A 57,671-nucleotide genomic window follows, 5' to 3' on the forward strand; every position below is an offset into this window, starting at 1 on the left:
TTTTGGACGATTCTGAAGAATACCATCGGGATCAGTTTATACGGACTGCTGGTTGGCATTCCCGCTCCAATCTTGCTTGCGCTTTTGTTCAACGAGATTCGAAATCGTAAATTCCGCTCATTCGCCCAAAGCATCTCCTACGCCCCGCACTTCATTTCGGTTGTGGTCGCGGTCGGTATTTTGTTCTTCTTCATCTCGCCAACGAATGGCGTTTTCAACTCCATCCTTGTTTCCCTGGGGAGAGAACCGGTCGATTATCTGGCAGAGCCATCGAAATTCTGGCACCTGTACGTCTGGTCGGGCGTATGGCAAGGAGTTGGCTGGTCTTCACTTATCTATAGCGCTGCCATCTCGGGCATCTCGCCTGACCTGTACGAGGCGGCTTATATGGACGGGGCCAGCAAATTTCGACGAATTTGGCATATTACGATTCCCGGTATCGTTCCAACCATCGTGATCCTGTCCATTCTGAGCGCTGGCGGCATCATGAGTGTCGGCTTTGAGAAAATACTGTTGATGCAAAACCCGATGAACCTGGAAACATCCGAGGTGATCTCCACTTACATGTACAAGAGCGGGCTGCTTAACACCCAGTACAGCTTTTCCGCGGCCGTGGGCTTGTTCAACAATGTGATCAACTTTATCATCCTGATCATCGTCAATGCGGTTGCACGCAAGGCGGGAGAGACCAGCTTATGGTAAAGGCTCGTCCATGCAGGATTAAGGAGGGAACGTAAGAAGTGCTGCTGAACATCAAACGAACGCCTGGAGAAAAGCTGGCCGATATCATCCTTTTAGTGCTGTCCGTCCTCGTGATCATCGCCATTTTGTACCCGCTTCTCTTTGTCTTGTTTGCTTCATTTTCCGATCCGCGCCAAATATGGGACAAGCCACTGCTGCTGTTCCCGGCTGGCTTCAACCTGGACAGTTATGCCAAAGTGTTCGAGAACAGCGAGATCTGGAGAGGGTATGCCAATACGCTCCTGTACGCATTCATCGGGACGGCGATCAATATTATGATGACGGTATTTGGCGCTTATCCGCTCTCCAGAAAGCGCTTTTACGGCAAGGGACTGTTTACGCTGCTGTTTGCTTTTACAATGTTTTTCGGCGGTGGGCTGATCCCTCTTTATTTGGTAAACAAGGAGCTTGGTTTGCTGAATACGATGTGGGCCTTGGTACTGCCTGGTGCGATCAGCGCCTACAACATGATTATTATGCGAACCTACTTCCAGACCCGGATTCCGGTGGAGCTCGAAGAGAGCGCCTACGTTGATGGCTGCAATGATTTTCATATGCTGTACCGAATTGTCCTGCCTTTGTCCATGCCGATCATTGCCGTCATGATCCTGTTTTACGGGGTCGGCCACTGGAACTCTTATTTTGACGCTATGATTTATTTGACGGATCGGCATAAATTTCCGCTGCAGCTGATATTAAGGGAAATACTGGTTCAGAACGACTTCAAGGAAATGGCCGGAATATCGGTCGGTGCCGAATATGCAGATCAGATGATGGTCAAGGAAGGCCTGAAATATGCGATCGTTGTATTATCCGCACTGCCGCTGCTCTTGTTGTATCCGCTGCTGTCGCGTTTCTTTGAGAAAGGCATCATGGTGGGAGCTATCAAAGGGTAAAGCCGATATGGGAGCGGACATTACCGCTTGGAACTCATAATCATGGAAAGAGGGGATATGGATATGAGAAAAGGATTGAATCTTCTGCTTGCCTTAACGATGACATTCTCGCTTACGCTTTCCGCCTGCAGCGGTTCGGGGGGAAAGGCGGAGCCGGAACCAGCCGGAACGGACGGAGATCCCGGCAGTATCAAGTTAAGGATCGTCAAGCGCGGGTATACCGATGTGCATCCTCCGGCCGATCAATTATGGATGTGGCAAAAATACGAAGAAATGTCCGGCATTCAAGTCGAATTTGAAGAGTTGGCGGGCTCCGCCGTGACCGAAAGGAAAAATGTCATGCTCGGCTCCAACGACCTGCCAGATGCATTCTATCGCATTGCTTTCGGCACCGACGAGCTGATGAAATACGGCAAACAGGGCTTGTTTGTTCCGCTCGAGGACCTGATTGAACAGCATGCGCCGAATTTGAACAAGCTGCTGAAGGACAATCCCGACATCAGGGGAGCAATCACGATGTCGGAAGGACATATTTATGCCCTGCCTTACGTTGATTTCTCGAAAGCGTTTAATTCCGTTCGTTTATATATCCACAAGGGTTGGCTCGATGAAGCGGGACTTGAGGTTCCGAAGACGACCGAGGAGTTTCGCCAGGCGCTGAAAAAGGTGCGGGAGAAGGACAGCTCGCGTCTGGGCTGGGTGCTCGAGTCTTCCTATTGGACCTTCCTGGAGAGCTTCCTGGCTGGCAGCTTCGGTATGGGAGAAGGCGGTGCCAAGGCATTCGGTCAATATCTATATAAAGACGCGGACGGACAGGTCAAGACGACGTTTAATGATCCGAAGTACAGAGAACTGCTCCGCTACATGAGCGATCTGTATAAGGACGGGTCGCTGGCCCAGCAAAATTTCACGACAGGCTACGATTATGCGAAGTGGTCTACGGACGGTTCCAACAATCTGATTGGTTCGTTTGTATGGGAAGGTCCGGGATATATCGGGAAGGATGCAGCTGAAAACTATGTGGGCATTCATGCCCTGGAAGGGCCGAACGGGGACAAGGTCGCAGGGGTGTTGGGGCCGCCGGCTAAAGGAATCTTCGGTTTCGTGATCACTAACAAAAACAAATACCCGGTTGAAACCATCAAGTGGATCGATTACTTCTATGGGGAGGAAGGGATTAACTTTGCCACCTTTGGACTTGAGGGAGAAACCTACGACTTGGTCGACGGCAAACCGAAATACAAGGACGAGATTTTAAACTACAAGGGCGGTGTACAGCTGGGCGCTTTCCAGTATGTCGATAACGTGTATGGTGCTTATTATCCATATGTTGAGCCTGACGACGATTTGCGGATGGCGGCGCGCGGGACGACGGTGGCTGACGAAATCAAAGCGGATCCTGCAGAGCTTGATGAGCTTGCGCCCAAAGAGCTTTGGCCGGATTTTGTTCCAACGGATGACGAAGCCAATCAAACCAGCGCGATCTTGACCGACATTAATAAGTATATCGAGGAGATGCGGGTGAAATTCGTTACGGGGAAAGCGAACCTGGACACCGACTGGGATAACTACGTAAAGACCCTGGACAAAATGGGCGCCCAGCGCTATCTGGAAATTAAAAAAGCGCAGTATGAACGTTATTCAAATGTAAAGTAATCGAAATGGTGCAAAGAACGGATGAAAGGAGCGGTTTACATGCCAATGATGCAAACGCTATAATTTTAGTACGACAAGATTAACACTGGAAAATAGATAAAGATGGGATGAGAACCAAGTTGACCAAAGACAATAAACCTCCGCTGTACCGCGTGATTATGGACGAGCTGAAATCGCAAATCTCTTCGGGCCACTACCCTCCTGAAGCCCAGCTTCCCACGGAGGCCGAGCTGAGCTCCACCTTCGGCGTGAGCCGTATTACAACAAGAAGAGCACTCGAGGAGCTGGAGCGGGACGGGTTTATCTACCGCATCAAGGGAAGCGGCAGCTTTGTCAAACCCCGGCAACGTGGACAGGAGCAGCGGTCGGTTGGAACGGAAAAAATGATATCGCTTATCCTGCCTTCCGAAGACGACCGCGGTACGATGGGATATATTCGCGGAGCTTCGGACTGGCTCAACGCGAACGGCTACTATTTGAGCATTCACCAAAGTGATTATGATTCCCAGAAAGAACGGGATTTGCTGGAAATGCTGACCCGAAAGGGCATCGCGGCCATCATATTGTATCCGCGGAACGATCAGACGAACTACGACATTCTGCATCGACTATGCCTTGAAGATTATCCGATCGTAACCATCGACAAATATTTTGACAGTCTGCCGCTAGGGGCGGTGGTTTCCGACAATTTCAATGGGTCCTATCAAGCCGTATCAAGATTGATTGAGCTCGGTCATCGAAAGATTGCGTTTCTAACAGCGGTCAGCATTGAATCGACCTCTTCGGTGCGAAACCGTTATTTCGGATACTGCCAAGCGCTGAAGGACCATGGGCTTCCCGTCGATAGCCGTTATATCAGGCTGAATATGAAGGATTATCGAGAGAAGGTTGGCTTTGAGCGATTTTATAATGAACTGCTGGACTCTTACCGTGCAGAAGAGGTAACGGCTGTTCAGACGGAGAATGATCTGATCGCGGCCAACTTGCTGAACCGCTGTTTGGAACGAGGGATCCGCATTCCGGAGGATATTTCGATCATAGGCTTTGATAATAACCCTGTCACAGAGCATGTCATGATCCCGCTGACCACCGTTGAGCAGAATTTTTACGAGATTGGACGCCAAGCAGCAGAACATGTTGTAAACTGGTTGGAGAGAGGGAAACAGACACCGGACCGGACACTGATCCCCGTCAAGTTAGTAGAGCGTGATACGACCGCACCTGCTCCGAAAGGGAAAGTCACAGAGTAGATATGATATGAAAGCATCATATGAAGGCTGATTGCCATGCAGGACTTCTTACCTGCGGCAATCAGCCTTTTTATAGACATGTAAAAGTTGAGTATAAAAATTCTCTACTTACTCAAACACTCCGCAAGGATGGTACATTGTTTAGAGGAAGGTTTTCGATAAGCGATGTCCATTAGAAGGTTGAGTCGTTTATCCCTCCGGACACGTAAACATGACACCAAGCGAACCAAGACCTGAAGGGAGGTGAATTACATGTGTACAATTCATATGCTGGTCGGGATACCCGGCAGCGGAAAAAGCTATCATGCCAAACAACTATGCAAAAGCCAGCGGGCCGTCATCGTTGCGACGGACTCGATCCGTGAAAGATTGTTCGGCAGCGAATCCAAACAGAAAAATACGTATCTGGTATTTGACGAAGCTTTCGCCGAGATCGAACAGGCGCTTGCGTTCGGACGAAATGTCGTTTTTGATGCCACCAATGTCAGCCGGGAGCGGAGACAGAAGTTCCTGAAGCGATTTGGCGATAGATCAGTGGAGTGCCATATCTGCACAACCCCATACGAAGTGGCTCTGGAACGAGTCAAGGGACGAAAACGCCGGCTTGATGAGAAGGTCATGACGAAATTTGCCAAAAATCTTGAATTCCCTGTAAGGGGAGAAGGATTCAGTGAACTGCATCTCGTTCATGAGCAGGGCGAAACTCAGCTTACAAGAGAAGAACTGGAAGCGCTGCTAACACGCAAACCGGGTCATGATGAGTTATTTGGATATTTATCCCAATCCCCCTATTTCAACGTGATGCTGGGATATGATCAGGAGAATCCGTTTCATTCCAAAACGTTGTCGGAGCACACGTTTGCCGTGCTGGAATATATCAATGCTTTCTATGAAGGCGAGTATTTGCTTGCTATGCAATTAGCAGCGCTGCTCCATGACGCGGGTAAGCCGTTTTGCAAAGTATGGAAGCAAGCAAGAGGTTATTATTCCTATTATGGGCATGAGCATGTATCGGCAAGCATAACCTGCCATACATTGAAGGACCTCGGATATGATGATGCATTTATTCAGCACGTCGTTCAACTTGTAAGCTTTCATATGGAAATTTTGCATGGAGGGGATGCCGGGGCATCCAAGATCTATCATTTGTTAGGCGAAGATATGCTGGCCGAGCTATATTTCTTCGCAGAAGCCGACACTTTCGGCAAATAAAGAGGTGAACAACGATGAAAATGAAATATCCCAAAACGATGCATTTGCCCTGGTCCAGAGGTTATACGGATGACGATAAGATTTTACGGAGTACTGATCATTTTACGGGGCAGGAAGTTGTCATTACCGAGAAAATGGACGGGGAGAACACCACGATGTACCCCAATTACATCCATGCCAGATCTCTGGACAGCAAGGATCATCCTTCGCGTCATTATGTGAAGACGCTGCATGGTGGCATCCAGTTTTTGATTCCGGAAGGATATCGTCTCTGCGGGGAAAACGTATACGCCAAGCATTCACTTTCGTATTCGGCGCTGCCTGCCTATTACATGCTGTTTTCGGTGTGGAATGAGTATAATGTTTGCCTGTCATGGGACGAGACGGAGGCTTGGGCGGAACGTCTGGGACTTCTAACGGTTCCTGTCTTGTACCGGGGAATCTGGGACGAGGCTGCTGCCAAAGCTTGTTATACGAAGCGGTCAAACTGCGGAGGGGAGCAGGAAGGTTATGTGGTTCGGCTGGCTTCCTCATTCGCTTATGGCGATTTTAAGCGCAGCGTTGCCAAGTTTGTGCGCAAGAATCACGTACAAACCGATGAGCATTGGCTAAGCAAACCGATCGAACCGAATCGCTTGGCTTCTGGGAATAAACAGTAAGAATGAATAATTACCGATGATTTTTAGAAAACGAGGTGTTGATCATGTAATTCTAAGTTGCTATTTATATGAGATGATGTGAATACTTAGACACGAGCTGCCGCTGAAATCGGGGCTTTTTTTATTGATTTTTGTACATACTGATTACCATATTTTGTTAGTTCAAGTATAATGGACCTATACATAAGGATGAAAAACAGAACCATCTTGAAGATAGGAGATATAAGATGAATAAGAAAAGGATGTTTCAAGTTTCTGCTCTGTCAGGGGGCAGATTGATGATTTCGATGTTGATTTTAATCGCTATTCTTCTTGGCAACATAATAAGAGGCCATGAAGAAAAGGACATCTTTTATTATGTATGGATTGTATGGTTGGTTCTTTGCTCCGCCGTATTCGTCATCATCGTATATAGAACGTATGTGATGAAACCGGGCTTGATGGAAATGGATCAAGACGGAATTGTTATAAACGGTACAGAAATAAATGCTGAAGCTGTAGCGTGTTTATTGATCAACGATGACAAGAAGCGGGTAATCGGGATCAAGCCAAAAGGGCGTAAATTAGTCCCCTTAAAGCTATGTTTTACGTTCGCTGAGGAGCAGACTGAAGCCATCAGGCAGCTGGAAACATGGGCACAAGAACATCATGTGAAGATATCAAAGAGATTTTTTATGAGATGGATGTAGAGGAATTTGTGGAAGTAGAGCGAGTAGTGGATGTTAGGATTATCGATCCCCCGCAGGATAACCGCCGCTGTGTGTGCCCCAAGTATTATCCAGCTCTATTCAAGTGAGCAGAATGAATATTTAAGTTTATTACACCTAAAGGAGGAGTGGAAATATATACGCGAAACCAGGCGTCTAAAATATTAAAACAAGAAAGCAATCAAGAAGAAATGTCACGAAGATGGATCAGCTATAATGTAATCAGGTGTTTAGACCATGAATTTCATTATGGGGAGAGACAATCATGAATAATATGTACAATCATTTGGATATGACCCGAATATTAAACCGAATCGACACATTAAGCTCTCGAGCACAGCCGTTATGGGGAAAAATGGATGTTGCCCAAATGCTGTCTCACTGCTCCGCGTTCCAAGACATAGCCATGGGCATCACAAACCCGCCAAGAGGCTGGTTAGGTAGGTTGGTAGGGAATTTCGCGAAGCCCATTTTTTATAATGACAAACCGTTACCCCGCAATATGTCTACCATTCCGGATATTATGATTGTGGATGCAAGAGAATTTGAAACGGAAAGAGCACGATTGAAAGAAAAAATCATAGCGTTCCAAAAGAACGGACCTGAGAGATGTACCACGAAACCCCATTCATTCTTCGGTAAACTGACCCCGGAGCAATGGGGAAAAGGGTTATACAAGCATCTGGACCATCATCTAAAACAGTTTAGCGCTTAAGTCTCAAGAAACCGCAGACTCGCGGTATCTTTAATTCCTTACGGTTCTATTCATATCCTACAGCTTTATATGAAGGCATGCGACTTAAGATGGTATATACTATCTAATTGAGGTGAGTGGAGTGTATTCATACAAAGAGATCAGCTTACAGAGAGATGGGAACCGTAATTCCGTAACACATAAAGACGAAACTTATTCGATCGGACAAGTTGCTGCATTGTTGGGGTCTACTGTAAAAACGGTCCGTTACTATGACAAGATCGGGTTGCTTAAGCCCTCAAATTACACCGAGGGAGGGCACCGGCTGTATGCGAAGGATGATATTTGGCGTTTACAACTCATTACAACGCTGCGCTTTCTAGATTTCGAAATTGATGATATACGCAGGCTCATAGCTGGCGAAATCGAAATTGCTTCAGCCTTGGATTGGCAGATTGAGTCCTTGGAGGCGCAAGTTAGCACTCTGACGAGTATGATCTCGATTTTGCGTCAAGCGAAGACACACGACGAGGATTCGTTAGATTATATTCAAGACTTGGTCAAGACACGGACAACCAATAGTGAGAAGCGGAATCAATTTATGATGGATAAATTGGAGGATTCCAAATTTCTGGATGGAGTCCCTCAGGAATGGAGAAGATCATTTCTCTATTTCTTTAATAAATGTATTGTTAATCAAGTCAAAATAACGGCTAAACAAGCGTTTGTCTGGGATGAATTACAGGCGTTAATTAACGATCCCCAGTTTATTCCGGACCTGGTCCAAGATGAATTTCTTTTTTTCAACATGGTCAACCAGCCAAGATGGGGTGCCTCCGTATGGCCCAAGAAGATTGAGGATATCCAAAACCGGCTGAATACAGCCTTGGAGCGCAACCTTCCAGCTGGTAGTCCTTTCGTGCAATCCATCGTCGAGAATGCGGCCATGCTGTATGCAAACGCCGAACAGTCGATGAACCAAGAGGATGTTTTCCGTTACTTTGCGGAATATGCGAAAAGCCCTAGAACTGAACGTATTAAACGGTTCAATACATTGTGCGCAATATTAAGCCCGGAATACCGCTTGTTCTCAAAAGGGAACAACTTACTGCTTCAAGGCATCGAATGGAGGCTCGGACATATGTGACCACGCATTACTGAAAAAATAACCGGGGCGATAACGCCCCGGCTAAGAAGTTAAATGCATCCTTGGAATTCAGTCTGCGCCTTTCTGCAGTGAAAACGAAGAATGCTCTCCAATATTTTGTTCCATTAATTTAAACGGCTGCTGCTTTAAATAATGGTTAAAGAAATCTAGACTGAATTCGTTTATCAGGCGATGTGCATTTCGCACATCAACACCTTCCATCCATGCTAGCACAGGTGAAAGCAAGTACGTATCAGAGAAGCCCATGTGCTTCATATTTTTTATCTTCATCCAATAGTTCTCACCCGATGCCACGGAATTGTATCGTGATAACACTTCATCAAAGAACTTGTCCAGTTCCTCTCTTGTTGTTCCTTGGGAAGCGATATTCTCATCGCTCATATTGGCTGTTCCTGCTAGTGTGTCGTCAGCGCTCATCATCAGGAACGGTCTCTTCACTCCATCCTCCGGAAGCCGTTGTTCTCCGAATAATCCACCGTCCATGTTGATGGCAGCTTTCAGTCTGGGATCCTTCAACAGGGTTTGAACGGCAGTCGCCCCACCATAGGAGTGACCAAACATGCCCATGTTGTCCGTATCCATACGGCCTGTAAACCGATGATCCGGATCATTCACCGCGATCTTCTCAACCTGATCGATTACAAACATCGTATCTTCCACCCAGACCTTATTTAATTGATCTAAGTATTCGTACCCGCTATCCTCCAGAGGAGAAAAATTTACAACACGACCATCAGGGAATACGGAAGTGGTGCTATAGTACGTGTGATCAATGCCGATTACGATATATCCATGACTGGCCAACTCTTCAATCTGGAAGGTGTTTTGGTTCTTAACTCCATTGAATCCATGCGAGAATAGGAGAACCGGGTAGGTAGTTTCCTTATTCGATAGTTCTGCACCTTTGATCGCATGCGTTTTAATCAGTCCAAGGTTTTTAAACAACTGCTTAGGCATATGGAGCGCTTGGCTGTATCCATCTTCGAAAATATCGGGGTGTGCGACATATGGCGCTTGTTTGCCTTTCGCCGAAGGATTGGCCGGATACCAGATTTGTACCATTAACTCACGTTTATCGTCAGGTGTCGGCGTATTTGTTTCCTCACGCAGCTCATCTTTCCAATCATAAGTCACCGTTCCTATTTTATAGGGCCCCGTCGGCTTTTCAAATTTAAATACTGGAAGCAGGAGAGGCAGTGTCACCGCAATAGTAGAATACAGCACGGCCAGTGCAGCAATCAACGTGGTTTTAAATGGGAAGGCCTTCTTTTTGACTTTCTTTGATTTGGGAATGTACCTTAAGGCCAACACCATGATCGGGATAAACGTCATTGCATAGGCGGGGATCATTTGCCAACGCATTCCTTCGATAAGAATGTGCGCTAGCAGGAGTACGGCAGATATACCGAAACCAAAGATCAGATGTCGCTGCGGCTTGTTCCGAGCAAAGATCAACCAACCTAGCATAATCAGATTAAAGATGACAAACCACATTTCCAAAGTTCTCATAACAATGAAACCTCCTCAATTTCTGTTCTTGCTGTTTTTACAATGTAAGTATAAAACCTCCCCTAAGGGTACATTCAACAACAAAAAAATGAGCGTATGTATACGGTGCATTTAAGGAGTAAGAAGGAGGTAGGTTTTGTTAATACTTTGATATGATTGAACTAGAAAGCAGTGGGGGGGGTCGTGTTTTCGGTTTTAGCTAACCGCTGATACTGAAAGAGAAATGAGATATGCAGTTATGATGCGTTAAAAAACCGTAGAGCCAGCACACAACGAAGTGGTTGGCTCTACGGGGGTGGAAGGTGTTGCTGCAGATTATGTATTTTTCGTTATAACCAATCCTCGTATTTCTCCATCGTAAATTCGCCTTCCAGCTCCAACCGGGTATCCGGTTTACTGCCGTCATAATAGTCGACGTCCATCGTTGATCCGGTCCAATATACGTAAAATACGCCATTTCCTCTATACTCAATGCGTCCCCGGTTATCATTTACCTCCTGGTGCTCAAAATAATACAGTCTTGCATCCAGGCTTCTGGAGTTCTCGTTATAACCATGGGCTATCGCAAATTGCAGCGGTGCAAACTCATCTAGTTTTAACGTATCTAGATAAATCGTAAGCTCCGCGTCCGGATTGTTCAGTAATTCATCCGAATCCGGTAAACACTGGAGCGGCTCGGGATCCGTCTCCGTCTCAAACCAGAGCATGATTTGCGGCCGTTCATTGACTTGGGTTCGGGTGGCATAGGCTTTGGATTCGACCAAAGCGTGTTTTTCGGTTCCGTTATAACGGATTAAAGTTAAAGTCCCTGTCATGCGAATCTCCTTATCTATTTTTCCTTAAGCACATTGAACCCTTGCACCTACCGGTTTCATGCCTTGTATCGTTACGGTCTAATTGGCCGTCCAGACATCTTTACTGAAGCGATAAATATTCCAGCAGGGCATCCATTTGCTCGCTTCCCAAAAGATCAGTCAGTGATGGCATCACATGGGCGAGAAAATCCGGTTTTGTCTCATAAGTTTCTTCGTCGCTGGTTTCACCCTGGAAAAGCAGAGCTCCTTCAATAAGAATGGACAGCGCGTGAAAGCAATCCGCAAGCGAATTCGCGACCAGTTTAGGCTCGCCACCTTCAAATGCGGCGTATACGGGTGAACCACTGGCTTGGACGTCAACGATCAGGGGATCATCATTCACATTGGCAATCACGACGTGATGAGCTGGCCAAATGCTCGATTCTACGGTTTCACCCTCGTCGCTAATCCAGCGATAGCCCATTTGCTGCCGGACCAGATGCTCAGGAGACACAAAGTAGATGACAGCCGATTCTCCGATCTCAACCGCCGCGTTCTTCATTTTATGGGTTCCTTCGGCCTTAGCGTCAACCATCTCATAATGGCTGTATAGATAACTAAGCTCAGGAGACAGTGTTATGCGCTCATCTACAGTCGGCAGTTGAACTTCGGACCGCTGTCGTATTTCATGATCGGTGAAGAGCCCGAAATCTCGATTATATAAATCCTGTTGTTCTATGAATCTAGTTAAAGCCTCTTCCAGTTCCAGCATTTATTTCATCCCTTCCAGCATATTAACCGAATTATAACATGCCAAGTCACCGTGGTTAAGCATGGGGAATTCAAACTCAGGAATGAGATATGGTAGAGTATCCCTTATGGAGAGAATCTATGAAACGACTGAAGATGATATAACGGATGCTTAGGATGGTGTGTTATGAATTGGAACTATTCGGAAAGCGATGAAGCCTATGAGGCCATAGAGCGATATTGGAATCGTCTGTTTGTTAAAATACTGGGCGTTCATGACGCTGATGATTGGATTACGCCTTACTATAAACACCAGTTTGCGGATGGTACCCCGATGAGGGACGCTAATCCAATATTTTCGGCGTCCGGATGAACGATTTGACAATACAAGGTACACCCGAACTTCAAAGCGGTGATGGATTGGCTTGGCATAACGGTTCCCGTAGGAAATATCTATGAGCGGTAACATTGGTCTGAGAGATCATTCCTGATGATCCGCCTCTAAGGCCCATTTCGCTCGATAAGCGGCAGGGGGAATACCTTTGAACTTGGTGAACAGCCTTGTGAAGTAATGAACGGATGAGAACCCGGTTCGCTCTGCAATCACCTTGATGGGATCACGGGTATGCTGGAGCATTAACTCGGCCGCCCGGATGCGTTCGGTGCGAACCATGGAGGAAAAGGATTCATGAATGCTTTCCGCAAACAATCGGGATAAGTGCCGCTCGGACATATTCAGGTAAGCCGCCAGTTCGGGTAGTGACACAGACCTGCTGAGGTTGTCTCTTATGTACAATTTTGCCTTTTGAATGAGTTGTAACGCGGATGAAAAGAGAGGCGTGCTTTCGAAGCTGCCGGAAGCCCCGAGCAGGACAGGTAAGGACTGGAGGAGTGCATGTGCTAGCTTGGGCAAGAGCGATGCAGGCACCGATGCCACGGGTTCTGAGCGCATCAGCATGGATTTCCATATTTGGATGGCAGGCGAATCGCCCGCATGCTCGGTCCAAACGGCACATCGATGAAGAGCCTCTTCGTATTTCACTGTTACTTCTTGGGCAAACGGTCTCTCCATCGCTTCAAACGCGACGAATAACAGATTCAGACTGTCTACGTCTTTGATCTGATGTAACCGACCTGGGCGCGTACAGAAGGCGACCCCCTCATATAAGGGATAAGTCTGATCTCCGTCCATATATACACCGGTTCCACCGTCCACATAACAAATCTCATAGAATGAATGGCGGTGTAAGGAATTGGCCGTCAAATGCCGGACACTCCCCCAGTAATAGACGAGGAATGAGAGGCTTTCACCTTCAAGTCGTCCAGCATAACGATTAAGACGTTCCTCGCTTTTGCTCCATTGATACAAGGCATTAGCAGCTCCTTTGGCGTGATATTGCAAAACGTCGTCATCTTCGTGCAAATACGATTTCGCTTGCCCTTACTATAATGAACTCAGATAAACCATAACATATCGAGAGGGTGCAAGGTGATGATGGACGAGAAGGAAATGCAATTTTACAAAGACAATGGGTACCTGCTGGTTCGAGGCGTTTATAATCAACAGGAAGTAGAGGATATGAGAGCGGCGGTTGATGGGATCATCCAAAGGGCGGCACGAACCAAATTGGATCAAAACCATGCCTGGCAAGGCGACTTCCTGCCGCCTGAGCAGCTTAAGAAGCTGGTTCTGAAAGGCTTTCACGATGTGCACTACCATGATGCCGCGTTCATGAGAGCCGCAATCCATTCCCGAATGACAGAAGTGTTGAACGGAATCATCGGTCCGAACGTGCAACTGCATCACTCGAAAATGCTGGTGAAGCCTCCTGCTAACGGGGCCGCGTTTCCCATGCATCAAGATTATCCATATTTCCCTCATCGCGATCACACCATGTTAGCCGCCAGCGTTCATCTGGACGATGCCGATATGGAGAACGGCTGCCTATGCGTTGTGCCAGGATCCCATAAACAGGGCGTTTTGCCGCATATCGGCGCTTATTATTTGAACCACATGGAGTATCCCTTATCCTCGGGAACCCCGTGCCCGGCCAAGGCGGGCGATGTGCTTTTCTTTAATTACCTGACCATTCATGGCTCGGACGTGAACCGGAGCGACCGTACGCGGAGAAACATCCTGTTCCAATATCGTGACGCTGCGGATGTGCCTACCGCGGATGTTCATTTCGATTGGGGAATGGGCTTAATGGTAAGCGGAACGAATCCGGATTTCAACAACGTGAAACCAAAATATGAAATTATCCGTTCGAAATGATCACGCAGTCGGATCCCTATGCTGAATTATAAGCCTGACTAAGCCCCTCAGCGGGGCTTTTTTCTATGCCTGGAACTTGTGCCTTGTCATGTTCACACCTAACAATGTAAAAATAATTCGTTGTAATGTCGGCTGGCCCCCCTATACTAGATGATAATAGATTGGTTGATACCAAATGGGGGGAAAGCATGAAACTTCAAGCTCCGGGCAAAGCATCGAAATGGTTTGTGTACCAGAAAATTGTCATTGTTTTTATTCTATTACTACTTCCTCTCATCTCGATGAATATTTGGTTGAATTATAAGGGGATGTCCGTTACGAAGGAGTCCCTCTTGAACTCTGCTACGGCTGGCGCCTCCTTCTATTCCAAGCAGCTCGATAAGGAGATGTATTTTATTCGGAATTTGCAGCTGCAGCTGCTGAATGACAAGGATCTGCAGAAACTGAGCTTTCGGGGCAGTATGCTTGAGGACTATGGCGAGGTGGAGCTGATTGATCAGGTCAGGGATCGGCTAGCAACCCTCATGGTTTCCAGCGAGTACATCGTGAACGCCGGGGTTTACGTGAAGGATATTGGGAAAACGATCTCGACCACAACGGGCGTGACCAATACGCCGAATAAGGAAATGGCACTGATCTCCTCCATGATGACGGTTATGCCAAAGCCTTCTTTTTATAGAAGCGGCGACCGCATTTTTCTGATTGAAACCGAAAACAACGGCGGCATTTGGTCCTACATCGAAATTTCCCGATCCAAGCTGCTGGGGGCTTTAAGCGAAATCGCCAAGCTGTATCCGGAATCCGAAGTATTACTCGGGAGTAAAGAAGGGGGGACCATATTAACGACAGCTCTGCGGGCAGATGAGTCATCCGAGATTTTGAGCCATATTCTGGACAATCCCAGCCCGGAGCAAAGTGTGCCGGGGACGGGAGAGCTGAATGGTGTAGACTATTTTATCATCGAGAATGAAGTTAGCGCGCTGGATCTGTCCTTGGTCATGTATGTGAACCAGAATGAAATCACGCGGCCTTTAAGCCAATTCATTACATGGTTTTATACGTTGTTTATTCTGGCGGTGATCGTCATGGTGCTTTATTCGTTCTCGGTCAATCTGATGATCCACAGGCCACTGTCAAAGCTTGTTAAAGCCTTTCATATGATCGAAACCGATAATTTGAATATCATGATCGAGTCCAGAAGCAAAGATGAGTTTCATTACGTATTTAACGGGTTCAACAGGATGGCGTTTAAGCTCAAACATTCGATTGAGGAAAACTATGAGCAAAAAATAGCACTTCAGCACTCGCAGCTGAAGCAGCTGCAGTCTCAGATCAATCCGCATTTTCTATATAACAGCTTTTTTAATATTTATATGATGTGCAAGGTTGGAGACGCGGATAGCGCGGCGGAGCTCTCGCAAAAGCTGGGAAGCTACTATCAATACATCACGAGAAGCGGCTCCGACGAGGTGCCTTTCTATAAGGAATACAAGCATGCACTGGATTACTGCGACATTCAAGGTATCCGCTTCTCGAACCGGATTGCATATGAGCATAAGGAAATTTCGGACATCCCGCCGTCCATAACCGTTCCGAGACTCATCATACAGCCTATCGTGGAGAATGCGTTTGAGCACGCGTTCGAAGACGGTATGGAGGAGGGGAAATTATATATCAGCAGCGATTACCGGGAAGGCAAATTGCGTGTCACGGTGGAGGATAACGGGAAGCTGCTAACGAATGAGATGCTGCAGTGTTTGCAGGACAGGCTGGCTATGGATTCGAAGCATATTGAAAAAACAGGATTGATCAACGTGAACAACCGGCTTCAGCTTAAATATGGGCTTGGAAGCGGATTATTCATCTCACGCAGCGCCTATGGCGGATTAAAGGTGGATCTGATCATTATCATCGATGGGATAGAGGAGGCATCATCATGTACAGACTGTTGATCGTGGACGACGAACCTGTCATCGTTAACGGCTTGGTTCAGCTTTTTCAGGAGCAAACGCAATTGGAACTGGATGTATGCAAAGCTTATTCCGCCAAAGAAGCGCTAGAGATTGCCAGGAGAATGAAGCTGGACATCCTGGTCAGCGATATACGAATGCCCCAAAAGAACGGGCTGCAGCTGATTGATGAAATTACATACTATTGGCCGCATTGCCGAATCATTTTCCTGACCGGCTATAGTGAATTTGATTATGTGCATGAAGCACTGCGCAAAAACGTGGATAACTACATCCTGAAGACCGAAGGAATCGATCCGATTTTCCAAGCTGTCCAAGTGGCTTCTTCTAAACTTGATGAGGAAAACCGTCGCAGAATCCAGGCGGAAAAGGCAAAGGTGCATTTTCAACTCGCCGAACCTCTGCTGAAACGGGAGCTGATACGAAAGGTATTGAATGGAGAAGCCGCCCGTTCTCTGCTGTCCGAGTCCCGTTATGAAGAAGTGGAGTTCAGCATCGATGTAGACCAGCCGGCATTCTTTATCTTGGGAAGGATCGACGGTGCGTCGGAGACGAAAACAAAGGATGTGGCGCAAGCTGTTCAGATGACGTTTATCAACGATTTGCCCAATTCATTTGCATGTGAGCATGCTATTCTGGACGATGCCTTACAGGTATGGCTGCTGCAGCCGGACGTGGAGCTTCGGGATCGTTTTCGTGGTGATGCGCAGGAAAATGAGCTTCATTGGCATGGGGTTATGTCTTATATGAGAGGCATCCTGGAGCTGGTTCAGAATGAATGCGAAGAACTGCTCGGCGTTTATGTTTCTTTCGGGATCTCGGGCAATCTGCATGATAAGTGGTATACCTCGGGGCAGCAGCTTGATATTTTACGATCCATGCTGCAGAGCAGGGCTGCGCTTGGTCAAAATATGGTTATTGTGAACATCGAAAAGGCTAAAGAGTTTGAGGAAACGAACCAAGATTATGACCGCTTCAAGCAGGATGACATGAAATTCGACGTGATCGACCGGATCCATAAATATATCATGGAGCATTTATCCGGGGATGTCTCCTTGACCGCCATTGCGGAGGAGGTCAATTTTAACCCCTCCTATCTTTCGCGCTACTACAAGCAGCTGACAGGACACAACCTGCTGGAGTATATCCAGGCGAAGAAGCTGGAGGGGGCGCTCCATCTGATGTTGCATACGAATATGAAATTGCAGGAGATTGCCACCCGGCTCGGATTCGAATCTCCTTCGTATTTCACTACATTTTTCAAGAAAAAGATGGGGGTTTCCCCTCAGGAATACCGAAATACCCAATAATAGGTAGTTCAAAAAGTCCGCTTTTGATCACGAAGCGAATCAGGAAGCAGCTCGGCATCGAATCTTGAATTCAGCCGGGCTTTCCGGTGCTCACGTACCCAAAACGTACGCTCCGCTCCTCACTCCCTAGCTTCATCCAACCTTCTCGGTGCTGAAAATCGATCTTTTTGAACACGCACAATAAGTAAAAAAAGTGAAAGCGATGTAAAAAACTTAAAATTGATAGCGCTTTCGGGCGGAATCTATAATAAGACGTAAGAAGCACAGATATGAAGATTACGCCAGATAAAGGGGGACGCAATCATGAGATGGATCAAGCTAGCGAAGATGATGTTGATTAGCACGATGACGCTTTCGGTAATGGCTGCATGCTCGAATCAGGTAAAAGAATCTGAAGGGACGCCGGCCAAATCCTCTACGGAGGATGCAAAAACCAATACCGCACCACCCGAACCTCTCGGCAAATATCCTGAAACGGTGACGGTCACGCAAGTGCTCGGCTACAATCCGCCGGAGGACCCGCGGACGCCTCAAGGGATTACACCTGAACAGAATGCTTACTTTAAAGATCTCAAAGACATGCTGAACATTGAGGTTCAGTACAAATGGACGGTGCCTTCGAGCCAGTTCGAACAGAAGTTTTCGTTAGCCATGGCTTCGGCGGATCTGCCGGATATTATGGAACTGGACCAGAAGAACTTCGAGAAGTTGAAGAAACAGGGGATGCTAGCCGATCTTACCCAGGCTTACAACGACTATGCTTCACCGGCACTGAAAAAATACATGGAGTCTGACGGCGGCTTTGCGATGAAGACGTTTACGTCGGAAGGAAAACTGCTCGCGATTCCCGGATTTGAGGATCCTTTCCTGTCTACCCAGCTGCTCTGGATCCGCAAAGACTGGCTCGACAACCTGAATTTGCAGCCGCCGCAAACCATGGATGAGCTGGAACAGGTTGCAAGGGCCTTCGTGCAGCAGGATCCGGACCAAAACGGTAAAAATGACACATACGGTATCGCGATGCAGAAGAATCTGTTCTTCTGGGGATTTGACCTTAGAGGTTTCTTCAATGGATTTGGCGCATATCCGTCCATCGGAGACAACCAGTCGGCCTGGATTAAGGATGACAGCGGCAAGCTTGTACCTGGACTCATTCAACCGGAAGTAAAGACCGCGCTAGGCAAGCTGCAGTCCTGGTACAAGGAGGGGATTCTGGATAAAGAATTTGCCTTGAAGGACGAGAACAAGTCCGTTGAAGATATTACCGCAGGCAAGGTCGGCATTTCCTACGGGGAATGGTGGTATCCGAACTGGCCATTGAATCTCAATGTCGATAAAGATCCTAAGGCAGAATGGATTGCCCTTCAGATTCCTGGACTGGATGGACCCGGCAAGTCCATGGTCCCTAAGATCCGCAGCAACAAGCTCGTGGTCGTGAACAAAAAAATGAAGAATCCGGAAGCCGCCATTAAGATGATCAACTTCTACATCGAGGTGGGCAACAAGAAGTACATGGATCAGAATAAAGCGGAAAAAGGATATGTATACAATTGGTTCGTTCCACGAATTTATAATCCGGCCCAAATTGACACGATCTATACGGAAGTTAACAAAGCGCTTGACGCGAACCAATCGGAAATTACGCTGGATGACGAGAACTACAAAAATGTGGCGGACGTCTTCAAAGCAACGAAGGATTACCTTGCAGGTAATACCGCAGATGCCTCGAAAGGCGTGAATTGGGGCCAATATTTCAGTCGGGCGGCAAAAGACGGCGGCTGGGGAACGACGCGGCAAATCAAAGAGAGTCAGGCTTACGTGAACAATGAATTCTACGGCCTTCCCACGGCAACGCAAGTGGAGAAGGGATCCCAGCTCGATAAACTGATGCAGGAAACCTTCACCAAGATCGTCATGGGCGCTTCGCTGGATGAATTCGATAAATTCGTTCAGAGCTGGAAGTCGCTTGGCGGCGATCAGATTACGCAAGAGGTCAACGATTGGTACGGCCAGCAGAGTGCCAAATAATCTTTGAATGATGGAACGGGAGGATGTGCCTTTAGGAAGTTGGCAGATTCCTCCCGTTTTAAATGGACGGGGAGGTTCATCTGTGAGAACGCTAAAAAAAGAATATCTGCTGCATTTGATGTTGCTACCTGGAGTTATCGTCACGTTGATTTATGCTTATGGGCCTATGGCTGGCCTAGTGATGGCTTTTCAACAGTTTGAGCCGCTGGCCGGGTTCTTCCACTCGGATTTCGTTGGCTTTGATAATTTCCGGTATGTATTTGAACTGCCTGATTTCAAGCAAGTACTGTGGAACACCATTGTCATTTCCGTATTTAAAATGATTTTGTTTTTACTTGTGCCTCTGATTCTGGCACTGCTTCTCAACGAAGTCACCCGAAGATGGTTCTCGCGTTTTATCCAATCCGCTATCTTCCTGCCATTCTTTCTGTCCTGGACGGTGCTTGGCGGCGTCATCATCGAATTGTTTTCCTTGAATGGTCCGGTGAACGGGTTGCTGGGCTCACTGGATATGGAACCGATCATGTTCATGCTGGATAACCACTGGTTCCGTGGGATTATCATCGGTTCGGACGTATGGAAAGGCATGGGCTATAACATGATTGTTATGCTCGCAGCCATAACAGGAATCCATGCAACGCTGTATGAAGCTGCAGAAGTAGACGGAGCGGGAAGATGGAAACAGATGATTCACATTACGCTCCCGGGCATGGCACCGATTCTCATCCTGCTGGGTGTATTAAGTCTTGGCGGCATTCTCAACGCCGGTTTCGAACAGATTCTGATTATGTACAACCCGACGGTTTATGAGGGGGCGGATATTATCGATACCTTCGTCTATAGGCTCGGAATGTTCAGTCAGCAATTCGGACCTGCCGCCGCGGTCGGCTTCTTTAAATCCGTCATCTCTCTGGCTCTCGTGGCTGTGACGTACTATGCGGCTTATAAATATAACAATTATCGGATCTTTTAGGCTGGAGTGGAGGTAGGAAAATGCACAAACCAACGATCAGCAGAAGGCTGTTTGTAATCGTGAATACGCTGGTTCTATCCGCAATCACCTTGCTCGGTATCATTCCGTTCATTCATTTGCTCTCGATTTCGTTAAGCTCGAATACAGCAGCGATGGCGGGGGAAGTGAGGCTCTGGCCGGTCGGCTTTAACTTGGATGCTTACCGATACTTGGGCGAAAAGGTCGAGTTTTTTCGATCGTTCCGGGTTTCGTTAACGCGGGTCGTGCTAGGGACGGCAGTGAATATGTTTTTGGTATTTATCACCGCGTATCCCTTATCAAAATCAAATCATCAATTTAAGTTCCGAACACCGTATGTGTGGTTTTTTGCCATTACGATGTTTTTCGGCGGGGGCTTGATTCCCACTTACATGATCGTGAAGAATACCGGCTTGATTGACTCCGTATGGGCTCTGATTCTGCCTGGGGCACTCAATGTATGGAACATGGTCCTGATGTTGAACTTCTTCAGAACGATTCCGAAGGAGCTGGAGGAGGCGGCAACGATTGACGGCGCCGGACACTGGCGAATATTATGGCGTATCTACCTGCCGGTTTCCCTGCCGTCCATTGCAACGATCGGCCTGTTTACCATCGTGGGACACTGGAATGCTTGGTTCGACGGCATTTTATACTTGAATTCGCCGGATAAATATCCGCTGCAAACCTATTTGTCTACACTCATCATGTCAATCAACTCCCAAATGACTTCGATCTCGATCGAGCAGATCAAGGCGATGGAGAATTTGAGTGAGAAAACGCTCCGGACTGCCCAAATATTCATGGGCGCGCTGCCGATCATGGTCGTGTATCCGTTCCTGCAGAAGTACTTTGTCAAAGGGATGACGGTCGGAAGCGTCAAAGAATAAGTGCTTACAAAAAAAGGAGAAGAGTCGGATGAATAAGGTTAAGGTTGCCCTTATCGGAGCAGGACTGCGAGGCATCAATTATATGGAATATGCCCTGATGCACCCTCATGAGCTTGAGGTGGTTGCCGTCGCGGAACCGAATCAGCAGCGGAGGGAACAGTTTAAAGCTAGGCATGGCCTTGAAGATGCATCGTGCTTCGAGAATTGGAATGATTTCTTTGCAGGGCCCAAACTCGCGGACGCGGTATTGATATGCACCCAGGATAAGCAGCATTTCGAACCAACGATGCGGGCGCTTGAAGCCGGTTACCATGTGCTGCTGGAGAAGCCGATGTCACCGGATCCCGAAGAGTGCATCAAGATGGGTGAGATGGCTTCGCAGGCCGGACTGGTGTTTTCGATCTGTCACGTGCTGCGGTATACGCCGTTTTTCACGACTTTAAAGGAACTGCTGGAGCGTGAGACCATTGGCCAATTGATGTCCATCCAGCATAACGAGAACGTGGGCTATTGGCATCAGGCGCACAGTTTTGTGCGGGGGAATTGGCGTCGTAAGGAAGATTCCAGTCCGATGATTCTCGCCAAGTCTTGTCATGATCTCGATATTTTGCTCTGGCTTGCCGATTCCGATTGCCTTCGGGTATCCTCTTTCGGCTCGTTAAGCCATTTTACGGCTGAACAAGCACCGGAAGGCGCACCTAAACGCTGTTTGGACGGATGCCCGGTCTCGGATCAGTGCCTCTATTATGCGCCTGATCTATATTTGACAGAGGATATGAATTGGCCAACGTCGGCGATCAGTGATGATATGAGTTATGAAGCCCGTTATAAGGCATTGCTGGAGGGGCCATATGGCCGCTGCGTATATCATTGCGATAATGATGTTGTGGACCACCAGGTCGTCAATTTGGAATTTGCCAATAACGTAACGGTTGCGTTTACGATGAGTGCGTTTACGCGAGATGTCAGCCGCACAATCAAGCTGATGGGAACCCGCGGGGAAATCCGCGGAGCTATGGAGAAGAATGAAATTGAGATCATTCACTTTGGCAGCGGCAAGATCGAGCGAATATCTTTTGCAGATAGGGGCGGGCATGTCGGGCACGGAGGCGGTGATATGGGCCTGATCAAGGATTTTCTGAGGCTGGTGCAGACAGGGGCAAGCGATCAAGGGCTTACTTCGGCAAACCGTTCCGTTCAAAGCCACCTCATGGCGTTTGCGGCTGAGCAGTCGAGAGTGGATGGAAAGGTCATCTCGATAAAGGAATTTGAGCAGCAGTTCAGCGCGCAAGTATAAACGATGCCCGGGAAATAATCTGTAGATCGCAAGCCTGATTGCTGTTGCAATCGGGCTTGTTTTGTATTCTAAGGCACAACGCCAAGTGGCTGGCTATGGTAAAATAAACCTAGCGCTTGATAATGGAACAAATAGATCGGCAGGAATTTGAATCATGAAGGAGCACTCCGTAAAGGACACAACGCGAGCCGCTTCCGAAATGTAGGAGTTGACGATTATAAAATATCTAAAAGATGTTCAGGAGCCGGGGATGGGAACCTGGTATTTTGAAATTGACAACAACGGCACGACTTATAGACAGATCGTTCTTGATGAGGATGGCAGCTGCATTACTTCCAACCGGAAACACGATACCTCTCATTTCATGCTGGCGGAGCACCCTCTTGATCCGGAGGAACCCTATTATACAGAAATCAGTCAAGCGGCATTCGAGGAGCTTTGGATGGAACAGCTGCAAGCTGGCCTGGAGGACTGGCATCGGACTCAACGTTTATTTCCAGTCGGTGCTAAAGTGGAAGGATTCATCGAGGCCTTTTTTCCGCAAGGCACATTAATTAACTTGTTGGAACCGGGGGCCGTAGGCTTGACGGACACGTCCGCTCTGAAATCGCGTGCCCCTGCTGAATGGATGTACCCTCGTTATCGGGTCATTGCCGAGGTATCCGGTTACGATGAAGTAAACCAATGGGTCCTTCTTGCCGATGCAGAAATTCCGGGAAGTCAGTTTAATGAAGGTGAACTTGGCGAGTAGGAAGGAGTATAGGATGATCGAAAGGAGTGTTTGAATGATGTGCAGTAGCAGTTGGACTGCAGGTGAGCTTGTTGTTAATGGAGAACGGGCCATTCACCCCGGTTTAACCGAAGATCCATTATGTGCATCCAAACTTTATACCCTGTATTTTCACTCTGCCCGCTCCATGGGGAATGGCTATGAGTGGTTTTATTTTAACGAGGTTCCGTTGATGGATGAATCGGTATTTGTGTCCATATGCTTTCATGCAGGTAAGCTATATGCGGTAGAATTGTCCGTTCAGGGGGAGCAATTTCCGACTTCGTGGGATAACTGGACCGTGGAAGGCGAGCGGAGAAGGTACGAGAAGCATAGGAACATGCTTGAGAGGGCTTTATGTTTAATGCCTAACTATGAGCAGGAACGTCCTTATCCATATGTGGAATACCAGATGGAATGGGGGAATATCACATCCTATCAGGATCCGCGTTCAGGATCAACGGCCATCGCGTTTTCTTTTACGTGATGTGATAATAATAGTTAGCCCAGGAAACCACGTTCGTCGTGGTTTTTTTTTGCGACTACGGACATGCGGATTAAGCCTTCGGTGTGAATTGGATATAATTTGCTAAGTTCGGGTTATCCTAATCTCAAAAGTAAGTCTTAGGACGAATTCAAAATACCCAGGAAAGGGTAATCATGTATAATTCCAAGACGATACAGGAGGTTAGCATGAAACATACAAACGGTATGTCCGATGTTGCGATTCTCGGGATGGGGACGGCATTGCCGGCACATTCGGTGGCACAGTCGGATATCGCGGAATTAATTGCCTCTACGCTGCAGGATAAACCTGATCTGGCCCGCTTTGCTCGAAGAGTATTTAGATCCTGCGGTGTCGAAACTCGTTATACCTGCGAACCCAACTACCTTGGTCCATTGGAAGAGTGCCGCTATTTGCCTTCTCATGACGAGTCAGACATCCCTACAACCGAGGAACGAATGGATACATACAAACGGGAGGGCCTCCCGCTTGGTATAGAAGCAGCCGAGCAGGCCTTGAAGGATGCAGGTATGTCGCCGGATCGAATCACGCATCTCATTACGGTCAGCTGCACGGGTCAATACCAGCCCGGTATGGATGTACTGTTGATCCGTCATTTGGGGCTTTCTCGACGGGTTAATCGCCTGCCATTGATATTCCAGGGATGTGCTGCCGGCCTTAAAGCGATTCAAATGGCGCGGGATGTTGTCATAGGGGCGCCGGGGTCGCAAGTATTGATTGTGTGCGTGGAGCTTTGCACTCTTCATTTTCAACCGGTCAAGGAGAGGGAGGCACTGTTTGCAGCCTCGTTTTTCGGTGATGGAGCCTCATCTTGTGTCATCGGTCATCCGGCAACGGATCATCGGCATTATTTGGAGCTTGGCTCGGGTTATTCGGTCCTGCTGCCGGATTCCACGGAGGATATGACATGGGAGGTAGGCAACACAGGCTTTGATCTTTTTTTATCCCCGCGTATTCCCAAGCTTCTCGGTATTCACCTGGAGGAAGAACTGCGTGTTCTGCTGAAGGGCGATAAGCTGCCGGAATTGTGGGCTATCCATCCTGGCGGACGGGGCATCGTGGATTCGGTGCAGGAAGTCATGGGCCTGACCGATGAACAAACCAAATACAGCCGGGACATCTTAAGAACGGCAGGGAATCTCTCCTCCGTGACCATTTTGTTTGTGCTGAGTGCGATGCGCAAGGAGATGCAAGGGATGAATAAAGCTTCCACGGAAGGGGTAGCCATGGCCTTCGGGCCGGGCCTGACAGCGGAGCTTATGCGCTTTACCTATGTGAAGGCTTATGCGTCATCGGTTAAGGAGCAGGACCATGTCCTTCTTTAGAACCCTGTCCATCCGGGCGGAGGAAGATGAGCTTATGGATGACTTCTCCATGGGAGGAGAAGAGCTGAGCGAAGCGCTAAAGCATTTAAGGCGGCTGAATCGGATCTTTGCTGCACCGGGACCTACCCTGGACGGCGTGGAGAAGCTTTGGAAATCGATTGGCTGCCCGAGGACCCTTAGCATCATGGACGTAGGGGCCGGTTCAGGCGATGTAAACCAGAAGCTGCTGCAATGGTCGAATCAAAGAGGTATCCAGCTGAATATTACCTTGGTCGATATGACGGAAGAAGCATGCGATGAGGCTAGACGACTGTTTCGAAACGAGCCGAGGGTTCAAGTTCGACGTGCCGATGTTAAAGAGTTACCCGATGCATCGGCAGATATTGTGACTGGTTCCCAGTTCATCCATCATTTCCAGGGCGATCAGCTGGTGGACATGGTGACGCATATGCTGCGAACCTCTATTCACGGGGTCGTCATCAATGATATCCATCGGCATCCGGTCCCCTACACGGCAGTTTGGATTACAACGCGCATCATTTCCCGCAATCGTTATATTCGCCATGATGGTCCGTTATCGGTTGCTAAGGGATTTAAAGGGAAGGATTGGAGGGAGTTGAAACAGCAGCTCAATCACGACACCATGACCTATAAATGGAAGTCGTTATTCCGTTATTCCGTTGTTATCCCGAAACATGGGACTCCCTAGTCCTCTACTTGTTAACAAGCCAATGTTCTTCAGGCAAGCTATAAGGCAGGTGGTCATATATGTCAAAGCAAGCGGATGTTATTGTTATCGGAGCGGGTGTAGCCGGTACCAGCTGTGCACTACAGCTTGCAAAGCAAGGGTATCGTACGATATTGCTGGATCGGCAATCATTTCCACGCCACAAAACCTGCGGTGAATTCATGTCTCCGGAGACCAAAGAGATGCTGGATTATTTGGGGGTCCATCTATTGGGCGAAGAGATTGAGCCTAGTTCCATGGATCATGCCAAAATCGTGATGTCACACGGCGGTGAAATTACCGCTCCGTTACCAGGACAGGCTACAGGCATCAGCCGCTATGAGCTGGATCGCCTCCTACATGAGAATGCACTGGCCGCGGGAGCGGAAGTTGTCACGGGAACAACCGTGACCGATATTCAGAAGCTCGGTGATCATCGGTATGAAGTCGATGTAAGGCAAGGGAAAGAGCGCGTTCGATATGAGGCAAGGGCCGTCATTGGTGCATACGGTACGAAAAGGCCGCGCGGCGTTTCCCCTGCCGAGGAGTATCGGGATGATACCGTATATGTCGGCGTAAAATCGCATTTTAGCGGCATTACGATACCTTCCCGGGTTGAGCTGTATTTTTGCGAAGGGGGTTATGTCGGAATCTCGCCGATTGAAAATGGGACGGTTAATGTGGCTGCGTTGCTGACCTTGAATTCAGTGCAGGGCAGCGGCAAATCGGTGCCTGAAATTCTCCGAGCCGCTTCACGCACGAACAAAAGGTTGGGCGAACGAATGGCTGAAGGGGAGCCTGTTTCGGGAACCCAGGTATCGATTGCCCCTCTTCGTTTATCCCATACACCGCATCCATGGTCGGAATATCCTCACATCGGCGATGCCATGCTGATGCTCCCACCGCTGTGCGGGGACGGGATGTCGGTTGCTCTTCGGTCCTCGCTGATATGCGCTCGTTGGACCGACTCCTATTTAAAGGGAGAAATAAACTTCGAACATTGGCGAAATCAGTATACACTTGAAGCCAATCGTACTTTTACGGAGCTTCTCAGAAGAGCAAGGAGAATTCAGAACCTGGCTTTCGCCAAAACCAATCGCTTCTATCCAGGCATCGCCCGGATGATTCCAGGATTGGCATCCTATGTCGTAAAAGCTACCCGGTTATCCGCATCGGGTATAGGTTCCAGATAAAAGCCGCAGGATTGCGGCTTTTTTGTATTGTTATTTAACGGACTTCCGTTGACATTGGATAGATGATGTTTTATTATGTTTATAAATAGATAGACATATTTAAATAACGTTTATTATTTCGATGAATGGAGGTGCGTAATGCAGGATCGACAGTATTCACCTGATCCGACCGGAGTCATTCGAAGTACTCTTGATTTCCAGTTCCAAATCGCTTGGCAGTTGCTCGACTTGCATCTCACGGGGCTTCAAGATGAGGAGTTTCATTGGCGACCTGCTTCGAAGGGACTCCACGTTTACCGTGAATCTGGAATCTGGCTAGCGGAATGGCCGGAATCCGAGGATTACGAGATTGGCCCGCCGAATATATCTTGGCTGACATGGCATATCACATACTGGTGGTCTATGGTACTGAATCATTCGTTCGGCAGCGGGGCATTGGCCCGTGAAGACATCCATTCTATGGGTAACATCCAAGAGACTAGACATAGAATAAATGAATTGAGCAGCGAGTGGAAACGTGAAATGTCGGCTTTGACGGACGAAGCGTTCCTTTCTACGGAACGAACGTTATGGCCTTTCGCGGATAAGCCTTTTCATGAATTGGCAGCCTGGCTAAATCTGGAACTGATGAAAAATGCGGCTGAGATCGGTTACTGCCGTTTCCTTTATGCCGTTCACAAGAAATAATACATTTATCCATGGACAATACGTCGCTTAATGATATCCGGATGAGTGCCTTTCATAACGATGAAAAATGAAGGGCTGCTAAGTTGCTTGGTGCAACGTGGCAGCCCTTATATGTAGATTAATTAAGAATGAGCCACTTCGTTCTCAATGACGATGCGATTTAGCTTCACATTTACTGGCGCCGCTATCGTATCGCCCACAGGGCATTTACTCTCCAGAAATTCAACAAACTGCTCAACATTCTCGGGGGACGAAGGGGTCTTGATGTAGAACGTGTACCGAATATCGGAGTATCCAGGGCGTACGTCAGAGCGATTAAAGAATCCATCCAGGTCAAGGTCGCCTTCTACATCAACTCTGAAATCTTCAAGGATCACATCGAATTTTGGAGCATAAACACGGGCCACTATCGATTGGCATGCCCCCAGGGAGGCCAGCAGAGCTTCAACGGGGTTCATTCCGGTATCCGTACCTCCAAGGCTTTTCGGCTCATCGATAACTAACTCGAACTGCCTTACATTAGTAACAACTTTTACCCCTTCTTGCAAATGGGCCGTTGCTTTGAACGTTTGAACACTTGGCATATAGCACATCTCCCTTTTTTAGGACAGCCCCATACGGCGTGGGTGCTCTGTCTCTATATTATAAACTATACTAATTTACTAGGTTTAGTGTGAATTATAATTCTATTTAGCATGATCTGTCAATAGAACATAAATAGAACGATATGACGGGCGTTTGTTATTCCCATGCAAGGACCAGGAGGAAGGCAAAAAAAGAGAGCGTGTTCTCGTTGCGAAAACACGCTCTTTGGATCAGTTCCATATTATTATTCGGAAGCCTTATTTTGTTGTTTCAGCAAATCGCGAATTTCAGTCAACAACAGTTCTTCCTTCGATGGAGCCGGTGGTTCTTCAGCTTTAGTATCTTCTTTGCGTTTAAAGCGGTTAAGCGTACGGATGAACATGAAGATCGAGAAGGAGACGATAAGGAAATCTACGACCGTCTGCAGAAATACTCCATACGTCAGCGTTGCATCTCCGATTGTCGTATCTAGTCCTGATAAATTGACTCCGCCAAGGAGCAAGCCAATTACCGGCATAATGATATCGCTCACCAAGGAGGATACGATTTTGCCGAAAGCAGCACCAATGATAACCCCAATGGCTAAATCGAGCACATTACCCTTAAGCGCAAAGGTTTTAAACTCTTTTAATAAATTCATAATAAGTCACCTGCTTTTCAATCTAAAATGTAGGTGGCATTTCATCTACCACTCGAAATATCCTATCAGCAACTAGTGAAATGCGCAAGATCGTTAAGTTGTATCTTTTTTACGGAAACGTAGGCGAGCCGCCGCTTGCCCTATACAGGTTGACCAATAGGTGGCATTCATGTTAAGTTTATAATATTCGCACAATAACGGGATCGAATGAAGGAGGGATAAAGCGATGACTGAATTAGATGTTGTAGATGTTCATGTGAACCTGTCGATACTAGGAAGCATTAGACAAGGTTCACACCATAACCAATCAGATACCGGAACTTTATCCTTCTATACTTATATGCAGGCAAGTTTAGCGATAGCTTGATCGTCGCTTGTTTCTTTATGGTATAGTTGGCAAAGATAAGCGTAGAAAGCACCGGGTTCTGGTGTTTTTGCGCTTTTTTTCGTTCTGAAATTTTACCGTAGAGGAATGATGAAAATGTCATTAATCCAAGTTTCAAACCTTTCGTTTGCTTATGAGAGCAGTTTTGATCCGATATTCGAACAAGTGAGCTTTCAAATCGATACCGATTGGAAATTGGGATTTACCGGAAGAAACGGCAGGGGAAAAACCACGTTTCTCAATCTGCTGCTAGGCAAGTATGAATACAGCGGGAATATCTCGGCCTCCGTGAGCTTCGAATATTTCCCTTACCATGTCGAGAACAAGGAGTATCTCACTCTGGACATCATCGAGGAGATCTATCCGGAGTATGTTCATTGGCAAATCGTGCGCGAACTTAACTTGTTAAAGGTTTCGGAAGATGTCCTGTACCGGCCTTTTGACTCATTATCAAGCGGAGAGCAGACCAAAGTGATGCTGGCTGCGTTGTTTATCAAGGAAAATCGCTTCCTCTTGATTGACGAACCGACCAATCACCTGGATATGCATGCGAGAAAATTAGTCAGCGACTACCTCAGCAAGAAAAGCGGATTTATTCTGGTGTCGCACGATCGATCATTCTTGGATCATTGCGTAGACCACATCCTGTCCATCAATAAAACCAATATCGAGATCCAAAAAGGCAATTTTTCCGCATGGTGGGAAAATAAAAAGAGACAGGATCAATTTGAGCTTGCGAGTGACGAGAAGCTGCGGAAAGATATTAAACGTTTAACCGATTCTGCAAGAAGGACGGGGAATTGGTCGGATCAGGTGGAGAAATCGAAGAACGGTACCAGAAATTCAGGCTCCAAAGTAGATAAAGGCTATATTGGCCACAAGGCAGCTAAGATGATGAAGCGCTCCAAAAACCTAGAGCAGCGACAGCAGTCCGCCATAGAGGAAAAATCGAAGCTCCTTAAAAATATCGAGAGCTCCGAGAATTTGCAGATGTTCCAACTGGATTATCACAAAAAACAACTGGTCCAGCTGGAGGATGTCTCCATTTCATACGGCTCCAAGACGGTGTGTGAAAACTTGAGTTTTACGATTGAAAAAGGGGACCGAGTTGCCCTCTCGGGCAAAAACGGTTCTGGAAAATCCAGTATCCTTAAGCTGATATGCGGAGAAGAGATGCAATACACAGGCCAGTTCAACAGGGATAGCCAGCTTAAGATATCCTATGTATCTCAGGACACGTCCTACCTGCAAGGCAGCTTGACGGATTATGCCATAAGCAGCGGGATTGATGAAAGCCTGTTTAAATCCATATTGCGAAAGCTCGATTTCTCCAGACTTCAGTTTGAAAAGGATATTTCGACTTATAGCGGGGGACAGAAGAAGAAGGTGCTGATCGCTAAAAGCCTTAGTGAGCATGCTCATTTGTATGTGTGGGATGAACCGCTTAATTTTATCGATGTGATCTCTCGCATGCAGATCGAAGAGTTATTGCTCGAGTATGCACCGACGCTTCTGTTCGTGGAGCATGATCGTGCATTTTGCGAGAATGTGGCAACGAAGTTCGTTGAACTTGATGGCCATCAAGAAACATAAGAAACAATAAGATCGTTATCCCAAAGAAGGAATGGGAGTATCAATTAGCTAGAATATGTTCCTTAATAGGAAATTACAAAAAAAGCTGTCCGCTAATTAGTTAGCGGCAGCTTTTTTACATTTCGTTTTGATATCAACTAAGACGTTTATACAGTAAACCTAACCCTTCCAGCAGCCGGTCAAAACGGCGTGGCGATTCCATCCTCCAAAAGAGCTGAAGTGCCTTCAACCTTTCGCATATGCCGCAGTTCCATAAATCCGCTGAAGCGGTTGCTCAATAATCGGGTTACATCCGAAATCGAGCTCGATATCATCCAATCAAGCGGAAAAGAAAAGCGTCTCAGCTGACGCTCCCGCAAATTGATCGATGGCCCGCACCAGCTGCCCAAGCTAATGATAAGTGGCGTATAGTAAAGAAATAAACCGTAATTTAATATAAATTCGCAATTGATAAGAAATATAAGTGCGTCTGGCATGTTAAGATCTGAAGAGAAAAGACAATCATAGAAACAAGCTGGTTTTAACAGTTAATTAGGCGAGGAGTGTAACAATCGATGATTAGTAAAGTTGGTCAAATTATGGTGTATGTGAATAATCAGGATCAAGCCGTGAAGTTTTGGACTGAAATGGTAGGATTTCAAGTCATAGCTGAAGAGAATAACGGTGAAATGAGATGGATTGAAATTGCTCCGACGAGGGAAGCCGAAACGAGCATCATTCTGCATGACAAGGAGCTCGTAGCCAAAATGTCGCCTGGAATGAATTTGGGCACACCTTCTTTAATGTTTTTCACGGAAAATTTCGATGCGTTGTACAGCCATTTAACCAGCCATAATATCACCGTCGGCGAAGTGGTGAATTTGCCTTCCGGCAGAGTGTTCAACTTTGCGGATTATGAAGAAAACTATTTTGCTGTCATGGAAAAATAATAACCGATCAGATCAACCATAGCTCGGATGGATATGAAGTCGCCTATTTGGCGGCTTTTTTGTGTATTCTTTGGTATGACGCTTAGATGGTGGGCGTTATACTTTTTTCCTGCATTCGCTATAATGGATACAGTGATTGAAGGAAAGGGATGTCATGCATGAAGAAAGTGATCGTCATTGGATCGGGAATACTAGGGGCATCGACTGCTTATCAGTTAGCAAAAATGGGAGCGGAAGTTCTTATTATAGACCGCAAAGATAAAGGACAGGCTACGGATGCCGCGGCAGGCATTATCTGCCCCTGGCTATCGCAAAGGCGGAATCAAGCGTGGTACCAATTAGCCAAGGCGGGCGCGCGTTTTTATCCTGAGTTAGTGGAAGAACTCATCAGCGAAGGCGAGACAGAAACAGGCTACGCCCAAGTCGGCGCTCTTAGCATTCATGAGGATTTGGATAAAATCCGCAAGATGGAGGAACGGGCTCATATTCGGAAAACAGATGCTCCGGAAATCGGTGAGATTACCCGGCTGAATGAGGAAGAAACCCATGAGCATTTTCCTTTGCTCGGTGAAGGCTATCATTCCGTTCATATTAGCGGTGCCGCACGTATTGACGGTCGTGCGCTGCGCGATGCGCTGATCCGGTCTGCACAGAGGAACGGGGCCCAGCTTATAAACGGGGATGCCGCATTGGTATATCAAACAAATCGTGTAACCGGAGCAGCTGTCGGAGCTGATAGCTTCGAGGCTGATGAAGTCATTGTTTGTGCCGGTGCATGGGCTAATCAACTGCTTCAGCCATTAGGCATTGACTTTCAGGTGCGTTTTCAAAAAGCGCAAATCATGCATGTGCAGGCGGCTGACCAGCAAGATACAGGTGCCTGGCCGGTCGTCATGCCGCCTTCGGATCAATATTTGCTCTCTTTTGATAACCAGAAGATTGTGATCGGAGCGACTCACGAAAATGAAGTCAATGGCTACGATACAAGAGTAACACCCGGCGGTATGCAGGAAATCCTGAATAAAGGATTGGCCTTAGCGCCTGGTTTGGCTGACAGCACATTTGAGGAAGTACGAGTCGGGTTTCGTCCGTTCACACCCGGATTTCTCCCGGTTATAGGTGCTGTCCCTGGCTGGGAAGGCCTTATTACGGCAAACGGGCTGGGCGCGTCCGGACTAACGATGGGGCCATTTATCGGAAGCCAACTTGCAAAGATGGCGCTTGGAATGCCGCTGGATATCGACATTTATCAATATGATGTTCGTACAGCGATCGAAGAGAGTTGAGGCAAGGCGGTTAATCTGATCGGAGCACGCATTTCGCGGGGGGGATCTCCTGATAAGTGGATCATGTGAACATATGTGGACGGAGTGAAAACCCCAATTGAATATTGGATATATTGAAAGCCGCGAAATTCGCGGCTTTTTGTTGTTGAGGAGATTGTAGTCAAAGCCTGTTATACGGTAGATAGTTCTGTGAACATTCACTGAAAATTTTCCTTCGCAAAGAAAATCAATGACTCAATACATTGCTTTTGTCGGAGGGTGATATTTTATTTGGTTTTATAGTCCTAAAGGACCTACGGCTGATATGCTGGAGATACATATCGTGATAGGGTATAGGCTAGGATAAGACAGCCATGTTAAGTAGAAACTAACGATACAGCCGTCAATCCTCCTTTTTTATGTTGAAATGACCGTATTACGATATTGGTCAGTGAGTACTGCGTAGGGATTCACCCGTCCCAACAAAGGGACGCATTCTAAAGAAACAATGGATCATGGAGGGAGATCGAATGTCAGATACGAAGCAAGTACCTCAACCTAAAACTTACGGACCGCTGGGCAATCTGCCTCTGCTGGATTCCGCAGCTCCGGTCCAATCGCTTGTGAAGGTCGCCTCGGAACTCGGGCCGATATTTCAATTTCAGTATCCGGGCGGACGCAGGGAGCTGTATGTCTCCGGCCACGAATATGTCAAGGACGCGTGTGACGAGAAGCGTTTTGACAAACGTATCTGGGCGCCGCTTCAGAATGTCCGTCCTTTTGCAGGTGACGGATTGTTTACGAGCGCTACACATGAGCCCAACTGGAAAAAAGCACATAACATCCTGCTCTCCAGCTTTAGCCAGCGTGCGATGCAAGGCTACCATACGAAAATGGTCGATATCGCTATGCAGCTTATCCAGAAATGGGCTCGGCTCAACCCCGACGAAACCGTGGACGTTCCTGCCGACATGACGCGCCTGACGCTGGATACCATCGGCCTGTGCGGATTTAATTACCGGTTTAACAGCTTCTACCGGGAAGACAATCATCCGTTTATCGACAGCATGGTGCGGGCTCTCGATGAAGGCATGAACCAGCTGCACCGTCTGGGCATACAAGACATGTTTATGATTAAAAAGAAGCGGCAGTTTCAGGAAGATGTTCAGGACATGTTCTCGCTCGTTGATGAGCTTATTCAAGATCGCAAAAAGTATGGCGGCGAAGAAGGGGACTTGCTTGCGCATATGCTGGAAGGTGTCGATCCGGATACAGGCGAGCGCCTGGATTCGGAGAATATCCGATATCAGATGATTACGTTTCTTATCGCGGGGCATGAGACGACAAGCGGATTGCTATCCTTTGCCATTTATTTTTTGCTGAAAAATCCGGATACATTGCAAAAAGCGGTAAGCGAGGTAGACCGCGTTCTGAAAGATCCCGTGCCGACTTACAATCAGGTTCGGGAGCTCAAATACGTCCGCATGGTTCTCAGCGAGTCGCTGCGCTTATGGCCAACGGCACCTGCTTTTTCGTTATATGCGAAGGAAGATACGGAAATCGGAGGAACCTATCCGATCAAGAAGGGGGATAGCGTAACGGTCCTGATTCCGGGACTGCATCGAGACTCCCGCGTGTGGGGAGACGACGTGGAGACGTTCAGACCGGAGCGTTTCGAAGATCCCAGCAAGGTGCCGCATGACGCTTACAAACCGTTTGGCAACGGACAACGCGCATGTATCGGGCAGCAGTTTGCGCTGCAGGAGGCAACCTTGGTGCTTGGTTTGGTGCTCAAATATTTTAAATTGATCGAAAACCAGTCGTATGAGTTGAAGGTTAAGGAAACCCTCACTTTAAAGCCGGAAGGGTTTCATATTCAAGTTCGAAGCCGTCAAGAGGGGGCCGCACTCTTGGTTCCGGGAGCAGGTAAGGCGGTGTCACCCGAGTTGGAGAAGCGGGAATTCGCCAAGTCGCCAGATAAAACGGCGAACAATGCCCATCATACACCGCTGCTCGCTTTATACGGGTCTAACTTGGGCACAGCAGAGGGAATTGCCCGAGAGGTGGCGGACACTGCGAAGCACCAAGGGTTTGACAGCCAGGTAGGTACGTTGGACGATTATGCCGGAAGGCTTCCGAAGGAAGGTGCCGTCATCATTGTAACCGCCTCGTACAACGGACAGCCGCCTTCCAATGCAAAAGCATTTACGGAATGGCTGGAGAATGCCGCTGAATCAGAAATCCAGGGTGTGCGATATGCCGTATTCGGCTGCGGGGATCACAACTGGGCAAGCACCTATCAGCGGATTCCTCGTTTGATAGACGAACAGCTTGCTGTCAAAGGGGCTCAGCGATTGCTCACGCGCGGCGAGAGTGATGCCAGCGGCGACTTTGAGCGTGAAGTCGATGAATGGACAGAGCATTTATGGCCGGATCTGATGCAATCGCTAGGTCTACCTCTGATGTCCGTCAATGAGCTGAAGCGCAGTACCTTGTCTGTCCAGTTCGTGCAGGGAGCGGCCGCCGTGCCTCTGGCAGAAACCTACCAGGCTGTAACCGGGCGCGTTGCTCACACCCGCAATCTGCAGCATGCGGACAGCGGAAGGATCACGCAGCATATCGAAATCTCGCTGCCGGCCGGAACGGATTATCGTGAAGGAGATCATCTGGGAGTGCTTCCGGTCAATCCGAAGACGCTGGTTCAGCGAGTTCTCCGAAGATTCAAACTGGACGCGGGGGCACACCTTATCTTGTCTGCTGAAGGAAGAAGCGGTGCGCATTTGCCGACAGGCATTCCTGTCCGTCTGGACGACCTGCTGTCCCGCAGCGTGGAGCTGCAGGAGCCGGCCACAAGAGCGCAGATTCGGGAGATGGCCGCTAGTACGGTATGTCCGCCGCATGTGAAAGAGCTTCAAGAGCTGCTTTCGGAAGATACCTATCAGGCTGAAGTGCGGGCCAAACGGATCACCATGCTCGATCTGCTGGAGCGGTATGAAGCCTGCGAGCTGTCGTTTGAACGGTTTCTTGAGCTCCTGCCTCCATTGAAGCCGAGATATTATTCGATTTCCAGCTCACCGAAGGTCAGCCGGAATACGGCAAGCATTACGGTCAGTGTCGTTCGGGGGCAAGCGTGGAGCGGCCAAGGGGAATACAGGGGCGTGGCTTCCAACTATTTGGAACAATTGGAGACGGGGGCGGAGGTTCTGATGTTCATTCGTTCGCCAGAGTCGGGCTTTGCGCTGCCGGAGGATCCGGCAACGCCAATCATCATGATCGGACCGGGCACGGGTGTGGCTCCGTTCAGGGGATTCATCCAGGCAAGACAAGCGCTTCGAGAGGCGGGGCAGAAGCTGGGTGCTGCGCATCTGTACTTCGGCTGTCGGAATCCGGAGCAAGACTATCTTTACCGCGAGGAGTTTGAGCAGGCAGAGAGAGAAGGTCTGGTCACCCTGCATACGGCTTTTTCGAGGGTAGACGGTGTGGAGAAATGCTATGTCCAGCATTTAATGACACAAGACGGAGCGTTATTGCTGTCACTGCTAGAGGCAGGAGCGCAAATGTACATTTGCGGCGACGGCTCCCGGATGGCGCCGGAGGTGGAACAAACGCTGACCCGTTCCTATCAGGACCGACATGGCGTGAATGCAGAAGAAGCTGCCGCCTGGCTATCCGGGCTGGAAGCGTCGGGACAATACGTAAAAGACGTTTGGGCCGGATAATCACCATGACAGCGGGATTCGTCGTTCTGTACATCTCCTTGCGATCCAGTACTGTTTTTATGTTAAGATGAACAGTACATGATAAATGGAACAGATTAGAAGGAGAGTGTGACTTATGCGCGAAACTGAAACCTGTGTTCCGACTGGCGTGAAACCCCAAGACACCGGCTTTGGTTATACGTTATCCTTGATCGGCGGTAAATATAAAATGATCATCTTGTATTGGCTGTCTGAAAATAAGGTTATGCGGCATAATGAGCTGAAGCGAAGCATTGGTTCCATATCCTTTAAGACGTTAAGCGTCATGTTAAAGGAGCTGGAGGCAGATGAGCTAATCGTTCGCACGGAATATCCCCAGGTCCCTCCCAAAGTCGAATACACTTTGTCGGAACGCGGACTCTCACTCATTCCTGTGTTACATATGATGTGCGAGTGGGGAGAGCAAAACAGTTCGCCGGCGCTGGAAGCTGTGCAACTGGAAGCATGAGGTTTTGTTATATTCAAAGGGGGTGTCCCAAAAGATCTTAGATCTTGCGGGAGGCCCCCTTTTTGCTGTTAGAAGACGCTCCATGTACGAATCGTTCCTACCATCGCTGTTGCCCCCACATTTCTTGGAATGGTTCTGAGCAAGGACGAAATGGGGGGGGCAAAGCATTCCTGTATGCTCTTAAATTTCGGCTTTGAAATTGAACGAGCACCTCCTTATGATGAAAGGTGTCCACTACGACAACCACAACATCATAAGGAAGGTGCTCTTATTATGAAGTTTAAACAATCAGTTAAACAAAATCAACGAATTGAACGTATAACCAACCATCATCTCATCATTGGCATCGACATTGCAAAATTTAAACATGTCGCACGTGCGACAGACTATCGTGGCATTGAACGAGGTTCCTACCTTGTGTTCTCTAACGATCTCGAAGGATATGAAAAGTTATATCAGTGGATGCAAGCTCTAATGCTTCAGTTTAACAAGACCGATGTCATCTTCGGCGTTGAGCCAACCGGTCACTACTGGTTCAACCTAGCGTTCTGGCTTAAAGAGAGGCTGCTCGAGCTCGTTCTCGTTAACCCGTTTCAAGTGAAGCGTAACAAAGAAAACCGGGACAACTCTCCAACTAAAAACGATGTCAAAGATGCCTTGGTCATTGCCGACATGGTGAAGAATGGATACTATTCTGAAACTCATATTCACGCCGAGCCGTATCGGGCGCTTAGGCAGCTTGTGGGCACCAGAGACTTTGTGACCAAGCAAGTCTCCAGTGTCGTCAACCAGATGTATCGGTGGACTGACATGTACTTCCCTGAGTTTCAGCAGGTATTTAAGGACATCACCTCGAAGACGGCACTCGCAACGTTGGCCGAATTTGCGCATCCATCCGATCTTCGCCACTTAACGGTTGAAGACGTTATCGCCGGGTGGAGAAAACGACTGAAGCGCGCAGGCAGCCGTAAGGTATCCGCTGCCCTCATCCATGCGGCGCAACGGACAGCTGCCATTCCGAATTGTGTAGAGGAAGCAAAACTTAGTATATCGTTACTGCTGCAACAACTGCAGATGTATAACGACCAATTGAATCAACTGGAAGAAAAGATGAGTCAACTCCTTCGAAGCATTCCCACAGCAAAGCTCCTTCGTACCATTAAAGGCATGAATGATATTACGCTGGCTACGTTATACAGTGAAGCGGGTGATTTGGGCGGCTTTACTCATGGTAACCAAGTCCTTCGGTTAGCTGGCTTACATCTGTCCGAAAACAGCTCAGGTACCTACAAGGGCGAAGTGAAAATCACGAAGCGAGGGCGACCTGGACTGCGAAAACTTCTTTTCATGACGGTCTTTCATATGGTTTCCATTAATCCAGAATTTCGGGCGCTGCATCAGTACAACAAACAAGTGAAGAACATGAAAGGTATGAAGTCGATCATGAAGCTGTGCGGGAAGCTTGCTCGTATGCTTGTAGCTATGGCGAAGAAGCATTCCGTTTACGACATCAACAAAGTAACGGTCGCCGCTTAATAACCGACCACTTGCCTACTGGCTCATTCGCAGGATTCACAAGAAGCATGAAGAACCGATACGCTCGCCTAAAGGGCTCAGACCCGTGGACAAAGCAGTAACGGACTCCATCTCCTTGATAGGTGTAACGAAGGAATGAAAGGGCATAGACCCGTTGAGACATGGGAGGGCAAACCTCAAGGACGAAGATGGAGCATGCGAATAAAGGAAAACTATGGGAATTTCGCACTTCCCCTTATTTCGTTATGCCCACATTCGCCATACGGTCCCCCCTTTTGTCGCCTTCGTTGTCACATTTGTTTTCATAACGAATGAAATCCTGCGAATTAGCGAGCTAGCGCAAGAAAATTGAATCATAAGGAGGGAGGCGAGCGCTGACGCTTGTCCAGAATCGATTCGTCCTCTCCGCTACGCCGTGCAGATTGCTTACTTTTAGACGCAAAGAAACCGTTCTTCGGTAAAATGGAGGTGCTACCCAAACCATTTACAAAAGGAACGATTTCTTACGGAAGCGGCTCTATCGAGCGAAAGCTGCGAAGGTTGTCCGCTTAAAAAAACATGTGCGAAAGCCCAGGGAGACCGGGAAATCACCGTAAGCCTCAAGTATCTTCGTTACAAGCAGCAAGCAAGGGAGAAACTTCGAAGCGAGGAGCATCATGCGTTGTCGGTTCAGCGAATGTCGAACCGGAAAGTGTGTTTGGGCAGATCAAAAACAACCGAGGATTCCGGCGATTTCTGCTTCGGGGCTTGCATAAAGTGAGCCTGGAGGTCGGGAGGCTTTCGCTTGCCCATAATTTGCTCAAGAAGGCGGCCAATGATCAAAACAGAAGCCATAGCGGTGTGGGAATAACATCCTGAGCACCGCCATGGCTTTATTTGACACACTTTCTGTTTATGAGAGCCGTACGTCAAGCGACTAAAGCTACTTTCGGGACGGCCCCTTTTTTTAACGGTTAATTCAGTTAACACATCACAGGTTATCTATGAACTTTAAGTAATCCTGTGCACTTGTATCCAATGCGCTATGAGGGGACGATAGGTCCATGTCAGGCGCATTAGTTCCAGGAGCAGCCTCTTGTCCGTAAAACGCAAAGAACGAACGATAATCTGCATCGCAGTAGAGGAAGGTCGTTTCAAAAGGGGTTAATATCTGTGCAAGCGTGTAGCGATACCTTCCGTTTTCCTGATAATCTTCTTTTTTTATTCCAGCCGAAACCGCTAATCCAACTTTGCGTTTCTTTAACTTATCGCCTCCATTTGAACCGTAAGCCCACCCGTAAGCGAATACCTCGTCAAGCCACTTTTTGAGGAGTGGCGGACAATTAAACCAATAGATAGGAAATTGTAAAATAAGATTGCTATGCGATTCAATGAGCTGCTGTTCTTTTTGTACATCCATGTTTCCATCAGGGTAAACCTTATGTAATTCGTGAACAGTATACAGCTCCGGATATTGCTTTAGTTCCTCGACCCAGCGCTTATTGATGACCGAGGTTTCCAGACTTGGATGCGTTACGATAACAAGTGTTTTCAATGATATGTCCTCCTTGAGCATGATTGATTTCCTTGAGTATAAAGTGCGAACTGCAATTTTGTAAGTATGCACTTTTAGTACAGGTACTTACCAAAAGGTGAGTTTTAAATCACTGAAAATTAAATAAATCGGACATTACATGCCCAAAAGTACATCCTGCGAATGCCCATATGTACGATTTCAAACCACTGCACGGACGTTATAATGACAGTTATTCTTGCTAATAGAGGAAGGTGATTACGTTTGGCAGCATTTTTGTATAAACTTGGAATTTTAGCTGCTCGAAACAGAAAGAAGGTCTTGTCTGGAAGTTTAGCGGTTCTCATCATCGCCGTTTCAGTTGGTCTCGGCATGGGTGTCCATTTAAACGGTGAAATGACCATTCCTGGCACAAAATCTGAGGAAGCGATGAAAGTATTAAAAGAAGAATTTTCGCAAGGAGAAGGTACTGAAGGCGGGACGATTCAAGTAATTTTCAAGGCTCCTGACGGTCAAACGCTGGAATCGGAATCAACGCAAAAAATGATCGCCAAGACGCTTGAGTCAATATCTAAAGACTCTGAGATTGCATCGATCGTAAGCCCATACGAGGCAGGTACAATCAGTTATAAAAAAGAGATTGGATATGCGGTAATCACGTACAAATCAGAGGCTTTGCAAGTCACGGATGCATCTAAAGAGCTCGTGTTGGAAAGTGTAGAGAAAGCACGTAAAGAGGGCTTACAGGCTGAACTCGGAGGAAGCGTCGAACTCTCCGAACTTGAAATAGGAGGAATCTCCGAGATCATTGGCATTATTGCCGCATTTATGATCCTGGCCATTACATTCACATCCTTGCTCGCAGCCGGGTTGCCTATACTAACAGCCGTAATCGGACTTGGAATAGGCGTCATGTCCGTCATTATTGCTTCCAATTTTATCGAAATGGCGTCGTTCTCTTTAATACTTGCCATCATGCTTGGATTAGCCGTCGGAATTGACTATGGCTTATTCATTATTTCGAGATACAGACAAAATCTTGTGGAAGGTAAAGGTGTTGAGGAGTCCATTGCGCATGCAAATGCTACCGCCGGCAGCGCTGTTATTTTCGCCGGATTGACGGTTATTATAGCACTTGCCGGATTATCCGTAACGGGAATTCCGTTCATCACGGTAATGGGCGTAGCGGGAGCATTCACGGTACTTGTGGCCGTAATAATTTCCGTCCTCGTCGTTCCTGCGCTTCTTGGATTTGCGGGTGAACGGATTCGTCCGAAGTCGAAAACGGCTTCCATTCAGGATCCCCCTAAAGTCATCGAACAATCGAATCGGTGGGGACGAACGATAACGAAGTATCCATTACCTATCGCACTTGCAGGCATTTTGCTGTTAGGAGCCATAAGTCTGCCTGCACTGCATTTGCAAACGGGCCTTCCGGATAAAGGTTCAAAATCAATCGAAACAACGGAACGCCGCGGTTATGATTTGATAGCGGAAGGGTTTGGGCCTGGTATGAACGGACCGCTCGCTATTATTCTTAAAGCAGAGTCAATAGATGACGCGCAAGCGACATTTGCTAAGGTAGGGAAGAATCTAAGCGAGCTGCCGAATGTGGCAATGGCAACTCCGCCGGTCTCGAACGCAACGGGCAAAGTAGCCATGGTAACGATCATCCCTGGAACCGATCCGAAAAGTGAGAAAACAACCGAATTGGTTCATTCGATCCGCGATAAGGCGGCCAAAATTAAGCAACAGGATCAAGTTGAGGTTATGGTTACGGGTGCAACGGCTGTGAATATCGATATATCTGAGAAATTAAATGAGGCTTTGCCTAGATTTGCAGCTCTGATTGTGGGACTGGCTTTGATTCTACTTATGATGGTATTCCGGTCCGTCTTAGTTCCGATCAAAGCCGTGCTAGGTTATCTCCTTACGCTTACGGCAACACTCGGATTCGTCGTTTTTGTCGTTCAGGACGGTAACCTGGCCAAGTTTTTCGATATTCCTGCAGCCGGTCCTGTATTAAACTTCTTGCCCATTCTGACTGCAGGCATACTATTCGGCTTGGCCATGGATTATGAAGTGTTTCTGGTCAGTCGCATGCGCGAAGAATTTAACCATTCGGGAAATGCGAAAAATGCCGTACTCTCCGGACTTAAAAATAGCGGCAGCGTTGTAACGGCCGCTGGTCTCATCATGATTGCCGTGTTCGCAAGTTTTATCTTCGTCGAAGATGTCATGATTAAATCAATGGGTTTGGCATTAGCTTTCGGCATATTGTTCGATGCATTTATCGTAAGGCTGACGATCGTGCCAGCGGTCATGACCCTCATGGGCCGCTCGGCATGGTATCTGCCGAAATGGCTTGGACGCATATTACCAAATATCGATGTTGAAGGCGAGTCCATTGAGAAAGAACCGAAGAGCAAAAAAGAAATCGCCTCGTGAGCTCAAAACTAAAATCTGTTTTACATTTTGCCCGATCGTACATAAGGGACTCTGCCCTTAAGTACGATTTTTTCATGTTTACTAAAAGGTATAATAGAAAATACAATTGAAAATTGTAATTGTTGTTATAATAGGGGGAAAGAAAGGGGAGAACTCATGGGAACGGGAAACGAGCTCAAGCGGTGGTCGCAAAAAAATAGAGATAACGACTTACCCGATGCCATGTTTAATGCCAGAGTCCCGAGCATGACATGGGTTTTTTTCGTTTATTTCATATCCATGATTGTACAGGTTCTGCACGAGCCGTCGATTATTTCTTTGACCTTCTTTTCGGGATTGATGCTGCTCCACGCCTCATTAATTTGGCACTTCTCATCTCTTACTGAAAAATATCCTTGGGTTTATTTCATGATTCAAGGTCTCATAATTCTGGGATGTTCGCTTATTATGGATCAGGCAACTTTTATGTTATTGCTTGGGATGTATCCCGTGTTGACTGGCCAAAGCGTCGGGGTCTACTATCAAAGAATCAAAATGGTTATGCTGTCCGTTTTCTATTATGTGTTATTCCTATCGACTTTCTTCATTATGGAACAATGTGAATTGTTGATTTTAATGTCGATCTTGTACATAATGATGACCGTCATTTTCGTTTCTTTTGCCGATTTATTTTTAAAGCAAGTTCATGCTCGGAAACGCACCCAAACTTTTCTTGAAGATCTAGAGCGTGCGCATCGCAAGGTTGAGGAATTGACATTGGCTAACGAACGTCAAAGAATGGCCAGGGATTTGCATGATACGCTGGCGCAAGGTCTGGCTGGTCTCATCATGCAGCTGGATGCGGTCGACGCACATTTGACGAAAGGCAATTCTAAACGGGCTCAAGAAATCGTCCAGCATTCCATGATTCATGCAAAGAAAACGTTATCGGAAGCAAGATTGGCCATTGATAATCTTCGTTCAAAAACGCTCGCGACGGCCGATTTCTCAGATGCCATTCGAGACGAAATAGAGAGGTTCCAGAATGCGACCGGCATTCAAGTATTTCTTGATATGAGCATGGATGGGAGCATCCCCGAGTTGATGATGGAGCATGGACTTTATATTATAGGCGAATGTTTAACCAACGTTGCCCGTCATGCTGAAGCCAGTCATGTCTGGGTATACATCCGCATAGAGGACGAGATTATGAATCTTGAAATAAAAGATGATGGGAAAGGCATGACTTCGAATAAAAAGGGCTCCATGTCTGGACATTACGGACTAATCGGCATGAAGGAGCGAGTTCGCATCTTGGGAGGATCGCTTATTATAACCAACAACATCCCTCGCGGAACTTTAATTAAAATTGATACATCTGATGAGAAGGGAGAGAGCCCTGATGATATATAACGTGCTTATCGCCGATGACCATCTTGTGGTAAGGGAAGGGCTAAAATTCATTATTGAGACGAATGATAATTTTCATGTTCTCGGAGAAGCGGAAAACGGTGAGGAGGCCCTGAGATTATTGGAGTCGCTAACACCGGACGTCATTCTTATGGACTTAAATATGCCTAAAATGAGCGGATTAGAGACCATGGAGGAATTAAATAAAAGGAACATCGACATCCCTGTCGTTATATTGACGACATATAATGAAGATGAACTGATGATAAGCGGACTGGAATTGGGGGCCAAAGGATATCTCTTGAAAGATACCGGCAGAGATCATTTATTCCGCACGATAGAGTCCGCGGTTCGCGGCGACACGCTACTGCAGCCTGAAATTATGGCAAGAGTATTCGCTGCAAGGAACAAACGCGAAGATGCACTTGATTCGTCTTCAGATCAAACGGTGCTCTCCGAGAAAGAGCGAATCGTTCTACGGGCCATTGCGCTCGGTTATCGAAGCAAAGAAATAGCCGGCGATATGGGGATATCCGAGCGTACAGTCAAAGCTCATTTGACGAACATTTATAACAAACTTGGAGTGAATTCCAGATCCCAAGCAGTCGCTGTCGCGGTCGAACAGGGTATCGTCCAGTTATAGGATTATGGCGGACCTCATGAACAAAACCATAACGCACAATACATTTAATTGTTATTGTACCTTATTTATTTTCATACGAGCCGTCCTTGTTCAAACCCCGTTGTTTTCATAGCTGTCGGAGAATAGTGGGATCGTCCAGCTTTCGGTTACATCATGCAGGAATCCAAAAAGAGTTGGACCTACCCACTATTTCGATACTAACATAATTGCATATTATGATATATAATAATTTGCACTGACCGCATTAGAATGAACTCTCACGGGTACATAAACTCTAGAGCACTCTCTGGATAATCGGTAATGTATGTAAGGCCTACATTAGGAGATATTAGCTGTATCATATTATTTTCATAAAAGGAGTCCTTGTTTAATGGTAGATTTTTTTATGAATTTTAATCCCATTATCCAAGCATTACTAGCCACCTTGTTTACTTGGGGAATGACGGCGTTAGGGGCGGCTGTTGTTTTTTTTACAAAAACATTGAACCAGCGCCTGCTGGATAGTATGTTGGGTTTTGCTGGGGGTGTCATGATTGCGGCCAGTTACTGGTCCTTATTGGCTCCAGCCATCGAGATGTCAGAAGGCAATGCGATCGGGAACTGGTTTCCGGCTGCCTTCGGATTTTTATTAGGCGGAATCTTTATATGGGGAATCGATAAGGTATTACCCCATCTACATCCCAATTCTCCGATTGGAGGAGCGGAAGGATATAATCCAAAAGTCAGAAAACGGAGTACTCTACTGGTACTCGCCATTACCCTTCACAACATTCCGGAAGGGTTAGCGGTCGGGATCGCATTTGGCGCGCTTGCTAATGGAGGGACTGAAGCATCGCTGGTAGGCGCTCTGACGCTGGCCCTGGGAATCGGCATTCAAAACTTCCCGGAGGGCGTTGCAGTTTCCATGCCCCTACGAGGCGACGGAATGTCTCAGCGAAAGAGCTTTTTCTATGGACAGTTCTCGGGTATGGTGGAACCGGTTGCCGCGGTAATCGGCGCAGTAGCCGTCGCCTTTATAGAACCCATGCTGCCTTATGCATTGAGTTTTGCGGCCGGTGCTATGATTTTCGTTGTAGCCGAAGAGGTCATTCCAAGCTCACAAGAAAAAGGCAACAAGGATTTAGCGTCCATGAGTTTAATGTTCGGTTTCGTATTGATGATGATTCTTGATGTGGCGTTGGGGTAGAGACGAGAACAGCCAGCCGGGTACGGACTGGCTGTTTTTGCGTTCCAATCCGCAGGTGAGCGATACTGGACTTAGGTCGAGGTTCCCATCTCATTCGCGGGACCAATCCTCAAGTCTCTAAATGGATGCTATACTGAATAAGACTTCAGGATTCGGCAGAAGAGAGACAAAAAGGGATGACGGAAGGAATGGGAACACGTTATGCAAAAGAAAACAGGTATATTGATCGTAGTGGCCGGCGTACTGCTGCTGCTCTTTACGATGAACCCGATGAACATTTTTTCGAATGTTCAATTCGGATTTTCCTTTGACACCAAGAAAATTAATGAAGAGAAAATAGTGGCCGCTGATGATTTTCGGGATTTGACCCTACAGACTGGAAGCACTGACATTGAAGTCACTAAGGGAAATTCAGACGAGATTAAGGTTCGACTGAACGGAAAGGTAAGCTCGAAAAATGTAGACCAAGTGAAATTGAAGGTCGAGCCAAACGGCGATACGCTGGTGATCGGGGTCGATGTTCCTGACGGTATTCAGTTTGGCATACGTATACTGGATATCGATTTATCGGTGGAGTTACCGGAAAAGCAGTGGACAGCTGCAAACATTGAAAGTGGAAGCGGCAATCTCGAGATCGGTAGTATGCATGGAGATGAGGTCACGATCAAGGCAAGCAGCGGAAATGTTAATGTTCAGGATGTGAAGGCCGGCTCGCTGACGGTGCATACGAGCAGCGGTAATCTGAAGGCTAAAGAGATTGAAGCCGAGTCGTTAGCGTTAGAGTCAGGATCTGGAAATATATCGGCGGAACGCTATCATGCCACAACGCTGAACTTTAAAAATGGAAGCGGCTATGTTGAACTGAAGGACGGGGAGTCGGCCGTCCAAGGAAAGGCGGGCTCTGGAAACATACGCCTGGAGTCGGAGCGGTTAATCTATGATACCGACCTGCAAGCTGGAAGCGGGAACGTGACCATCGATCTGGTTCAAGAACCTTCCTCTCTGGAAGTTGATTATCAAGGAAAGTCCGGTAATGGGAACATACAGTGGGACGGAATACGATATGAGGTAAAAGACGAAGGCAGGCTGATGGGAACGTTTGGCAGCGGCGACGCAGTGCTGAAGGTTCGCACAGGCTCTGGAAACTTCAAGCTGGAATAAATCAGATCACAATAGATTTAATGAAATGACGAGAAGGGGCCGTCCCAAAAGATCTTAGATCTTGCGGGAGGCCCCCTTCTTGCTGTTAGAAGACGCTCCATGTACGAATCGTTCCTCCAATCGCTGTTGCCCCCGCATTTCTTTGGAATGGTTCTGAGCAAGAAACCGTTCTTTGGTAAATCATGTTCATGTTCATGTGGATTTCCGGGAGACAACGTCCGGATTTCCGCACCATCAATCGCTTTCGTTCCGAGGGTATGAAAGACGTACTGGAGAAAAAGAAGGCGGCCAATGGTCAATACAGAAGCCATAGCGGTGTGGGAATAACATCCTGAGCACCGCCATGGCTTTATTTGACACATTTTTGTTTATGAGAGCTGTACGTCAAGCAACTAAATCTACTTTGGCGACGGCCCCTTCTTCATTAAAAACCAAAAGCCTGTTGAATCAGTCTGGCATAAATGGCGGCAGCTTCCTTACGCAGAAGTTTATCGGACGGCCGGTAATCCACGGCCCCGTTTGCGTCTTTTGTCACCTCGGGTCCATGCATCCCGGATCCGACCATGAACTGTACGGCCTCATCTGCCCAGGCAGCCGGTTTTGAGCTGAGTTTAGCTGGAACCGCCTTGGCGCCAAGCGCGTTGTGTGCCACACGCCATATTATAGCAGCAGCCTCTTGGCGCGTGATTGGCTGATCGGGTTCAAAGTTCTGGGTCGGCGTGCCTGTGACGCCCCCCATGTCCGCGACATTCTGCACATAACCAGCGAGTGGGTGCCCTTGCATATCCTTAAATGAATTCGTGCCTTCGCTAGGCTTCATCCCGGCTAGTCGGCTGATCGCACTGACAAACTCTGCCCGCGTGATCGGTTCATTCGGTCGGAAGCTGGATTGCTCATTCTCGTCAAAAGCCTTGAGGGACTGAACAAAGTAGATATCCTTGGCATAAGGACTCCCTTCCGGGACGTCGTTGTAAGCAGCAGGCTCCTCGAGCTTCTCGGACATGCTGTCTATCGCCGTGTAATACATATACGCCACATTGCCGTTATCATCTTCCTTGAAGGCGGCCGGCGTACCGTTCTCATCCACGAATCGCAGCGGACCCACCGGCGTGAGTTTATGTTCGCCCAATGCATCCAAGACCAATAACTCACCTTGGCCAGCCTTCACCTGTGTGGCGATAATCGGTGTTCTTAAGCTCCTGAATATGCCCTCGAATTTCTTGAGCTGCTCCTGATTGAGCAGGAAGTCATTCTTCTGAACCTGTTTCTTCGGATAAAAATGATCCATGAATGCGGTGAAAAATTCGGCTCGGATCGATGTGCTCGCGTCACTGTTAACAACAATCATGGCTCCGACATTCTGGTCGGGAAGGAGCCAAAGCCAGGAATGATAGCCATCCAAATCGCCACCTTTGCCAATCAGGGTTTGGCCGTTGTGGCTGCTGTGCATAAACGACTCGAAACCGTATGACATCAACGGAAGGCCGGCTGCATCATAATGCGTCTGATGCATCAAGCGCATCGTTTCTTCCTTCAGGATGCGGGAAGATCCAAACTGGCCTTTGTTTAGGTGGGCGGTAATGAAATTGGCCATATCGGTACCGCTGGCAAACATGCCGCCTTCCGGCGCGATAGTAGGTATGTTCGGATATGGCTTATACGGATGACGTTCGGCATTGTAGCCTGTGGCAAGGTTCGCGATGATTTCATCATCCATCCGAAATGCAGCGTGTTCCATTTTTAGCGGGGTGAAAATATGCTTTTTTACATAATCCTCAAACGGTTCCCCTGATACCAGCTCAACAATGTAGCCCTGCATGGAGGAGGCCAGATTATCATACCGGTAAACCTCCCCGGGCGTGCGAACCACAGCTGGCGCATTGAACCGGATAAAGTCGGCGAGCGGAACCTCGCCCTTCTGAACGATATGCGGCGGAACCGAGGAGCTGTCCGTATAGTCAAAGCCTGTCGTATGGGTCAATAAATGCTCAACGGTGACGGGCGTCCCGGTGTTGTTGGTGATTTTAACATCTGGCATATAATCGGTTATGTCTTGCTTCAGGTCGATTTTTCCCTCCTCTACCAGTTGCATGATCGCCGTCGCGGTTATCGATTTGGATATCGAGGCCATGCGGAACAAGGTTCGATCAGGATCAATCTTTTTCTTGGATTCAAGGTCGGCATAGCCGTAGCCCGTATTCAGCAGCACCTTGTCGTCTTTTACAATCACAACAAGCGCACCAGCCAGCATGTCTGAAACATGAGGCTTGGCAAAATAGGCATCGGTGAACGCCTTGACTTCTTTGGAGCTCAGTATCGGTGTTCCCGCATGCTGTGTTGCGATTGTACCTGAGGCGGGTTTTGCCGTATCTGCAAAGATATCGGCAGGGAAAGCCAGCAGGCTAGCGGACAGCACGGAGGCTGCCAGTACACGAATGGTTCTAGATTTGCTTTGTTTATTTGGCTTCATGGGTTCCTCTCCTTGTCAATCATATTACATTTCCACTTAATGGTAGTCGATGGAGGTAGAAGGAAGAACGGTCCGCAGAATGAGTTTCAGCTGGCTCTTTGGAAGGAGCCGGGCCTCGACTTTGGTCTAGGGAGATTGAATATCTGAGAAGAAATCACATTGTATTATACTTTTGATTAAATTAAAGTATAATTATTGTAGTTATATCAGACATAAATCTATCATTATATATACTTCTTATTTCATAATGGTATAAACATATATGTGACAGGGGATGAGGAGACTGAATCTATACATCAAGGAGAGCGGAAACAAGCAAGCAGCAAGGATGATCGTATTTTTACATGGCGGTGGTGTGAGCGGCTGGATGTGGAACAAGCAGCTTACCTATTTTGAAGACAGCTTCTGCCTGATTCCTGACTTGCCCGGACATGGGCGCAGCCCCGGCAAACCGCCTTTTTCCATAAGCCGCACCGCGGAGCAGCTTAACGAGCTGATTTCAACTAAAGCTGACGGACGAGAGATTGTTGTTTTCGGCTTTTCACTAGGGGCGCAAATTCTCGTGGAGATGATATGTCAACGACCCCACCTTATTGATTATGCCATTGTAAACAGCGCATTGCTGAGGCCGATGCCGGCAGCGCTTAAGCTGATTGAACCTTCTGTTCGATTAAGCTTCCCGTTAACAAGATACAGATGGTTTTCCAGATGGCAGGCAAGCGCGCTGTACGTGAATGAGGTTGATTTTGAACAGTATTACACGGAAACTCTGCGTATGAAGCGGGAGCTATTGGTTTCGGTGCTGAAGGAGAATATGTCCTATTCCATCTCTTCAAGGATTCAAGAATCAACAACGAAGCTATTGGTGACAGTTGGGGAGAAGGAGAGAGGCAGTGTTAAGAAATCGGCTGAGGATCTCGTGCAGCTGAGCGAAAGCTCTGACGGGATCATCTTTCCCGGTGTTGGGCACGGCATACCGCTTGCCGATCCGGCGCTGTTTAATCGGGTAGTGGAACATTGGCTTAACACCGGTACAATTCCGGAAGGTACTCCTCATTTATAGTGGGACTGGCAGACCCAACCCCTCCTCATAATTTGCTGTAGACTTTGCCCTTAGGGCAAGGTGTATAGTGATCTTGAACCAAGATCCGAAACCAGAAAAGAGGTGCACCTTTGCTGTCGATCGGAGAATTCTCCAAAATATGCGAAGTATCTACAAAGACGCTTCGATATTACGATGAAATCGGGTTAATTCATCCGGATCAGATCAATCCGGAAAACGGTTATCGCTATTATTCCATCAGTCAATTAAAGACAATGCTCTATATCAACCGTTTGAAGTCCTATCATTTTTCGCTTGAAGAAATCAAAGAGATTCTGGAAGGTGAAGCGGATCAATCCGAAGAGAAGCTTCGCCTCGCCCTTAATCGCAAACGTCGGGAAATTCATGAGAAGTTAAACGCTTATGAATATACCCTAAAGCAAATGAACCAGGATATCTTGAATTTGGAGCAGGGTATACACCTGATGTCATACCTGGATGATATTGAAGTACAGCTTGTTGAAACGGGGTCTATGAATATCCTTTACATGCGTCAGATGATGAGCAGTGATGACTATGCTTTAGGATACGGCAGGTATTACAGCAGGTTATATGAAAAGATTGCTAGGGAGAAACTCACCTTGGTTGGAACGCCCATGACGATATATCACAGCCCGGAATTTAATCCTGCAGGCAATGACACAGAGTTTGCCCTCCCGATCAAGGAGGCTGTAAAGGGAACGAGAGATTTGTGCGGGGGCCTTTGTGCGAGGTCTGTATTAAAGGGGGCTTATTCTAATTTGACATCGGTATATGCCAAGCTAAGGGAATGGGTAGAGAATGAAGGATATGCATTGACTCAATCTCCCTATGAAGTCTATGTAACCGAGCCATACCAGGCCTTGACTGCCGAGGAAATGGTTACCGAGGTGTATTTTCCCGTGGCGAAGAAATAAGGATGTTGTACATATACCATATGGCTTGAATAACGAATTCTGCGAGGTATTTATAATGAAAAGAAACTACTGGCCGACGACAGCATGGCATACCCTAGCCCCGGCGACCATGGGAATGGACGCTGACAAGCTATCTGGGCTGGATTCATTGATCAAAACCGAATATCCCGAAATGAATGGTATTGTCATGGTTAGAAATGGAGCTATCGTGTATGAAAAATATGATCATGGATATGGTCCGGAGGATAGGCACCACGTTGCATCGGTTACGAAAAGTATCATTTCCGCACTTATAGGCATTGCTATAGATGCAGGTTATATTCAACATGTAGATCAGAAGGTGCTGGATTTTTTTCCTGAATATGAACAAGAGACTGCCCATCGACCAAAACAAGAAATTACGATACGCCATCTTCTCACGATGACCGCTCCTTATCCATTTGAGGACTGGCACGAACCCTTGGACAAACTGTGCATGCAATCAGATTGGGTACATTATACGCTGGATATGCTGGGCATCGGTGGAAGCCTGGGAGCATTTAAGTATTCTACTGCAGGGGTGCATCTCCTTTCAGCGATCATAACTCGGAGCACGGGAACAAGCGCCCGCGCGTTTGCTAACGAACACTTGTTTAAACCAATCGGCATGAACGAAATTCCGGATTATGACATGAGCTCATTCGGATTTGATGATTTATTCGGAAAAGACGTCAGGGGATGGGTCAAAGACCCGGCCGGTAACTCTACTGGAGGGTGGGGGCTTACGTTAAGTCCTCGAGATATGGCTCGTTTTGGCTTTCTTTATCTGAACTGCGGCACATGGGACAATCAACCGATTATATCGGGGGCATGGATTGACCAATCAACGGCAATGAATTCTAACCATTATGGATATTTGTGGTGGCTGCGGGACGAGGATGGGGTATCTGCATTCTCGGCAGTAGGCGATGGCGGCAATATCATTTGCTGCATTCCCCAAAAAGACTTGGTTGTCGCCATTGCATCGGCATTTACCGTCAATCCTCGGGATCGATGGACTCTAATTAAAGAACACATCATCCCGGCGATCATCGACTAAATATAATCTTACAAATTGATGATGTAAAAAGAACAAGAATATCTACGCGTATGAAGGGGTTGTCCTAAAAGATCTTAGATCTTGCGGAAGGCCCCCTTCTTGCTGTTAGAAGACGCTCCATGTACGAATCGTTCCTCCCATCGCTGTCGCTTGTCCGGAATCGATTCGTCCTCTCCTCTACGGGGCTTTTATGATTACTGCACCTTGCTTTCAGGCAAAAACCGCGATAGATGGCTCTTCTTAACCATTCTGATGTTACGCGTATTTTCATACAATGTATGGACAAGCGAAAGCAGAAATAAGCAGAGAGTGGGGAGGAACCGTTGTGAAGCTGCATCAAATCCATGTGACGGGCATGACTTGCACAGCTTGTGCAGCCCGGATCGAAAAAGTTCTTCGGAAAGTGGAAGGCGTTCAATCTGCCCGTGTCAGCCTCGCCTTATCTCAAGCCACGATTCATTATGAACCGACGCAGATTGGATTAGACACGATCTTGGAGAAAATCGAAAAGCTTGGCTATGGAGCGATCGACAGGCTCTCGCATCCGCAGGCAGGGATCGAGGCGGAGACGGGGGCTTATCGCATTCGGTTCATCATCGCCGCTTGTTTATCGGTCCCACTCCTATGGGCGATGATGGCCCATGTTGCCGATTGGCCTGCACAATGGACGCCGGATTTGCTGATGGAACCTGTATTTCAATGGGTGCTCGCTACGTTGCTTCAGTTTGGCGTCGGATTTCCTTTCTATTACGGAGCTTACCAGGCTATGATCCATCGTACAGCAAACATGGATACCCTTGTTGCGTTAAGCACCTCAGTGGCTTATTTCTACAGCCACTATGTCATGTTTGAATCCAGGCACAGTCTAGCGCATCCAACGCTTTATTTTGATACGATTGCGATGGTGATGACAGCGGTACTCCTGGGCAAGTGGCTTGAGACCATGGCCAAGGGTAGAGCGTTGAAACAACTTAGTGCATTATATGAGCTTCAGGTTAAACGGGTTCGAGTCGTCCGCAGTCATGGGGAAGAATGGATTTCTGCGGATCAAGTGCAGATCGGGGACCGGATCCGAGTGAATCATGGAGAATGGATTTCCATTGACGGCTTTGTTGAGTCGGGATTGGCGGATGCCGATGAATCTATGCTGACAGGTGAAAGCACAGCGGTGGCCAAGGGCATGAGGGATCGAGTTTACGCCGGAACGCGTTGTCTGGTCGGACGTTTGGACATCGTGGTTGATAAGAATCATGGCGAAACCCGTCTATCTCAAATGATTGGGCTTATCGAGTCTGCACAACAGGGGAAACCGGCCATTCAGTTAGCCGTTGATCGTATAGCGGGGATATTTGTTCCCGTGATGATCGGTTGTGCTGCACTTACTTATGCGGGATGGCTCTGGTTTTCCCAGGCTCCCGATGCATCCGAAACGGCGATGCGCCACGCGCTGTCTGTTTTACTGATCGCCTGTCCCTGTGCGCTTGGTTTGGCTACGCCGGTATCCATCCTGATCGCAACTGGATCGTCTGCCCAAAGAGGCGTTCTATTCAAAGACGGCCGGTCTCTAGAGGGGTTGCGTAGAACCGATGTTGTATTGTTGGATAAGACAGGCACGTTGACGGAAGGAAGACCTCAACTCACAGCGATTCACACTGCGAACGGCAGCAACGCTGCCTACGCGCTATCCATGTCGGCAGCGCTGGCTTCTCGGTCCACTCACCCGTTAGCACAAGCCATCGTACGAGCTGCCCAAGACAAACATTCCCCACTTTTGGAAGCACAAAAATTCCAAGAGCGGGTTGGGAAAGGGATGGAAGGCTATGTCAAAGGAGAGCACATATGCGTGGGAAATTGGAAATGGCTGCTGGAGCAGGGCATACAACTGGAAATTCCACCAGATCAACCTGGCTATACAAGGCTTTATGTCGCCGTGAACGGGAAGTGCATCGGATCGCTTGTATTGATTGACAAGCTAAGAAAAGATGCCCGGAAGATTGTACAGGAGTTAAAGCGCAGAGCCGATGTGTGGATGGTAACCGGAGATGAGGAACAGGCCGCCGTGGCGGTGGCGGCCGCGGCAGGGATCGATCAGATGCGTGCAGGCATGCTTCCTGAAGACAAGCTGGCATTCATTCGCGAGCTTCAACATCAAGGACGTTCCGTTGCCATGATTGGCGATGGCATAAACGATGCAGCTGCGCTGGCTGTGGCAGATGTTGGCATGGCGATGGGCGGGGGAGCGGATGCGGCTAAACAGGCCGGCGACATCGTGCTGATCGGAAACAAGCTTTTCAACATAATCGATGCGTATACATGGAGCCGCCAAACGATGCGGAATGTTCATCAGAATTTGCTATTTGCTCTGCTGTATAACGCCATTACCGTGCCATTGGCTGCATGTGGTTATTTGGATCCACGCATCGCTTGCATCGGCATGGCGGCAAGCTCCGTGCTTGTTGTTGCGAATGCGCTTAGATTGCAGCTTAAGGTGCAGAGATTAGATAAGAACCGTATAACCGTGAATGGTTGAATGAAAATAAGTCGTGACGCTATGGTCACGATCACGAGGATGAATTGTATTATTTCGATCCATTAAAAAGCAGAAGGAATGATATCGATCAACAAAGTCGCGTAATCGCGGCTTTTTTTCTTTTAACTTCATAAGCCAATTCAATAGGTTTATCCAGAATCGTAAAAAAAGAGCACATGCGAACCGAGCTCTAAATGATAAAATATGAAAATGCCGCAGTCCAAGGAATGCGGCTATTTCTCAATGCAGAGTTAGTTTGCCATCGCTCCGATGTAGCAAGCAGAATATCTACGCCAACTCCAGCACAACCATCTGGTGATTATCCAAATAAGGAACCGTATAGCTGATTTCGCCTTGGTTACGAATCTGATATGGAAGATCCTCCATCGAGGGGGCCAGGTAGACCCGCTTGATCGAAGCGGCAGATGGGAGACGCAAGCTGGCGGATATATTCTGCAGCGGAACGATGTCCTCGATGACCTCCACGCGGCCCTTCATTACGGGGGAAGCATACAGGAGATGATGAATATAGCGATTTTCCACAGTCTGATACTGCAGCGTCGCTATGCCCCGTGCAGGCAAATCGCAGTGCAGAGTAGGCTGCGGCAGGAGCCGGTCAATCGCGTGCAATACCATCTCTTTCAGAATGAGATGGCCGTTGTCCGCATAGTCGCCGAACACATTCCAAGCGATGTAGATACCGTTTGTGCTTTCAATCATGCCCGGGCCGCCGTCTTCTCCAGCGCTTGGCGTGTGCTGATGCGAGCAGAACGTGAATACGTCCCGGTTGAAATACGGATTTTCCCGACTGCCAAGCGCCTGGCCGCCATTCAATTCAACCTGCTGTCCCTCGCCGTACATGACAAACGAAGCGGGCAGAAGGGAGCCTGGAGTAAAGTTCGGACGGAAATATGACGGGTGGTAAGGGCTGGCGCCTTTCCAGTTCAGTCCAAGATCGAGCGCAAACACGTTGCCGGCTGGATCCAAACCCGAGCGGCCCGTGGCCAGAGTCTTGCCGCCGCTTGCGGTAAATGCGCGGATGGCTTCTCCCAATGCCGGCCATACCGGCACCTCGTCCGGCAATATCAGCACCTTGTAACGACCGAAATCCGCATCGGCATCCACGATGTCGTACAAGTAATGCCCTTCGGTCAGGATGCGCACCGCTCCGGCATCCGCCAGATTGTTCCGGTCTTCTGATTTCCGCGCTTCCGGACAAGCCTCCCAAGCAGCCTCCAGGGACAAGACGGCAATGTCCGCCACGGATGTCGTCTCGCTGCACCATGGCTCCTTTGCTTCCACCTCCGCGTAGGCGGTGCCGATCAAGGCGTAGGTCGCTTCATCCATCAGACCTGATGGGTGAAGCTGGTCGCCGATCGAGCACTTGGCGCCGTGCGCGAGGCTGAGCGCCGTTTCGAATCGCAGCGCGTTCGGATGCTTATACCCGCCGAATTCACCCCAAGAGGTGTGGAATTTGCCCGTCATGCCGAGAAAATCCATGCCCAGCGTCTGCGCGTAGCGCGCTGAGAGCGGAAAATGATCGTAGCCCCAGCCCCCGGTTGGCAGGGATTCCAGCTCCAAATGGCTGTTGACATGGGCGAGGTCGCGGCGGCCGCGACGTTGATGCCCGCTGTTATGAAAGACCGGCAGACCGGGCTTAATCTCGTCCACCGTTTCCCGTACGCGGCGAGCATAGTTTAGGTAGGTCGCCTCGCCCAAGGCGGCAACGGCCGTTTCATCCCGAGGATCTTGGCTGGCTGATCGCAGCGCTGCCACGCAATGCTGGCAATGACATTTTCGGATTCCGACGATATCAAGGAAAATGCCGTCCGCATCATAGCGGGAAACAACCTCGCGGATTTGAGCCAGCAAGAGGTCCAGGTAAGGCGTGTTGAAGCAAAACTCATGGTACCCGGGCGTCATGAAATCTTTGGCCCATCGCGTACGATCTTCCGCATCTCGAATCAGCCATTCGGGATGGCGACGCGCCAGCTTCTCGTCAAGGCCGGCGGACAAGTACACAGGCGTTTTGACGCCGATTTCGTGGGCGGCTGCAATCATTTCGCCTAGCAGATCGAACGAAAGATGCGGG

The 57,671-nt window shown here is 47.9% G+C and carries 49 protein-coding genes and 1 pseudogene (2 of these 50 cut by a window edge); 40 read left to right on the forward strand and 10 right to left on the reverse strand.

Going from position 1 to position 57,671, the window contains the following annotated elements:
• From MKY48_RS15050 to MKY48_RS15090, 9 genes are all read left to right on the forward strand, one after another.
• Positions 1 to 702, forward strand: partial view of an ABC transporter permease subunit gene (locus MKY48_RS15050; protein ID WP_339272973.1) — the 3' portion only. The gene continues 258 nt to the left of window position 1, outside the view; the window shows 702 of its 960 coding nt (coding positions 259-960); its start codon lies beyond the left edge, outside the window; its stop codon occupies positions 700 to 702.
• A gap of 38 nt (positions 703 to 740) precedes the next feature.
• Positions 741 to 1,637 carry a carbohydrate ABC transporter permease gene (locus tag MKY48_RS15055; protein WP_339272975.1) on the forward strand — a complete coding sequence of 299 codons (897 nt, stop codon included), beginning with the start codon at positions 741 to 743 and terminating at the stop codon, positions 1,635 to 1,637.
• Positions 1,638 to 1,700: 63 nt separating this feature from the next.
• Positions 1,701 to 3,293, forward strand: a complete 1,593-nt coding sequence (locus MKY48_RS15060) for an ABC transporter substrate-binding protein (protein ID WP_339293316.1) — start codon at positions 1,701 to 1,703, stop codon at positions 3,291 to 3,293.
• A 119-nt stretch (positions 3,294 to 3,412) separates the two neighbouring features.
• Complete coding sequence (locus MKY48_RS15065) at positions 3,413 to 4,543, forward strand: GntR family transcriptional regulator (RefSeq protein ID WP_339272978.1); 1,131 nt, start codon at positions 3,413 to 3,415, stop codon at positions 4,541 to 4,543.
• Between the two features lie 252 nt (positions 4,544 to 4,795).
• Complete coding sequence (locus tag MKY48_RS15070; RefSeq protein WP_339272980.1) at positions 4,796 to 5,755, forward strand: AAA family ATPase; 960 nt, start codon at positions 4,796 to 4,798, stop codon at positions 5,753 to 5,755.
• Positions 5,756 to 5,769: 14 nt separating this feature from the next.
• Positions 5,770 to 6,414, forward strand: coding sequence for an RNA ligase family protein (locus MKY48_RS15075; RefSeq protein WP_339272982.1), 645 nt, complete (start codon positions 5,770 to 5,772; stop codon positions 6,412 to 6,414).
• Positions 6,415 to 6,641: 227 nt separating this feature from the next.
• On the forward strand, positions 6,642 to 7,103 hold the full coding sequence (locus MKY48_RS15080) for a hypothetical protein (protein ID WP_339293317.1): 462 nt from the start codon (positions 6,642 to 6,644) through the stop codon (positions 7,101 to 7,103).
• Positions 7,104 to 7,386: 283 nt separating this feature from the next.
• Positions 7,387 to 7,836 carry a DUF1569 domain-containing protein gene (locus MKY48_RS15085; RefSeq protein ID WP_339272986.1) on the forward strand — a complete coding sequence of 150 codons (450 nt, stop codon included), beginning with the start codon at positions 7,387 to 7,389 and terminating at the stop codon, positions 7,834 to 7,836.
• 121 nt (positions 7,837 to 7,957) lie between these two features.
• Positions 7,958 to 8,962, forward strand: coding sequence for a MerR family transcriptional regulator (locus MKY48_RS15090; protein WP_339272988.1), 1,005 nt, complete (start codon positions 7,958 to 7,960; stop codon positions 8,960 to 8,962).
• A 69-nt stretch (positions 8,963 to 9,031) separates the two neighbouring features.
• Here the strand turns inward: MKY48_RS15090 and MKY48_RS15095 are convergent, their stop codons facing one another.
• The 3 genes from MKY48_RS15095 to MKY48_RS15105 all read right to left on the reverse strand — a co-directional run bounded on the left by MKY48_RS15095 (position 9,032) and on the right by MKY48_RS15105 (position 12,058).
• Positions 9,032 to 10,492: an alpha/beta fold hydrolase gene (locus MKY48_RS15095; protein WP_339272990.1), complete on the reverse strand. Its 1,461-nt coding sequence runs from the start codon at positions 10,490 to 10,492 to the stop codon at positions 9,032 to 9,034.
• Positions 10,493 to 10,821: 329 nt separating this feature from the next.
• Positions 10,822 to 11,307 carry a hypothetical protein gene (locus tag MKY48_RS15100; RefSeq protein WP_076323284.1) on the reverse strand — a complete coding sequence of 162 codons (486 nt, stop codon included), beginning with the start codon at positions 11,305 to 11,307 and terminating at the stop codon, positions 10,822 to 10,824.
• A gap of 100 nt (positions 11,308 to 11,407) precedes the next feature.
• A complete protein-coding gene (locus MKY48_RS15105) occupies positions 11,408 to 12,058 on the reverse strand; it encodes a hypothetical protein (protein ID WP_339272993.1) in 651 nt (216 codons plus the stop codon).
• Positions 12,059 to 12,223: 165 nt separating this feature from the next.
• On the opposite strand from MKY48_RS15105, the gene MKY48_RS15110 reads away from it, so the two are divergent.
• A complete protein-coding gene (locus MKY48_RS15110) occupies positions 12,224 to 12,409 on the forward strand; it encodes a hypothetical protein (RefSeq protein ID WP_339272995.1) in 186 nt (61 codons plus the stop codon).
• A gap of 108 nt (positions 12,410 to 12,517) precedes the next feature.
• On the opposite strand, the gene MKY48_RS15115 is transcribed toward MKY48_RS15110, so the two are convergent.
• Positions 12,518 to 13,405 (reverse strand): AraC family transcriptional regulator, encoded by an 888-nt coding sequence (locus MKY48_RS15115; RefSeq protein WP_339272997.1) that lies wholly within the window; start codon positions 13,403 to 13,405, stop codon positions 12,518 to 12,520.
• Positions 13,406 to 13,528: 123 nt separating this feature from the next.
• Here MKY48_RS15115 and MKY48_RS15120 point away from each other — a divergent pair, with 123 nt between their 5' ends.
• The 13 genes from MKY48_RS15120 (at position 13,529) to MKY48_RS15180 (ending at position 28,024) form a co-directional block, all read left to right on the forward strand.
• On the forward strand, positions 13,529 to 14,311 hold the full coding sequence (locus MKY48_RS15120) for a phytanoyl-CoA dioxygenase family protein (RefSeq protein ID WP_339272999.1): 783 nt from the start codon (positions 13,529 to 13,531) through the stop codon (positions 14,309 to 14,311).
• Positions 14,312 to 14,499: 188 nt separating this feature from the next.
• Positions 14,500 to 16,263, forward strand: coding sequence for a histidine kinase (locus MKY48_RS15125; RefSeq protein WP_339273001.1), 1,764 nt, complete (start codon positions 14,500 to 14,502; stop codon positions 16,261 to 16,263).
• A complete protein-coding gene (locus MKY48_RS15130; RefSeq protein WP_339293318.1) occupies positions 16,248 to 17,591 on the forward strand; it encodes a response regulator in 1,344 nt (447 codons plus the stop codon). Before MKY48_RS15125 ends, MKY48_RS15130 begins: the two co-directional genes overlap by 16 nt.
• A gap of 303 nt (positions 17,592 to 17,894) precedes the next feature.
• Positions 17,895 to 19,619, forward strand: a complete 1,725-nt coding sequence (locus MKY48_RS15135) for an extracellular solute-binding protein (protein ID WP_339273005.1) — start codon at positions 17,895 to 17,897, stop codon at positions 19,617 to 19,619.
• 82 nt (positions 19,620 to 19,701) lie between these two features.
• Positions 19,702 to 20,592, forward strand: coding sequence for an ABC transporter permease subunit (locus MKY48_RS15140; protein WP_339273007.1), 891 nt, complete (start codon positions 19,702 to 19,704; stop codon positions 20,590 to 20,592).
• A gap of 20 nt (positions 20,593 to 20,612) precedes the next feature.
• Entirely contained in the window at positions 20,613 to 21,500 is an 888-nt protein-coding gene (locus MKY48_RS15145; protein ID WP_076323292.1) for a carbohydrate ABC transporter permease, read from the forward strand.
• A 28-nt stretch (positions 21,501 to 21,528) separates the two neighbouring features.
• Positions 21,529 to 22,797, forward strand: a complete 1,269-nt coding sequence (locus tag MKY48_RS15150) for a Gfo/Idh/MocA family oxidoreductase (protein ID WP_339273009.1) — start codon at positions 21,529 to 21,531, stop codon at positions 22,795 to 22,797.
• 250 nt (positions 22,798 to 23,047) lie between these two features.
• On the forward strand, positions 23,048 to 23,548 hold the full coding sequence (locus MKY48_RS15155; protein ID WP_339273010.1) for a hypothetical protein: 501 nt from the start codon (positions 23,048 to 23,050) through the stop codon (positions 23,546 to 23,548).
• 37 nt (positions 23,549 to 23,585) lie between these two features.
• The gene (locus tag MKY48_RS15160; RefSeq protein WP_339273018.1) at positions 23,586 to 24,053 is read left to right on the forward strand and encodes a hypothetical protein; all 468 of its coding nucleotides are present in this window, start codon (positions 23,586 to 23,588) and stop codon (positions 24,051 to 24,053) included.
• 206 nt (positions 24,054 to 24,259) lie between these two features.
• The gene (locus tag MKY48_RS15165; RefSeq protein WP_339293319.1) at positions 24,260 to 25,417 is read left to right on the forward strand and encodes a type III polyketide synthase; all 1,158 of its coding nucleotides are present in this window, start codon (positions 24,260 to 24,262) and stop codon (positions 25,415 to 25,417) included.
• Positions 25,404 to 26,126 carry a methyltransferase domain-containing protein gene (locus MKY48_RS15170; protein ID WP_339273022.1) on the forward strand — a complete coding sequence of 241 codons (723 nt, stop codon included), beginning with the start codon at positions 25,404 to 25,406 and terminating at the stop codon, positions 26,124 to 26,126. Before MKY48_RS15165 ends, MKY48_RS15170 begins: the two co-directional genes overlap by 14 nt.
• A 59-nt stretch (positions 26,127 to 26,185) precedes the next feature.
• Positions 26,186 to 27,337, forward strand: coding sequence for an FAD-dependent oxidoreductase (locus MKY48_RS15175; protein WP_339273024.1), 1,152 nt, complete (start codon positions 26,186 to 26,188; stop codon positions 27,335 to 27,337).
• Between the two features lie 138 nt (positions 27,338 to 27,475).
• Positions 27,476 to 28,024, forward strand: coding sequence for a DinB family protein (locus MKY48_RS15180; RefSeq protein ID WP_076323297.1), 549 nt, complete (start codon positions 27,476 to 27,478; stop codon positions 28,022 to 28,024).
• Positions 28,025 to 28,146: 122 nt separating this feature from the next.
• Here MKY48_RS15180 and MKY48_RS15185 read toward each other — a convergent pair whose 3' ends face one another.
• Both MKY48_RS15185 and mscL read right to left on the reverse strand, forming a co-directional pair.
• On the reverse strand, positions 28,147 to 28,608 hold the full coding sequence (locus MKY48_RS15185) for an OsmC family protein (protein WP_339273026.1): 462 nt from the start codon (positions 28,606 to 28,608) through the stop codon (positions 28,147 to 28,149).
• Between the two features lie 245 nt (positions 28,609 to 28,853).
• On the reverse strand, positions 28,854 to 29,249 hold the full coding sequence (gene mscL / locus MKY48_RS15190) for a large conductance mechanosensitive channel protein MscL (protein WP_339273028.1): 396 nt from the start codon (positions 29,247 to 29,249) through the stop codon (positions 28,854 to 28,856).
• 226 nt (positions 29,250 to 29,475) lie between these two features.
• On the opposite strand from mscL, the gene MKY48_RS15195 reads away from it, so the two are divergent.
• On the forward strand, positions 29,476 to 29,616 hold the full coding sequence (locus MKY48_RS15195) for a hypothetical protein (RefSeq protein ID WP_179090642.1): 141 nt from the start codon (positions 29,476 to 29,478) through the stop codon (positions 29,614 to 29,616).
• Between the two features lie 114 nt (positions 29,617 to 29,730).
• The gene (locus tag MKY48_RS15200) at positions 29,731 to 31,227 is read left to right on the forward strand and encodes an Lsa family ABC-F type ribosomal protection protein (protein WP_339273030.1); all 1,497 of its coding nucleotides are present in this window, start codon (positions 29,731 to 29,733) and stop codon (positions 31,225 to 31,227) included.
• 179 nt (positions 31,228 to 31,406) lie between these two features.
• On the opposite strand, the gene MKY48_RS15205 is transcribed toward MKY48_RS15200, so the two are convergent.
• Positions 31,407 to 31,703 (reverse strand): DUF1796 family putative cysteine peptidase, encoded by a 297-nt coding sequence (locus tag MKY48_RS15205; RefSeq protein WP_339273032.1) that lies wholly within the window; start codon positions 31,701 to 31,703, stop codon positions 31,407 to 31,409.
• Between the two features lie 78 nt (positions 31,704 to 31,781).
• Between MKY48_RS15205 and MKY48_RS15210 the strand changes: the two genes are divergently transcribed.
• From MKY48_RS15210 to MKY48_RS15235, 6 genes and pseudogenes are all read left to right on the forward strand, one after another.
• On the forward strand, positions 31,782 to 32,156 hold the full coding sequence (locus MKY48_RS15210) for a VOC family protein (RefSeq protein WP_339273034.1): 375 nt from the start codon (positions 31,782 to 31,784) through the stop codon (positions 32,154 to 32,156).
• 158 nt (positions 32,157 to 32,314) lie between these two features.
• The gene (locus MKY48_RS15215; RefSeq protein WP_339273036.1) at positions 32,315 to 33,442 is read left to right on the forward strand and encodes an FAD-dependent oxidoreductase; all 1,128 of its coding nucleotides are present in this window, start codon (positions 32,315 to 32,317) and stop codon (positions 33,440 to 33,442) included.
• A gap of 509 nt (positions 33,443 to 33,951) precedes the next feature.
• Positions 33,952 to 37,140: a cytochrome P450 gene (locus MKY48_RS15220; protein WP_339273038.1), complete on the forward strand. Its 3,189-nt coding sequence runs from the start codon at positions 33,952 to 33,954 to the stop codon at positions 37,138 to 37,140.
• Positions 37,141 to 37,255: 115 nt separating this feature from the next.
• Positions 37,256 to 37,627 carry a helix-turn-helix domain-containing protein gene (locus MKY48_RS15225; RefSeq protein ID WP_339273040.1) on the forward strand — a complete coding sequence of 124 codons (372 nt, stop codon included), beginning with the start codon at positions 37,256 to 37,258 and terminating at the stop codon, positions 37,625 to 37,627.
• 273 nt (positions 37,628 to 37,900) lie between these two features.
• The gene (locus MKY48_RS15230; RefSeq protein WP_098748207.1) at positions 37,901 to 39,163 is read left to right on the forward strand and encodes an IS110 family transposase; all 1,263 of its coding nucleotides are present in this window, start codon (positions 37,901 to 37,903) and stop codon (positions 39,161 to 39,163) included.
• A gap of 550 nt (positions 39,164 to 39,713) precedes the next feature.
• Positions 39,714 to 40,021 (forward strand): annotated as a pseudogene (locus MKY48_RS15235) (transposase); the annotation flags it as partial.
• Positions 40,022 to 40,133: 112 nt separating this feature from the next.
• Here MKY48_RS15235 and MKY48_RS15240 read toward each other — a convergent pair.
• Positions 40,134 to 40,697, reverse strand: a complete 564-nt coding sequence (locus MKY48_RS15240; RefSeq protein ID WP_339273042.1) for an NAD(P)H-dependent oxidoreductase — start codon at positions 40,695 to 40,697, stop codon at positions 40,134 to 40,136.
• Between the two features lie 243 nt (positions 40,698 to 40,940).
• Between MKY48_RS15240 and MKY48_RS15245 the strand changes: the two genes are divergently transcribed.
• The 5 genes from MKY48_RS15245 to MKY48_RS15265 all read left to right on the forward strand — a co-directional run bounded on the left by MKY48_RS15245 (position 40,941) and on the right by MKY48_RS15265 (position 47,503).
• On the forward strand, positions 40,941 to 43,124 hold the full coding sequence (locus MKY48_RS15245; protein WP_339273043.1) for an MMPL family transporter: 2,184 nt from the start codon (positions 40,941 to 40,943) through the stop codon (positions 43,122 to 43,124).
• Between the two features lie 279 nt (positions 43,125 to 43,403).
• Positions 43,404 to 44,516: a sensor histidine kinase gene (locus MKY48_RS15250; RefSeq protein ID WP_339273044.1), complete on the forward strand. Its 1,113-nt coding sequence runs from the start codon at positions 43,404 to 43,406 to the stop codon at positions 44,514 to 44,516.
• A complete protein-coding gene (locus tag MKY48_RS15255) occupies positions 44,506 to 45,156 on the forward strand; it encodes a response regulator transcription factor (RefSeq protein WP_339273045.1) in 651 nt (216 codons plus the stop codon). Before MKY48_RS15250 ends, MKY48_RS15255 begins: the two co-directional genes overlap by 11 nt.
• 370 nt (positions 45,157 to 45,526) lie before the next feature.
• On the forward strand, positions 45,527 to 46,342 hold the full coding sequence (locus tag MKY48_RS15260; RefSeq protein WP_339273047.1) for a ZIP family metal transporter: 816 nt from the start codon (positions 45,527 to 45,529) through the stop codon (positions 46,340 to 46,342).
• Positions 46,343 to 46,543: 201 nt separating this feature from the next.
• Positions 46,544 to 47,503 carry a DUF4097 family beta strand repeat-containing protein gene (locus tag MKY48_RS15265; RefSeq protein WP_339273049.1) on the forward strand — a complete coding sequence of 320 codons (960 nt, stop codon included), beginning with the start codon at positions 46,544 to 46,546 and terminating at the stop codon, positions 47,501 to 47,503.
• A gap of 424 nt (positions 47,504 to 47,927) precedes the next feature.
• On the opposite strand, the gene MKY48_RS15270 is transcribed toward MKY48_RS15265, so the two are convergent.
• A complete protein-coding gene (locus MKY48_RS15270) occupies positions 47,928 to 49,973 on the reverse strand; it encodes a serine hydrolase (RefSeq protein ID WP_339293320.1) in 2,046 nt (681 codons plus the stop codon).
• 274 nt (positions 49,974 to 50,247) lie between these two features.
• Between MKY48_RS15270 and MKY48_RS15275 the strand changes: the two genes are divergently transcribed.
• The 4 genes from MKY48_RS15275 (at position 50,248) to MKY48_RS15290 (ending at position 55,579) form a co-directional block, all read left to right on the forward strand.
• Positions 50,248 to 51,036, forward strand: a complete 789-nt coding sequence (locus MKY48_RS15275; protein WP_339293321.1) for an alpha/beta hydrolase — start codon at positions 50,248 to 50,250, stop codon at positions 51,034 to 51,036.
• Positions 51,037 to 51,146: 110 nt separating this feature from the next.
• Complete coding sequence (locus MKY48_RS15280; RefSeq protein WP_339293322.1) at positions 51,147 to 51,971, forward strand: MerR family transcriptional regulator; 825 nt, start codon at positions 51,147 to 51,149, stop codon at positions 51,969 to 51,971.
• Positions 51,972 to 52,026: 55 nt separating this feature from the next.
• On the forward strand, positions 52,027 to 53,049 hold the full coding sequence (locus tag MKY48_RS15285) for a serine hydrolase (protein WP_339293323.1): 1,023 nt from the start codon (positions 52,027 to 52,029) through the stop codon (positions 53,047 to 53,049).
• A gap of 325 nt (positions 53,050 to 53,374) precedes the next feature.
• Positions 53,375 to 55,579, forward strand: a complete 2,205-nt coding sequence (locus tag MKY48_RS15290) for a cation-translocating P-type ATPase (protein ID WP_339293324.1) — start codon at positions 53,375 to 53,377, stop codon at positions 55,577 to 55,579.
• Positions 55,580 to 55,867: 288 nt separating this feature from the next.
• Here the strand turns inward: MKY48_RS15290 and MKY48_RS15295 are convergent, their stop codons facing one another.
• Positions 55,868 to 57,671 carry the 3' portion of a beta-galactosidase trimerization domain-containing protein gene (locus MKY48_RS15295; RefSeq protein WP_339293325.1) on the reverse strand. Its footprint extends 182 nt past the window's final position, so the window shows 1,804 of its 1,986 coding nt (coding positions 183-1,986); the start codon falls outside the window, past its right edge; its stop codon occupies positions 55,868 to 55,870.

The organism is Paenibacillus sp. FSL W8-0187, from assembly GCF_037969755.1.
In the GTDB taxonomy this organism is placed as follows: Bacteria; Bacillota; Bacilli; order Paenibacillales; family Paenibacillaceae; genus Paenibacillus_AQ.

Bases quoted from the DNA above. Each gene is read 5' to 3' on its own strand.
- MKY48_RS15060 (WP_339293316.1), top strand. From the start codon at position 1,701: ATGAGAAAAGGATTGAATCTTCTGCTTGCCTTAACGATGACATTCTCG.
- MKY48_RS15070 (WP_339272980.1), top strand. From the start codon at position 4,796: ATGTGTACAATTCATATGCTGGTCGGGATACCCGGCAGCGGAAAAAGC.
- MKY48_RS15075 (WP_339272982.1), top strand. From the start codon at position 5,770: ATGAAAATGAAATATCCCAAAACGATGCATTTGCCCTGGTCCAGAGGT.
- MKY48_RS15080 (WP_339293317.1), top strand. From the start codon at position 6,642: ATGAATAAGAAAAGGATGTTTCAAGTTTCTGCTCTGTCAGGGGGCAGA.
- MKY48_RS15085 (WP_339272986.1), top strand. From the start codon at position 7,387: ATGAATAATATGTACAATCATTTGGATATGACCCGAATATTAAACCGA.
- MKY48_RS15095 (WP_339272990.1), bottom strand. From the start codon at position 10,492: ATGAGAACTTTGGAAATGTGGTTTGTCATCTTTAATCTGATTATGCTA.
- MKY48_RS15100 (WP_076323284.1), bottom strand. From the start codon at position 11,307: ATGACAGGGACTTTAACTTTAATCCGTTATAACGGAACCGAAAAACAC.
- MKY48_RS15105 (WP_339272993.1), bottom strand. From the start codon at position 12,058: ATGCTGGAACTGGAAGAGGCTTTAACTAGATTCATAGAACAACAGGAT.
- MKY48_RS15110 (WP_339272995.1), top strand. From the start codon at position 12,224: ATGAATTGGAACTATTCGGAAAGCGATGAAGCCTATGAGGCCATAGAG.
- MKY48_RS15120 (WP_339272999.1), top strand. From the start codon at position 13,529: ATGATGGACGAGAAGGAAATGCAATTTTACAAAGACAATGGGTACCTG.
- MKY48_RS15125 (WP_339273001.1), top strand. From the start codon at position 14,500: ATGAAACTTCAAGCTCCGGGCAAAGCATCGAAATGGTTTGTGTACCAG.
- MKY48_RS15130 (WP_339293318.1), top strand. From the start codon at position 16,248: ATGTACAGACTGTTGATCGTGGACGACGAACCTGTCATCGTTAACGGC.
- MKY48_RS15135 (WP_339273005.1), top strand. From the start codon at position 17,895: ATGAGATGGATCAAGCTAGCGAAGATGATGTTGATTAGCACGATGACG.
- MKY48_RS15145 (WP_076323292.1), top strand. From the start codon at position 20,613: ATGCACAAACCAACGATCAGCAGAAGGCTGTTTGTAATCGTGAATACG.
- MKY48_RS15150 (WP_339273009.1), top strand. From the start codon at position 21,529: ATGAATAAGGTTAAGGTTGCCCTTATCGGAGCAGGACTGCGAGGCATC.
- MKY48_RS15155 (WP_339273010.1), top strand. From the start codon at position 23,048: ATGGGAACCTGGTATTTTGAAATTGACAACAACGGCACGACTTATAGA.
- MKY48_RS15160 (WP_339273018.1), top strand. From the start codon at position 23,586: ATGTGCAGTAGCAGTTGGACTGCAGGTGAGCTTGTTGTTAATGGAGAA.
- MKY48_RS15165 (WP_339293319.1), top strand. From the start codon at position 24,260: ATGAAACATACAAACGGTATGTCCGATGTTGCGATTCTCGGGATGGGG.
- MKY48_RS15170 (WP_339273022.1), top strand. From the start codon at position 25,404: ATGTCCTTCTTTAGAACCCTGTCCATCCGGGCGGAGGAAGATGAGCTT.
- MKY48_RS15175 (WP_339273024.1), top strand. From the start codon at position 26,186: ATGTCAAAGCAAGCGGATGTTATTGTTATCGGAGCGGGTGTAGCCGGT.
- MKY48_RS15180 (WP_076323297.1), top strand. From the start codon at position 27,476: ATGCAGGATCGACAGTATTCACCTGATCCGACCGGAGTCATTCGAAGT.
- MKY48_RS15185 (WP_339273026.1), bottom strand. From the start codon at position 28,608: ATGCCAAGTGTTCAAACGTTCAAAGCAACGGCCCATTTGCAAGAAGGG.
- mscL (WP_339273028.1), bottom strand. From the start codon at position 29,249: ATGAATTTATTAAAAGAGTTTAAAACCTTTGCGCTTAAGGGTAATGTG.
- MKY48_RS15195 (WP_179090642.1), top strand. From the start codon at position 29,476: ATGACTGAATTAGATGTTGTAGATGTTCATGTGAACCTGTCGATACTA.
- MKY48_RS15200 (WP_339273030.1), top strand. From the start codon at position 29,731: ATGTCATTAATCCAAGTTTCAAACCTTTCGTTTGCTTATGAGAGCAGT.
- MKY48_RS15205 (WP_339273032.1), bottom strand. From the start codon at position 31,703: ATGCCAGACGCACTTATATTTCTTATCAATTGCGAATTTATATTAAAT.
- MKY48_RS15210 (WP_339273034.1), top strand. From the start codon at position 31,782: ATGATTAGTAAAGTTGGTCAAATTATGGTGTATGTGAATAATCAGGAT.
- MKY48_RS15215 (WP_339273036.1), top strand. From the start codon at position 32,315: ATGAAGAAAGTGATCGTCATTGGATCGGGAATACTAGGGGCATCGACT.
- MKY48_RS15220 (WP_339273038.1), top strand. From the start codon at position 33,952: ATGTCAGATACGAAGCAAGTACCTCAACCTAAAACTTACGGACCGCTG.
- MKY48_RS15225 (WP_339273040.1), top strand. From the start codon at position 37,256: ATGCGCGAAACTGAAACCTGTGTTCCGACTGGCGTGAAACCCCAAGAC.
- MKY48_RS15230 (WP_098748207.1), top strand. From the start codon at position 37,901: ATGAAGTTTAAACAATCAGTTAAACAAAATCAACGAATTGAACGTATA.
- MKY48_RS15250 (WP_339273044.1), top strand. From the start codon at position 43,404: ATGATTGTACAGGTTCTGCACGAGCCGTCGATTATTTCTTTGACCTTC.
- MKY48_RS15255 (WP_339273045.1), top strand. From the start codon at position 44,506: ATGATATATAACGTGCTTATCGCCGATGACCATCTTGTGGTAAGGGAA.
- MKY48_RS15260 (WP_339273047.1), top strand. From the start codon at position 45,527: ATGGTAGATTTTTTTATGAATTTTAATCCCATTATCCAAGCATTACTA.
- MKY48_RS15265 (WP_339273049.1), top strand. From the start codon at position 46,544: ATGCAAAAGAAAACAGGTATATTGATCGTAGTGGCCGGCGTACTGCTG.
- MKY48_RS15270 (WP_339293320.1), bottom strand. From the start codon at position 49,973: ATGAAGCCAAATAAACAAAGCAAATCTAGAACCATTCGTGTACTGGCA.
- MKY48_RS15275 (WP_339293321.1), top strand. From the start codon at position 50,248: ATGAGGAGACTGAATCTATACATCAAGGAGAGCGGAAACAAGCAAGCA.
- MKY48_RS15285 (WP_339293323.1), top strand. From the start codon at position 52,027: ATGAAAAGAAACTACTGGCCGACGACAGCATGGCATACCCTAGCCCCG.